This window comes from Frigoribacterium sp. Leaf8, assembly GCF_001421165.1.
In the GTDB taxonomy this organism is placed as follows: Bacteria; Actinomycetota; Actinomycetes; order Actinomycetales; family Microbacteriaceae; genus Frigoribacterium.
The window spans coordinates 488,284-545,689 of record NZ_LMKB01000001.1 but is presented as its reverse complement, the minus strand read 5'-3'; the positions used below and the strand labels follow the sequence as shown (position 1 = coordinate 545,689).

Annotated in this window: 52 protein-coding genes and 2 pseudogenes (1 of these 54 cut by a window edge); 35 read left to right on the top strand and 19 right to left on the bottom strand. The window is 67.0% G+C overall.

The genetic code is table 11. The annotated features are described in order from the left end of the window. The 3 genes from ASL10_RS02520 to ASL10_RS02510 all read left to right on the top strand — a co-directional run. Positions 1-131, top strand: the 3' end of a protein-coding gene (locus ASL10_RS02520; protein ID WP_056044041.1) for an ABC transporter ATP-binding protein/permease. It extends 1,798 nt beyond the left edge of the window; the window shows 131 of its 1,929 coding nt (coding positions 1,799-1,929); the start codon falls outside the window, past its left edge; it ends in the stop codon at positions 129-131. 128 nt (positions 132-259) lie between these two features. Next, the gene (locus tag ASL10_RS02515; protein ID WP_056044038.1) at positions 260-784 is read left to right on the top strand and encodes an ImmA/IrrE family metallo-endopeptidase; all 525 of its coding nucleotides are present in this window, start codon (positions 260-262) and stop codon (positions 782-784) included. Further along, positions 781-1,221 (top strand): hypothetical protein, encoded by a 441-nt coding sequence (locus ASL10_RS02510; protein WP_157485198.1) that lies wholly within the window; start codon positions 781-783, stop codon positions 1,219-1,221. Before ASL10_RS02515 ends, ASL10_RS02510 begins: the two co-directional genes overlap by 4 nt. Before the next feature lie 22 nt (positions 1,222-1,243). Here the strand turns inward: ASL10_RS02510 and ASL10_RS15450 are convergent, their stop codons facing one another. Further along, complete coding sequence (locus tag ASL10_RS15450) at positions 1,244-5,485, bottom strand: DEAD/DEAH box helicase (protein ID WP_082460087.1); 4,242 nt, start codon at positions 5,483-5,485, stop codon at positions 1,244-1,246. 9 nt (positions 5,486-5,494) lie between these two features. Then, positions 5,495-7,570, bottom strand: a complete 2,076-nt coding sequence (locus ASL10_RS15860) for a hypothetical protein (RefSeq protein ID WP_157485197.1) — start codon at positions 7,568-7,570, stop codon at positions 5,495-5,497. Positions 7,571-8,115: 545 nt separating this feature from the next. Between ASL10_RS15860 and ASL10_RS15855 the strand changes: the two genes are divergently transcribed. From ASL10_RS15855 to ASL10_RS15440, 5 genes are all read left to right on the top strand, one after another. Then, on the top strand, positions 8,116-8,721 hold the full coding sequence (locus ASL10_RS15855; RefSeq protein WP_157485196.1) for a hypothetical protein: 606 nt from the start codon (positions 8,116-8,118) through the stop codon (positions 8,719-8,721). Further along, a complete protein-coding gene (locus tag ASL10_RS15850) occupies positions 8,714-9,580 on the top strand; it encodes a hypothetical protein (protein WP_157485195.1) in 867 nt (288 codons plus the stop codon). Before ASL10_RS15855 ends, ASL10_RS15850 begins: the two co-directional genes overlap by 8 nt. Further along, on the top strand, positions 9,567-9,965 hold the full coding sequence (locus ASL10_RS15845) for a hypothetical protein (protein WP_157485194.1): 399 nt from the start codon (positions 9,567-9,569) through the stop codon (positions 9,963-9,965). Before ASL10_RS15850 ends, ASL10_RS15845 begins: the two co-directional genes overlap by 14 nt. A 1,155-nt stretch (positions 9,966-11,120) precedes the next feature. Then, the gene (locus tag ASL10_RS15840) at positions 11,121-11,915 is read left to right on the top strand and encodes a hypothetical protein (RefSeq protein ID WP_157485193.1); all 795 of its coding nucleotides are present in this window, start codon (positions 11,121-11,123) and stop codon (positions 11,913-11,915) included. Continuing rightward, positions 11,902-15,351: a DEAD/DEAH box helicase gene (locus tag ASL10_RS15440; RefSeq protein WP_082460085.1), complete on the top strand. Its 3,450-nt coding sequence runs from the start codon at positions 11,902-11,904 to the stop codon at positions 15,349-15,351. Before ASL10_RS15840 ends, ASL10_RS15440 begins: the two co-directional genes overlap by 14 nt. Positions 15,352-15,424: 73 nt before the next feature. On the opposite strand, the gene ASL10_RS15435 is transcribed toward ASL10_RS15440, so the two are convergent. Continuing rightward, entirely contained in the window at positions 15,425-16,669 is a 1,245-nt protein-coding gene (locus ASL10_RS15435) for a helix-turn-helix domain-containing protein (RefSeq protein ID WP_255350771.1), read from the bottom strand. A 214-nt stretch (positions 16,670-16,883) separates the two neighbouring features. On the opposite strand from ASL10_RS15435, the gene ASL10_RS02490 reads away from it, so the two are divergent. From ASL10_RS02490 to ASL10_RS02480, 4 genes are all read left to right on the top strand, one after another. Next, entirely contained in the window at positions 16,884-19,505 is a 2,622-nt protein-coding gene (locus ASL10_RS02490) for an RHS repeat domain-containing protein (RefSeq protein WP_056044023.1), read from the top strand. A gap of 30 nt (positions 19,506-19,535) precedes the next feature. Continuing rightward, entirely contained in the window at positions 19,536-19,859 is a 324-nt protein-coding gene (locus ASL10_RS16460) for a hypothetical protein (RefSeq protein WP_157485192.1), read from the top strand. Positions 19,860-20,170: 311 nt separating this feature from the next. Then, on the top strand, positions 20,171-21,472 hold the full coding sequence (locus ASL10_RS15830; protein ID WP_157485191.1) for a hypothetical protein: 1,302 nt from the start codon (positions 20,171-20,173) through the stop codon (positions 21,470-21,472). Between the two features lie 552 nt (positions 21,473-22,024). After that, positions 22,025-22,762 carry a hypothetical protein gene (locus tag ASL10_RS02480; protein ID WP_157485190.1) on the top strand — a complete coding sequence of 246 codons (738 nt, stop codon included), beginning with the start codon at positions 22,025-22,027 and terminating at the stop codon, positions 22,760-22,762. A gap of 299 nt (positions 22,763-23,061) precedes the next feature. Here ASL10_RS02480 and ASL10_RS02475 read toward each other — a convergent pair whose 3' ends face one another. Then, the gene (locus tag ASL10_RS02475) at positions 23,062-23,895 is read right to left on the bottom strand and encodes a hypothetical protein (RefSeq protein ID WP_157485189.1); all 834 of its coding nucleotides are present in this window, start codon (positions 23,893-23,895) and stop codon (positions 23,062-23,064) included. Positions 23,896-24,452: 557 nt separating this feature from the next. Here ASL10_RS02475 and ASL10_RS15430 point away from each other — a divergent pair. Both ASL10_RS15430 and ASL10_RS02470 read left to right on the top strand, forming a co-directional pair. Further along, positions 24,453-24,757: pseudogene (locus ASL10_RS15430) on the top strand (recombinase family protein); the annotation flags it as partial. Positions 24,758-25,645: 888 nt separating this feature from the next. Continuing rightward, positions 25,646-26,140 (top strand): hypothetical protein, encoded by a 495-nt coding sequence (locus tag ASL10_RS02470; RefSeq protein WP_056044012.1) that lies wholly within the window; start codon positions 25,646-25,648, stop codon positions 26,138-26,140. An 87-nt stretch (positions 26,141-26,227) separates the two neighbouring features. On the opposite strand, the gene ASL10_RS02465 is transcribed toward ASL10_RS02470, so the two are convergent. Beyond that, on the bottom strand, positions 26,228-26,638 hold the full coding sequence (locus ASL10_RS02465) for a hypothetical protein (protein WP_056044009.1): 411 nt from the start codon (positions 26,636-26,638) through the stop codon (positions 26,228-26,230). A gap of 157 nt (positions 26,639-26,795) precedes the next feature. On the opposite strand from ASL10_RS02465, the gene ASL10_RS02460 reads away from it, so the two are divergent. Together ASL10_RS02460 and ASL10_RS02455 are read left to right on the top strand one after the other, a co-directional pair. Beyond that, positions 26,796-27,683 carry a helix-turn-helix transcriptional regulator gene (locus ASL10_RS02460; RefSeq protein WP_056044007.1) on the top strand — a complete coding sequence of 296 codons (888 nt, stop codon included), beginning with the start codon at positions 26,796-26,798 and terminating at the stop codon, positions 27,681-27,683. Between the two features lie 77 nt (positions 27,684-27,760). Beyond that, positions 27,761-28,972, top strand: a complete 1,212-nt coding sequence (locus ASL10_RS02455) for an MFS transporter (protein WP_056044567.1) — start codon at positions 27,761-27,763, stop codon at positions 28,970-28,972. Positions 28,973-29,022: 50 nt separating this feature from the next. On the opposite strand, the gene ASL10_RS02450 is transcribed toward ASL10_RS02455, so the two are convergent. Beyond that, positions 29,023-29,367, bottom strand: a complete 345-nt coding sequence (locus tag ASL10_RS02450) for a DUF2200 domain-containing protein (protein WP_056044565.1) — start codon at positions 29,365-29,367, stop codon at positions 29,023-29,025. 64 nt (positions 29,368-29,431) lie between these two features. On the opposite strand from ASL10_RS02450, the gene ASL10_RS02445 reads away from it, so the two are divergent. Beyond that, the gene (locus ASL10_RS02445) at positions 29,432-29,950 is read left to right on the top strand and encodes a MaoC family dehydratase (RefSeq protein WP_056044005.1); all 519 of its coding nucleotides are present in this window, start codon (positions 29,432-29,434) and stop codon (positions 29,948-29,950) included. 83 nt (positions 29,951-30,033) lie between these two features. On the opposite strand, the gene ASL10_RS02440 is transcribed toward ASL10_RS02445, so the two are convergent. After that, complete coding sequence (locus ASL10_RS02440) at positions 30,034-30,423, bottom strand: MerR family transcriptional regulator (RefSeq protein WP_056044002.1); 390 nt, start codon at positions 30,421-30,423, stop codon at positions 30,034-30,036. A 47-nt stretch (positions 30,424-30,470) separates the two neighbouring features. Here ASL10_RS02440 and ASL10_RS02435 point away from each other — a divergent pair. Next, positions 30,471-31,253 (top strand): annotated as a pseudogene (locus ASL10_RS02435) (NADPH-dependent F420 reductase); the annotation flags it as partial. A 64-nt stretch (positions 31,254-31,317) separates the two neighbouring features. Here the strand turns inward: ASL10_RS02435 and ASL10_RS02430 are convergent. Next, positions 31,318-32,028 carry an SDR family oxidoreductase gene (locus ASL10_RS02430; RefSeq protein ID WP_056043999.1) on the bottom strand — a complete coding sequence of 237 codons (711 nt, stop codon included), beginning with the start codon at positions 32,026-32,028 and terminating at the stop codon, positions 31,318-31,320. 108 nt (positions 32,029-32,136) lie between these two features. Between ASL10_RS02430 and ASL10_RS02425 the strand changes: the two genes are divergently transcribed. Continuing rightward, positions 32,137-32,739, top strand: coding sequence for a TetR/AcrR family transcriptional regulator (locus tag ASL10_RS02425; RefSeq protein ID WP_056043996.1), 603 nt, complete (start codon positions 32,137-32,139; stop codon positions 32,737-32,739). A gap of 37 nt (positions 32,740-32,776) precedes the next feature. Here the strand turns inward: ASL10_RS02425 and ASL10_RS02420 are convergent, their stop codons facing one another. Then, positions 32,777-33,772: an NADP-dependent oxidoreductase gene (locus ASL10_RS02420; protein WP_056043993.1), complete on the bottom strand. Its 996-nt coding sequence runs from the start codon at positions 33,770-33,772 to the stop codon at positions 32,777-32,779. Between the two features lie 268 nt (positions 33,773-34,040). On the opposite strand from ASL10_RS02420, the gene ASL10_RS02415 reads away from it, so the two are divergent. After that, entirely contained in the window at positions 34,041-35,516 is a 1,476-nt protein-coding gene (locus tag ASL10_RS02415) for an Nramp family divalent metal transporter (protein ID WP_200922555.1), read from the top strand. Then, positions 35,513-36,487 (top strand): phosphoglycerate dehydrogenase, encoded by a 975-nt coding sequence (locus ASL10_RS02410; RefSeq protein ID WP_200922554.1) that lies wholly within the window; start codon positions 35,513-35,515, stop codon positions 36,485-36,487. Before ASL10_RS02415 ends, ASL10_RS02410 begins: the two co-directional genes overlap by 4 nt. 80 nt (positions 36,488-36,567) lie before the next feature. Here ASL10_RS02410 and ASL10_RS02405 read toward each other — a convergent pair whose 3' ends face one another. The 4 genes from ASL10_RS02405 to ASL10_RS02390 form a co-directional block, all read right to left on the bottom strand. Then, a complete protein-coding gene (locus ASL10_RS02405; RefSeq protein WP_056043990.1) occupies positions 36,568-37,152 on the bottom strand; it encodes a DUF1349 domain-containing protein in 585 nt (194 codons plus the stop codon). An 83-nt stretch (positions 37,153-37,235) separates the two neighbouring features. Then, entirely contained in the window at positions 37,236-37,460 is a 225-nt protein-coding gene (locus tag ASL10_RS02400) for a hypothetical protein (protein WP_056043988.1), read from the bottom strand. Positions 37,461-37,583: 123 nt separating this feature from the next. Continuing rightward, positions 37,584-37,994, bottom strand: a complete 411-nt coding sequence (locus ASL10_RS02395) for a cupin domain-containing protein (RefSeq protein ID WP_056043984.1) — start codon at positions 37,992-37,994, stop codon at positions 37,584-37,586. A gap of 7 nt (positions 37,995-38,001) precedes the next feature. Then, positions 38,002-38,355, bottom strand: coding sequence for a carboxymuconolactone decarboxylase family protein (locus tag ASL10_RS02390; protein WP_056043982.1), 354 nt, complete (start codon positions 38,353-38,355; stop codon positions 38,002-38,004). A 380-nt stretch (positions 38,356-38,735) separates the two neighbouring features. Here ASL10_RS02390 and ASL10_RS02385 point away from each other — a divergent pair, with 380 nt between their 5' ends. Further along, a complete protein-coding gene (locus tag ASL10_RS02385) occupies positions 38,736-39,566 on the top strand; it encodes an oxidoreductase (protein WP_056043979.1) in 831 nt (276 codons plus the stop codon). Positions 39,567-39,852: 286 nt separating this feature from the next. Here ASL10_RS02385 and ASL10_RS02380 read toward each other — a convergent pair whose 3' ends face one another. Next, positions 39,853-40,392, bottom strand: coding sequence for a PadR family transcriptional regulator (locus ASL10_RS02380; RefSeq protein WP_056043976.1), 540 nt, complete (start codon positions 40,390-40,392; stop codon positions 39,853-39,855). A 128-nt stretch (positions 40,393-40,520) separates the two neighbouring features. Further along, positions 40,521-40,877 (bottom strand): VOC family protein, encoded by a 357-nt coding sequence (locus tag ASL10_RS02375; protein ID WP_056043971.1) that lies wholly within the window; start codon positions 40,875-40,877, stop codon positions 40,521-40,523. Positions 40,878-41,206: 329 nt separating this feature from the next. On the opposite strand from ASL10_RS02375, the gene ASL10_RS02370 reads away from it, so the two are divergent. Continuing rightward, positions 41,207-42,253: an NAD(P)-dependent alcohol dehydrogenase gene (locus ASL10_RS02370; protein ID WP_056043968.1), complete on the top strand. Its 1,047-nt coding sequence runs from the start codon at positions 41,207-41,209 to the stop codon at positions 42,251-42,253. A gap of 201 nt (positions 42,254-42,454) precedes the next feature. Here ASL10_RS02370 and ASL10_RS02365 read toward each other — a convergent pair whose 3' ends face one another. Together ASL10_RS02365 and ASL10_RS02360 are read right to left on the bottom strand one after the other, a co-directional pair. Next, the gene (locus ASL10_RS02365; RefSeq protein WP_056043966.1) at positions 42,455-43,174 is read right to left on the bottom strand and encodes a hypothetical protein; all 720 of its coding nucleotides are present in this window, start codon (positions 43,172-43,174) and stop codon (positions 42,455-42,457) included. A 130-nt stretch (positions 43,175-43,304) separates the two neighbouring features. Then, positions 43,305-43,925 (bottom strand): DUF3887 domain-containing protein, encoded by a 621-nt coding sequence (locus ASL10_RS02360; protein ID WP_056043963.1) that lies wholly within the window; start codon positions 43,923-43,925, stop codon positions 43,305-43,307. Between the two features lie 348 nt (positions 43,926-44,273). Here ASL10_RS02360 and ASL10_RS02355 point away from each other — a divergent pair, with 348 nt between their 5' ends. Continuing rightward, entirely contained in the window at positions 44,274-45,197 is a 924-nt protein-coding gene (locus ASL10_RS02355; RefSeq protein ID WP_056043961.1) for an EamA family transporter, read from the top strand. 35 nt (positions 45,198-45,232) lie between these two features. Here ASL10_RS02355 and ASL10_RS02350 read toward each other — a convergent pair whose 3' ends face one another. Beyond that, positions 45,233-45,571: a hypothetical protein gene (locus tag ASL10_RS02350; RefSeq protein WP_056043958.1), complete on the bottom strand. Its 339-nt coding sequence runs from the start codon at positions 45,569-45,571 to the stop codon at positions 45,233-45,235. Between the two features lie 226 nt (positions 45,572-45,797). On the opposite strand from ASL10_RS02350, the gene ASL10_RS02345 reads away from it, so the two are divergent. The 6 genes from ASL10_RS02345 to ASL10_RS02320 all read left to right on the top strand — a co-directional run bounded on the left by ASL10_RS02345 (position 45,798) and on the right by ASL10_RS02320 (position 52,667). After that, on the top strand, positions 45,798-46,724 hold the full coding sequence (locus ASL10_RS02345) for a phosphate/phosphite/phosphonate ABC transporter substrate-binding protein (RefSeq protein WP_056043955.1): 927 nt from the start codon (positions 45,798-45,800) through the stop codon (positions 46,722-46,724). Between the two features lie 109 nt (positions 46,725-46,833). Further along, the gene (gene phnC / locus ASL10_RS02340; protein ID WP_056043952.1) at positions 46,834-47,658 is read left to right on the top strand and encodes a phosphonate ABC transporter ATP-binding protein; all 825 of its coding nucleotides are present in this window, start codon (positions 46,834-46,836) and stop codon (positions 47,656-47,658) included. Next, on the top strand, positions 47,655-49,385 hold the full coding sequence (gene phnE / locus ASL10_RS02335) for a phosphonate ABC transporter, permease protein PhnE (protein ID WP_056043949.1): 1,731 nt from the start codon (positions 47,655-47,657) through the stop codon (positions 49,383-49,385). The genes phnC and phnE overlap by 4 nt, the downstream gene beginning before the upstream one ends. Further along, positions 49,382-50,707, top strand: coding sequence for a TIGR03364 family FAD-dependent oxidoreductase (locus ASL10_RS02330; RefSeq protein ID WP_082460082.1), 1,326 nt, complete (start codon positions 49,382-49,384; stop codon positions 50,705-50,707). Before phnE ends, ASL10_RS02330 begins: the two co-directional genes overlap by 4 nt. After that, a complete protein-coding gene (locus ASL10_RS02325; RefSeq protein ID WP_056043944.1) occupies positions 50,704-51,471 on the top strand; it encodes a phosphonatase-like hydrolase in 768 nt (255 codons plus the stop codon). Before ASL10_RS02330 ends, ASL10_RS02325 begins: the two co-directional genes overlap by 4 nt. Before the next feature lie 65 nt (positions 51,472-51,536). Continuing rightward, positions 51,537-52,667: an alcohol dehydrogenase catalytic domain-containing protein gene (locus ASL10_RS02320; protein ID WP_056044557.1), complete on the top strand. Its 1,131-nt coding sequence runs from the start codon at positions 51,537-51,539 to the stop codon at positions 52,665-52,667. A gap of 94 nt (positions 52,668-52,761) precedes the next feature. On the opposite strand, the gene ASL10_RS02315 is transcribed toward ASL10_RS02320, so the two are convergent. Beyond that, positions 52,762-53,511: a GntR family transcriptional regulator gene (locus ASL10_RS02315; RefSeq protein ID WP_043594651.1), complete on the bottom strand. Its 750-nt coding sequence runs from the start codon at positions 53,509-53,511 to the stop codon at positions 52,762-52,764. A gap of 191 nt (positions 53,512-53,702) precedes the next feature. On the opposite strand from ASL10_RS02315, the gene ASL10_RS02310 reads away from it, so the two are divergent. From ASL10_RS02310 to ASL10_RS16175, 5 genes are all read left to right on the top strand, one after another. After that, positions 53,703-54,632, top strand: a complete 930-nt coding sequence (locus ASL10_RS02310; RefSeq protein WP_082460081.1) for a helix-turn-helix transcriptional regulator — start codon at positions 53,703-53,705, stop codon at positions 54,630-54,632. Further along, entirely contained in the window at positions 54,629-54,859 is a 231-nt protein-coding gene (locus ASL10_RS02305; RefSeq protein WP_056043941.1) for a hypothetical protein, read from the top strand. Before ASL10_RS02310 ends, ASL10_RS02305 begins: the two co-directional genes overlap by 4 nt. Further along, the gene (locus tag ASL10_RS02300) at positions 54,856-55,824 is read left to right on the top strand and encodes an aldo/keto reductase (protein WP_056043938.1); all 969 of its coding nucleotides are present in this window, start codon (positions 54,856-54,858) and stop codon (positions 55,822-55,824) included. Before ASL10_RS02305 ends, ASL10_RS02300 begins: the two co-directional genes overlap by 4 nt. 119 nt (positions 55,825-55,943) lie before the next feature. Continuing rightward, complete coding sequence (locus ASL10_RS02295; RefSeq protein ID WP_056043935.1) at positions 55,944-56,174, top strand: helix-turn-helix domain-containing protein; 231 nt, start codon at positions 55,944-55,946, stop codon at positions 56,172-56,174. Next, positions 56,167-57,406: HipA domain-containing protein (locus ASL10_RS16175; RefSeq protein ID WP_056043933.1), on the top strand; the 1,240-nt coding region annotated here is incomplete at its 3' end. The genes ASL10_RS02295 and ASL10_RS16175, both read left to right, overlap by 8 nt.

Here is a 57,406-nt window from a genome sequence, read left to right as displayed (position 1 = left end):
GGAGTCCATCGCTCTCGGCAAGCGCATCAGCTCTGGGCATCATTGTGGGTGTCCTCGTTGGAGCCGTTTCCACGATCGCACCTGCCGTGCAGGCCTCGCGCGTGCAACCTGCGCTAGCTTTACGAAGCTGACTTCGGACGCCCGTGGTCCTCCTGCCCATGTGTTCATAGGCGAAATCAGGCGTCACGAAGGAAGCTTGGAGCGTTCCGTGCAGGAATGACAGTCGCTGGTCGTAAGCTTCGGTCAAATTGGAGGCAAAGTGCTGGTAGTCGAGGCCGCCCGTGAAGCAGCAGTCCGAACGCTCGAGGAACATTGGGACGGGACCCTTCCCGTTGACCCGATTTCGATCGCCAGGGAGCTTGGAATTGAAGTCGGATTCACTCGCTTTGACGACGAGCTGTCTGGCGCCATCGTTGCTGACGCGGACAAGGTACAGATCTTGATTGCTGAGCATGAAAGCATCACCCGTCAGGTGTTCACGTGCGCTCACGAGATCGGGCACTATATGGAACGACTCGAGGCGAAAGACAAGGAATATTCGTTCGAAGAGCCATCTGGTAACGCGTTCCGGAACGGTCGAGGCGGTCAGTGGGATCTCCATGAGCTGTACGCGGACGAGTTCGCGGCAAATGTCCTGATGCCCGCGGAACGGTTCATTGACCTGGCAAACCAAGGTGTAAGTGTGAGCGACCTGGCCACCGTCTTCGCCGTGAGTCGGGCCGCGGTGCAGGTACGCATTCGAAAGTTCAAGGCAGAGGGAGTCCTGGAGTCTCGTTCACTGTGACCGCCGAGACCCCATACGAAGACACCCCAAGCCAGGCTCGAGCCGACGATCTCCGTAAGGCTCCCGTCGAGCGCAAGATGGACTTCCAAGAGCTGACCGGTGACTCCGAGTTGGAGCACCACCGGGCCATGCGTGATATTCGCCGCGAGAGCGCAGAAACGCTTGGGTCCATCGAAAAGGAGCGACTGGCCAAGCTCAAGCAGCAAGGTGATCAAAGGCGTCATTTCTTCGTGTGGGCCATCGCGTCCATATCAGGCGTGCTCGTGGCGTCAACCGTATTCATGTCGGGGTACCTGATCACCGTGGGTGACCAGGTCGAACCGTCTGTAATGATTGCGTGGTTCTCCTCGGCCCTTGTCGAGACACTGGGCCTTGGATATATAATCGCAAACTCATTGTATGAGGGGTCTGGCAAGTCGCAATCGACCAAGCTGTGACCGCCGTCCTTGGCGCTGCGGTCTATGACTCCATGGGCCAGGCGGGATCATGCCACCGCAGTTCGGCGTGAACGACCGGTTCAGCTGGGTCAAGCGACACGTCCCACGCCTTGCTCTTATTGCAGTACAAGTCCACAAAGTCCTTAATCATCACGCTGTTTCGAATCACCTCCAGATCTGAATCGATATGCTCTGCGAGTTCCCTGCTGGCAATTACAACCAGCTTGTATCGCGGCCGCGTAGCCAAAACGTTGAATCTATTTAGGCTGAGTAGAAACTCTGATTCCTCCGCGATTGTGTCAGGGTCGCCTACGGCATAGGTAGCGATGATGATGTCCCTTTCTTGACCCTGGAACCTTTCGACCGTGTCGACCGCGGAGTCAATCCAGTGCCGAAGCTCCTTCGAGTGAGAACCATCGTCCAAGTGCTCGAGCAAGACGTCGATGACACGGGTCCTCTGTGCTCTGTGGGGTGTGACAATTCCGAGCTTCTGAGTCCAGAAGATTTCGTCGTTACGGAGGGAGGGCAGGTCGCCGTCTTTGAGCGCCAACCTGTACCACGCGACGACTTGGGCCACGAGCGCTGCCTCAAAATCATTCCATTGTCCCGAAACTCCCTCTGGGTACACCACGCACACCACCTCGCGGCCAGGGCTCGCGATGGCGGGGACGATGTCTGAGAAAGCCAGGCCAGCTGGCCACTCGGTTGGGCGCAAGCCTTGAATGGCCCATTCGCTCGCGGCGTCTGAGTAGACGAGCTTTCGTTCTGGGTTGGCAGAAGTTAGTTCGTCAGGGTAGCCCGCACGTTTCCCCAGCTGGACAATTGTGTCATTGGATCGGTAGTTGATGAGCAAGCTCTCTTCGCGCACGTCATGCCCAGTCCGGTAGTAGTCATAGATCGAGCCAACAAAGCTCTCGAGACCGATAGGTGGGTCAGCTTGATGAATGGGTGGCAACTGCTTGGGGTCACCCGCTACGACGAGCGTGCCATCCGTGGTGAGGCCCGCAATGGCCATTAGGGCGTGAGCGACATCGAGCTGGCCAGCCTCATCGATTAGGAGCACGTCGAAGAGCCCGCCCTTGTCAGTTCCGAGCTTGCGGAGCTGTTGGGGTGTTCCGGCGACGATCACGGCCTGCTCCCCGTTCAGGAGTCTCTTGACGCTTGCCAAGGCGCCTGGATCCTTAGTCAGAACGTTCTCATCGTCGTTGAGCCATGTCACGGCAGGGCCGCTGCTTCGCAGCCGGCGAATGCTCGTTGGTAGGTCGTCAGAAAAACGCTGTACGAAGGATTCGAGCAACGTGTCTACCGCCGTGTATGTGCCCGCTACGACGCCGATGCGTAGCGGGCGTGTCGATTGGGGGAGATGAACAAGGGAAAACAAGAGGGCCCGAAGGGTCGCTGTCTTCCCCGTGCCGGGGGGACCCCAGATGAGGGTGAGGTGGCTGGTCAGCGCTTTACCCCAAGCTGATCTTTGGCTGTCATTGAGACTCACGCCGGCGGATTGAAGTATTGCAAGCGACTCGCTGAGGTCGACATCGTTCCGTAATTCGGAGACCTCAAGAGGAGTCCAGATAAATGTTTCGGCTGGATGAGCCTTCGTATTTCGTGGACTACGCCTGGAACCCAGTGCCTGTTGGATGGGCAAGCTTCTGGAAGAAGAGGGAGGATTGCCCACTGCGCGAATAACGTCGCCTAGTGGCTTGGTGAACCAGTCACTGTCGGTTGGATCAAGTACCACGTCCAGAGCAAGGTTCACGAGTCCACAGGCCTCCAGCTGCTTCCGGATGTCTGGATCTGTGCTGTAGGAACTCAGTTCCAAAACAACGAAGCCTCGACTTCGATCAATGCCGAGAATGGTGGCGGCAAAGACCTGGTTGAGAGTTTTGCGGAACAGTTCATCCCCGAATTGTGAGAAACCATCCGCCTGTTCTGGGTGCGAATTCAAGAAGCGCTTGACAGTGAGCCCGCCGCTTTGCGTCAACTCCTTTGGAAGTAAGGACCAATTGAAGCTGCCTTGCTTGATTTTGGCGTCCTTGGATGACTGGGCGACCTTGTACACAAGCGCATTTTTCGAGGGTTCGATGGCCAACAGTTGCAGGACTTCGGCCGAGTCCTTGCCGTCTAGTCTCTCCTCCAGAATGGCGCTCTCAAACTTTGCTTCTCTTTCGGCAAGCGGCAATGTCCGTAGTTGATTTTTCTCTAGCTGTGATAGCGCCGCGTTGAGGCGGGCGTGCGCATAAAGCAATGCACCAAGGTGACTGGAGGCGGCCAACTCTTTCGTGGGACCAAGGTGGGAAATTTTGGGTGCTTCCCTGGGAAGTCGGCCTGTCAGTTCTCGACTGAGAAAATCCGTCACGTTCGAGAGGGCCGCAAGTTTCGATCTGACGGTGGTCAACAGATCCGACGCCAACTGCGCCTTGGTCGGTGAGTGCGACGAGCGCTGGCCTCCCCAAACTTGGTGTGCACGTTCTGGGGGTACCTGGTCACTGAAGGGATCTTCCCAAAACATTGGGACGTAGAACTTGGGGTTGGGGTGGTCCGGCCGATGGAACGCACGCGCTGTCCCTAGCAGTGTGTAAGTGTGGGCAATGTCAAGTGTCAGCAAACTCCGAACAGCGTTCTTGGTCACGCTGATGGCTGGCACGCCTGCCAGACGGGCGCTAGGGAGTATTTCATCGGGCGGGAAGAGCCAGGCGAGTCGAGCCAACTCGCCATCGATGAGAATGTGGCCTAGGTGACGACCGATAACCCGCGTGAGGTGCTTGAGGCTCAGATCGTCCCAGACGTATACCTGGAATGTCGGGTCGCCGTCTTGCTTTTCTGCTTCACGCAACACTGTCGAAATGTCGCTAAGGAGGCTGAGTAGCGCGGCCCATTCAGCCTCGACGGTCTTCTCCTCGGTGTAGTGCATGCGCATTCGCTGAACGCTGGTAAGTTTCGTCGTTGCATCGAGCCATGACCAGGTCATGCCGAAGGCGAGGGTGAGGGCGCTGCCGGGGTCAAAGTCCGCCGTGAGGTATATGCGCAACTTTGCGAAGCGCGGGATTGCGGCCGTAGAGGCGGTGGCGCTGTCTAGGGGATCAGTGTCCAGGCCGGTCAAGGCTCGCGCCCGCTTTGAGACCATCGTCCGTTGACCCCGTAGCCGATGATGGGAATCGAACGCCGTGTTGCTGGGTTCCAGGCCTGCGATCGCTGGCAGATCTGCATGGCCGTTTGAGCGCAGCACTGTCATTGATCCGCGAGACAAAAATGGCAGTCTAGAAAGGTTCTGAGTCTTTTTTGCCAGAGGGATGCAGTGGCGGGGATCCCAGTCGGATGCGTTCGTTCCTGGTTCGTCGTAGAACTTCTGCCCAAGATTTTCGCATCCTTGACAGCGAGGTCCGACGGTCCAGGGCAAGGCATCGAACGGCGTGGCCAGCACCCTGGGAATGATGACCCGGATTACCCGACGCACAGTGGCTACGAATATACGGAGGGGGGCTTCTTCCAAACTCTCATGGAACGCGTCATAGGTATTGGGGTTGCCTGCAACCACGGCAAGGCTCAACGGAGACGCGCCTTCGCTTCCAGGCCAGACGGCCGCAGAAGCACTGACAGCGTAGGTGTCTTCGAGTCCTGAATGCCTAAGCCAGGCAGCCAGGGCTAGGCAGTAATAGGCCAACTCGGCAAAGTAACGCGGTCCTGGTTCCGTCGTGAGCTTGACGTCGATGACTCGCAGAATCAAGCGATCATCTGCCGCTTCGAGCCGGCGGACGTCTCCTTCTGGCGTGACGACTGAAATGCAGCTCTGCGGTGATTGAACTTCAATGATGTCTGGCCGCACGCGGCTCAGATCCAGGCTGATCTGCGCGCCGTCACTTTCCACCTTGTCCAGGCCGTGCAGGCGGATAAAGGTGCTGTTATCCGCGTCAAATTCATTTTCGATTAGGAAGTCACCTGCCGCAGCGCGCGCCAAGTAGAGCGACAACTCGCCCGTCGCGAACGCGACACCAGGCAGCGACGGCGGGCCAGACGGTTTGGGGTCTTTGCCAAGCAAGCGGTCCGCTCCGAATGCCAGCTGCAGGTCAAGTACCTTCGCACGGCCCCATTCATTGCCAGCTTCAGCGATGATTTGAAGGGCAGGTCTAACTTGCTGATGAGGGAGGTTTAAAGCCTTTCGCTCCGCAAGGTAGGAACCGCTATCGGGATGGAGCGACAGCCTCAGTTGTTTTTCGCACCCCGTCGACGCAAAATCCGTGAACGCCGTCTTGTTCAGCCTTGGCATTGCCCACCCCTACACCATTGATTTAGCCAGCTCCTCAGCATAAGCATCGACACTCCCAGTCGCTGACGCCTGTCCGGGGGAGAGTGCTGTCACCAGGTCGAGCGGCGCGAGCGAGAACGGCGCGTCTTCGGGGATCAGGAAGCCGAGGTGACCAGCGACGATTGACGCTCGGGTGATGTTCAAACGGTCGGCATCCCCCAACGAAAGCTTGTCCGCCCACGAGGTTGCATGTGCTCTACAGGCTTCAATGTGGGACGCGGACATCAAGCCGTTACGCATTTTGGAAAACGACGGTTCTGCTCGCCGAAGAACGAAAACTGAGTCCCACGTCGTCGAACCGGCAAAGCGGTGCGGGCTCGCTTCGCTATCGCCAAGAAGGGGGAAGACCGTTACGGGTTCAAGGTCGTTGGCGGCCAGCGCATGACCGAGAGCCTCCCAGGCACGCACAGAGGCGTGCTGAAATGTGAAAACAAGGCGTCCATCAGGAGCGAGAATTCTGGTGGCTTCGCCGAAGCACGCAGCGAGCCCGTCACTGAAAATCTTGACGCTGTCACCGATGCGTTTCTTCGCGGCGAGAGACTTTGGCGACGGTCCTCCTGGATCTTCAATTTGTCCCGCCGCGGCCAGCCAGGGGACGAAGAAGTCGGAAAGCTCGCTGTAGTCAATGTTGTCGAGGTACGGCGGGTCCGTCAGAACCAGATCCACCGACATATCCGGCACCATTGAAAGGTGCCGGCTATCGACATTGTGGACCTCTGCTCGAGTGTTGTGCCCGAGTGCTGGTGTCGAAAGGAACCCGTTCGGTGTCAACTCTCTCGGGTCCTTGGCGTCAGCAATTGCACGCGAAACCTTATTGAGCGCATTGGGAAACGTGCCTCGTCCAGTCTTCACCAGCCAGGGGTTCAGCTCCACGGGCCGGGTCGAGTGCGCGAAGGCTCGAAGGGAGAACAGGGGAGTCACCTGCCGGTATCCAGCGCTGTAGCGGGTCAGCATGTTGTTCGATGTGAGGTGATTGGAGAGGGCCAGCGAAAAAGTCATCTGGTCTCGCGGGTCAAGTGCCGGAATCTGTGCCAGGAGGCGGTTCAAGTGGAGCAACTGACGCTGGTTGAAGAGCTGCGTGTAGGTCCTGTACCCGTAGCTCGTCAATCTGCTGTCACTGCGGCCTTCATGGGGTATCTGGCGAGACGGCAGAAGCCCGCTCTCTTGCTCTAGGGCTGCAGTCGCGGAATCGTACTGCTCGAGGTCGTAGGCATTGGCTTTGTGGAACGTCCTTGCCGCCATGGGTACCGGCCGTCCTGAAGCGCTCTCAGCGGGTATCGATTCGATCGCGAAGAGGCGGTAATTGGGCGTTGCCGTCGTCCTCCTGGCCAGATGAATCAACTTCTCTTCATGTCCGCAATTGGGGCATGTGACTGCTCCCTTGCGGGCAGTTCCTTGGGTCAAGAGCGTCGCCGATCCACAGTGGCAGTCCAGGGTCTCCGACTTCCCGTCCAAGGCGGACACGTCTCCACATGAGCTGCAGAATGCCCATTTCCCCGAAGGAGTGCTCGCGAGGAGGTAGTCGGGGTGTGCGTCGAAGTGGACTTCACACGCCCCGCACTCAACGACTTGGACCCAGAAGAAGTGCAACCCGATGCGTCTCTCGCCGGCTGGCGAGATGGTTTCGTAAAGCGCTCGCTGGGCGGCGGAGGCCGCAAGGGCGCGATCCACGAGCCGCGCCGGGTCCGGGATGCTTCGCGCGGCAAGCTCGAATTTCGTGACGAGACAAGCAACAGGGTCGATGTCGGCGCCCACGACGTCTGCTCCCAGTCGTTGCGCCTCATAAAGGCTCGTGCCGCCTCCAATGAAGAGGTCTGCCACCGTCAAGCCACGCAGGTCCGCCTGCCCGTTGAACGCGTCCCAAAAACTTTCGCCCGCCGGTTGCTGAGAGGCAACGAGGAGGGCCCTCATGGCGGTTCCGAAGCGGCGAGCGAACCACTTGTGTGCCGTGTAAATGGGGCGGGGCCGATGGGCCTCGCGCTTCGCCAAGACGGCCAGTTCTCGGACAGGCAACTCGCCGGCGTCGAGGATCGAGAAACTCGGCATATCATTCCTACCTCGCGCTACCAGGCCAAGGCTCTCCCTTTGGCTCATACCTATTCTCGCGTACAGGGCAGAACTCGGATTCCACCTCGAGCACCTGAGGCTGAACTAAAGGGCCACAGTAGGAATGCGTCTAACTCTGATTCTCGAGGGCACCTGTCAGCGCGATTAATGAACACCACGTCACGCTCGTGGCGGGCGCCCTGCAAGTAAATTCGGTGGAACTCGTGGCGAGGCTGAGCCCGGGCCCCTAAAGGAGGTTCGCGACAGTACGCGACGAATGGGTATTGTCAAGAGCGATGTGGCTCTCCTCCCTACTCCAACGCGCGTCCAGCCCCTTGGCTTTGGGCGTCAAAGCCTGGTCGCGGAACGGGGCATTGCCGTGGGTCCAAGGCATGCGCGTGAGGCCGCCGGGACCAGTGGTGGGGGCTAGCTCTGGAAGCGCGGTCGCGTCGTCGACGATGTCCTGGCAAGAGATCTTGCTCCGTCGCCTGACGGGCCGGTTCTATGGGCTGCCCCGATCGTCGAGCACGGCTAAGGCAGAGGCGATGCTCTGGGCGGGGAATCAGTACGTGTATTACGGGATTGGCAGAAACTCCCCAGAATTTGGTGACTATGTTGCTGTTTTTGCAGCTATCGAAGACGGAACCATCTCCGGAGCTGTCGCGCCGTTCGACACAGGAGGGGTTGCGCTCGGCCACATCTCTCTTTCAAACCCAAGTGTTGACGCTCCTGCCGACGTGGTCCACCGACACGCCATTCCATTGCAGTCGCATCAAGCCGCGCTTCGCGCTTGGATCACTGATTCCTTTCACCCCAGTTCTGACTACTTGACTGAGGACAGGGCGGTGACGCCCGAGAAGCCCTTCGCGCCGGAAATTTCGATGTCCCGGCGGGCTGATCCGCGCCGATGGGCTTGGGAGGGTCGCCTGCGAGCTGTCATGACGGACCAGAAACACCTGAGGGCACGGCATGTGTACTTCCGGGAGGACTATCTTGGCCGCTACCGCCGGTGGTTGACGAGCCATGAGAATCCGCTTGGGCCGGAAGAAAGCTTGAAGCATGCTCGGCTTCTAGGTCGAGTGGCCAAGAGCGTACCGGACCCTTACGGGTCAATGACATCTGATTTGCGGAAAAGGAACTTCAATGAATGACATCCGTGTCGTTGGCTTCGCGGCCGACCTCTTGGGCAATGAGAATGCCATATTTTCTGCCGACCCGGTGCTTGACGTCGAGGGCACGTTGTTTGTCGCCGTGAATGGCCGCCATGAGTCCGTGTCTCTGCGCGAGGTGACGGAAGACACGCTGCCCTACGTTCATCGGCTCCGTACATCTCCTCCAGTCTGGCATGAGGCTGGGCAGGTTGTGGCGCTCATTGGGCCTCAGCTCAAGCAGCTAGTGGAGGGCGTTCACTCCCTGAGGGGACAAGCGGACAAGCTGCACGATTGGCACGTAGCCAGTCGCGGCTTTTCCTGGAACGTCATGGAAAGAGAAGCACTTGCAGACTTCCGAATGACGGTCCGAAAGGCGGTGAGACCGCTATTGCTTGGGTCCTTGCGTATTCGCGTAGAGAAGACCAACGGAGATGCAAAGGCTTACTTCGATCTGTTCTCGGAGTTTTCCCCAGTTGAAGATATCGATTACTTCCTCCTCCGAGCGCTCTACTACCAAGAGAACAACGACCCGCATGCCCTGCACCTAACCGCCGTCTTTGCCGTCGATACAGTGCCTGGAATCCGTAGCGCACGTCAGTTCTACCGCAAACTTCGGCAACTCACGTCGCAGCTCAGAGCGCAGCAACTCGAGGACGAGCCCGCGAAGAATGCTTCTGCAGCGCCTGAGGCAGCTTTCGCTCGTGCCTTCGGCGCAATGGGTGGCTTTAGCAAGAACTCCTCACTGCTTCACCCATCGGGTGGTGCCGGGAATGCCCATCGGAGTAGCAGCTACCCGTCACTCCAGTTGAGCCAGTCAGAGCGGTTTGAATTAGGAAAGGCCAACAATGACGCACGATGAGTCCCTCAATTCAGCGGCGGACGCCTCGGAAGACCTTTCAGCCGCCCTTGTATCCGAGGACGAGCAGAGGTGGCGCCGTTACAAGGAAGCAGCTCGTGACCCAGGATACGGAAACCGTTTACGCGCAGCCCTTGAGGAATGGGAAGCTGAGGAGCCTTTCGAAGTCGGTCAGCTAGTTCGCTGGAAGCAGTGGCTGCGCAACAGACAGTACCCAGATCTTGATACGCCGGCAATCGTCGTCGGTTTCCCGATGAAGAAACCCACGAGGCACTCGGACGAGGCCGAGGTGGAGGACGACGATATTCTCCTTGGCTTCCTTGATGCGGACAGAGCTTTTCATGTTTTCGCGTTCACAAAGCGCCGCTTCACGGCCTGGTCGGACTAACGCGGGTAGTAACACTTGCAGGCAGCGTGGGCCGGCGGAAGGACGGGCTCCGATCGACCTCGGTCGGGGGAGATTGGCTCCCGACGCTCAAACGTGGGCCTTCCGCATGCTAACCCCAGGAAGGCGTACGCGAGTAGCCGCAGGGGCGAGGTCGAAATTCGCCCTCTGAGCGTTCAAGCACCTTGTACGCGTGGCCCCAAATCAGACCATCGCACTCGGGCGCCCCTGCGGCAAAGGAGCGCAGCCATCTGAGTCACGAGCTAGTCGATCAAGACTTCGGAACGTCACCCAGCCGAGGGAGTACCTCGAGGTAGGCCTGCAAGTAGGAAGAAGCGTGCCGAGTGCGACTCTGTTGGTGCGCCGTAAGCGCTGCGCCGAGCATGAAAAGGGCCAGGACGCAGGCTCCGGTCGTGAGGAACAGGGACTGAAAGAGTTCCAGCGATGACGCAGAAGTCAAGTCGAGAGTGCGCGGAAACATCGTGACGATGATTGCGAAGGCCGACAAGCTTGCTACCAAAATGCCAAGCTGTATAGCGGGCTGACCCTCGGATCTCTCCCGTAGTTCCCCAATGACCTTCTGACGTAGTTCGTCGTTGTCTTGCACTGCCGACTTGAAGGCCTCCACTTCCCGATGCTGAGGCACGCCTCCATTTCCAGGCTGGGGCATGAAGTCCTTCCAGGCCTCCGCGTCGTTTCGGATAATGCGTCTCTGCTTCATTGGTTCCCCCTAGAAATGCCTTCGGACTTGCTAGGTGACTGTCGGCGGGAGGTGCCTGAGCGTTAGGCCATCTGCCATGGACTGCACGTCAACGTAGAGATTCAGCCGCCGTCTGAGGCGTTCGGGCCCGAAGTGATGCGGCAAGCTACTTGTTATGGTGGCCATGAGCAGAGGCCTCACGGGCAGGGTCTCGCAATTCGACACGCAGGCGTTGCGACCCCAGCCTTCCCGGAGGCTTGGAGGGATGCCATCCGATCGTGGCAGGTTCCTAGATGTGGTTCGGATGCGGCCTGAGCTATAGATTTATAGGAACGGTTTCTAAGCGGATTGTCCGCTTTGCCGACCGCGCGGCGCACGACCTGAGCCTTTGGCCGATGCGCCGCAAAACTGCTTGAGCGTGATTTCGACGGCCGCTTGGCAAGCTCAGGGGGAGCACTATGAATACGGAACAAGCAACCACCGTGGGGGGCGCTGGGAGGCTTTTTCCGGCTGGAGTGACGGAGGACCACTCTCCCGGCAAACGCATCACCGTCGTGCGACTCGCGGAGGGTGATATGCGAGAGTTTCTCCGCAGTTCGATCCCCCTGACAATTCGCAGCTACTTCGCACCCGCCTATGAATCGATGAGCCGCCTAGAGCGGACATTCGCCGCAGCCGTCGACGGAGCATTGCCCGGGGCGCGTGCGAAGCGGACCCGCTCTGGTGACCTTGGCGAGATTCTTGGTGCGGAGTTCATCCGCAGTACGACTAGCTTCGAGGTCATCTTTCGGCTCCGATGGAAAGATCGAGCAAGCCTGGCCATGCGCGGTGACGACCTCATCGGCGTGCGCTTGACATCCGGCCGGCGGGCACGGCCGCGCTATCTCAAAGGAGAGGCAAAAAGCGGTGTAAGGCCGGGGGCTAGCGTCATCGCTGCAGCTCGCGAGGCGCTCGATAAGGATAACGGGTTGCCCAACCCAAGCACGAAGGGCTTCATTCAGACGCGACTGTGGGAGGAAGACCATGAAAGTCTCCTGGCTGCCGCTATGCGCGCCGACGTCACAGTGAAACTCTCAAGGATTGAGCACCTTCTCTTCATTCTGTCCGGCGTGGACCTGCAAAAAGGCCTGAGGTCCGACATGGACACCGCCTCTTCGAAAACCGGCCAGCATTCAGTTCTGGTCCACATACCAAACCACGCCAACTTCGTAGCTAGCGTCTATGAGGGAGTGATCGCCGATGCCGGGCGCTGAGGACCTCGCTCTCGAGGTCATGGCAACAGTTGAGCCGGGAAGCAACGGCAATCTATTGGCGCGGGGTCAGTCGCGCGCCTTGGTCTGGAGACGCGGCTTGGTTCCGAGAAACGGGCCGAAATTCGCGAAGCGACTCAGTTACGACCTCATGAGTTACGCGTTTGGTCTCGCATCGAACGCACTAGCCTTGCTGTCGGAAGCGGATGAGGATAACGACCTCTCCAGGCCTGTGGAACTTGCGTTTGAACGAGCAGCTGAAGCCATGGAGGCTGTGTTAAGAGACGGTGACCCCGAGGCCCCTGATCGCGACATGAACATAGCCATAGCCGCCATGTGCTATCACTTGGCGGGCTACTCCGCACGCGCCTATTCTCTCGTCGATCGAAATCCGATTCATGCTGAAAATGACGCAACGGCATACGCTCTGAGCCGGCTGATGCTCCGGGACCTGGATGCTCTAAGCAAGCACATTGGGGAGAGAATTCCGCGGCTTATCTCCCTTCTGGATTCTCCTTCCAGGAGTGACGAACCAAAGCTGAGTCAGAGTGAAACACCAGGAATGTATGACGAAACGATTATCGACCCGCGATTTCATGCCCTAGATCTGACGTTCATGCAGGCTATGAGCCTGATGTTGACCGGACTCGACCATGGGGCTCGGGGCCTGTTCGATGAAGCTAGGGCGTCTCTTGCGAGGAGCGCCACCCTTGCCGCAGACCACGGGTTTGTCTTGCAATGGTGGACGCATCGGCTTGCGAGCCACCTCCTGGAGGGGCTGTGGAACGCGAGTCTGCACGCGAGGGTCCCTCGAGTGCCCCCTCATTCCGACGCCGCCAAAGTTAGCAGCGGAAAGTGGCACCACCTCAGAGATGCTTTCATTACTCGGTTAAGAGCACGCGCCCGGGCTGAAGTTGAGTTGTGGCCTTCTCAGTTGCCTGGAGCAGCCGCCGTTCTTGAGTCCGACGCCGATCTCGTTCTCTCCATGCCCACCAGCGCGGGCAAGACGCGCATCGCCGAACTCGCCATACTTCGAGTCCTTGCTCGTGACCAGCGCATCATTTTCGTTACCCCACTCAAGGCGTTGTCCTCTCAAACCGAGCACAACCTGCGAAAGCTCTTCGTCCCCCTCGGCTACTCTGTCTCCGCCCTGTACGGGCCTATGGGCGTGACTCCGAATGATGGGCGAGGTCTTGCCAGTAGCGACCTAGTCGTAGCGACCCCTGAAAAGTTCGACTTCGCTCTCCGGAAAGACGAGGAGTTACTGGGCAACGTTGGGCTGATCGTCTTCGACGAGGGGCACATGATTGGGCCTGGCCAGCGGGAAGTGCGTTACGAAGCTCAGATTCAGCGGCTCCTAAATCGCTCTGATGCCGCTGGGCGACGCATCCTGTGCCTCTCTGCAGTCCTTCCGGAGGGAGACGCCCTCGCTGACTTTGCCGATTGGTTCACTGGTGAGGGCGAATCTGGGCTCATCCGCACAGATTGGACACCTACACGTCGGCGTTTCGGCCTGGTCGAGTTGACTAGAGCCGGTTCGGGTCGCATGGAACTTACCGTGGGTGGGGAAAAACCATTCATTCCGCAACTGTTTCCGCAAGGTACGCCAGTTGGGCGCCGAAAGTCGCTGTACCCCAACGACCAGCCGGAGATGACCCTCGCCACCGCAGCGGCGCTCATCGGCCGCGATCACACAGTCCTTATCTACTCACCCAGGAAAGCGTCCGTGCTTGCGCTGGCCAAGCGCATCCCTAGTCTCCACCGGCAAAGACTTCTTGATCCCGTTCCGGTAAACAATCAGCCTGCCGTCGACGAGGCTGTTCGTGTAGCAGAGGAACTTTTTGGACCGGAAGACGTCGTGACTCAATGTCTTCGGCTCGGCGTTGGCCTCCACCACGGGAGTCTGCCCACCCAGTATCGGCACCACGTCGAGCGGCTCATCCGTGAGAATGCACTCCGCTTGGTGATCGCTTCCCCAACCTTGGCGCAGGGCATCAATCTTTCCGCGACGACAGTGGTCTTTCACGGCATTTTTGGGTTGGACGGTGGTCCAATGCCTACGGCCGACTTTCTCAACGTGATAGGTCGTGCCGGCCGGGCCTTCGCTGACGTCGAGGGGCTGGTCCTCTTTCCCGTCCTCGAGCACGACGGCCGCAAGCGGCGAACGAAGCTCGATGCCTGGGACATGCTGCAGACGGCAGCTTCCGAGCACACTCTCCGGAGCGGCATCGTCGAGGTCGTTCGACAAGTCGTAAGCCGCATTCAGAGGGCTGTCCCCGAAGAAGACGCCGCCAGCGTTGTCGAGTTTGTTCTCAATCAGCAAGAGATCTCATCCGGAACGGGCGATGATGACGCTGGCGAATTGGCTGCTCTAATTGCCCTGATTGACGTCAGTCTGCTGAGCCTGCTCGGAGGGGCAAGCGACGACGACGACGTGACGGTTGCACTTGAGAAAGCCCTAAAAGACTCACTTTGGTCCCGATCACTTTCGCGGCTGCCAAGGGCTGAGCAGCTGCTCTACCCCGAAGTGCTCAAGGCGCGTGCCGGTGTGGTTTGGCGTGAGACGACCGCAGCTCAACGTCGAGGCATGTTCCTAGCTGGAATTGGCCTGCAAACGGAGCGTCTGCTTGCAGAGAGGGAGGCGGCTTTAGGCGCGTTGTATGAGGAGGCCACGACGGCCATCGAAACGAATGACAATGAAGCAGCCGTCGCGGCAATCACGGCGCTTGTGGCTCTGCTCTTTGAGATTCCGCCCTTTACGCCGGCGTCTAAGCACCCAACAGAGTGGGAAGCAGTCCTCGCCCACTGGCTCTCAGGGGGCTCGCTGAACTTCTCCGATCCGACGGCGACCTATGCTGCCTACGACTTCATCGAGGACTCGGTCGGTTTCAATTTGTCCTGGGGCCTCGAATCAGTGCGTAGCCGCCTTGCTCCTGAGGAGCGCCTTCTGCCAGAGAAGAGTGTCAATTGGGTGGCTCTCGCGGTCCAAACCGGATCGCTTGACCGAGCCGCGATGATGCTTCTCCAGGCCGGGCTTCCGTCACGTTCCGTTGCTCACATAGTCGCGAAGGAACTAAGTCCCACTGTCACAAGCTTCGCCACGTTCAATGCCTGGCTCGCATCCTCATCGTTACAGGCCTATTCGGAGCGGGTCGACAAGCCCACGCCAAGTTCGCACAGTCAATGGGTCGACTTCCTTCGAGATCAGTCGGAGACGGAAGAATCGAGCTGGTCGCCAGTGCAACGCTCCCTGCCCGTTCTTCCGAACCAAGCGATGCCTGTGGAAGTGCCTGTGCGCCTAGCTAGGGGGAACGATGCCATTCGAGGGGCCGATTCCGAACACCTAGGACGGCTTGCGGTGCCTTTCAGTACGGCAGCGCAGTTCTGGCGGGCGTGGACTACCTCCGATGGAACGGTTCGAGTGGAGGAGTGGCATTGATGCCTGAGCCATGGCAGAGCAAGCGCGCTTGACGGGCTAGTCCCGCAGCCCTACGAATCAGTCTCGAGATGTCTCATAGGTGAGGGCTCCGCGTCCCACCGAGTTCCGGCAATAGTGCGAGCCAGTATCCCCAGGAGTTCAGTCCGCGCAGCAGGGGCTCACTCAATTGTCGGACGGAAAGTGCTGGCTGCGCGAGATCGCGAGGCGCCGCGGTGGTGGACTGCTCGTAAGAGTCCTCGTCGTAGGCCCTACTCGACGCGCCATTGGTGTAGCCAGCAAAGGTCAGGGACGTGCGACCCCTAAGCATGGAGCCTCGAAGGCCGACGTCCCAAGTGCCGAGGTACCCCGTCATGTCAGAAAGAGCCCTTACCCAAGCCAAGAACCTCCAGGAGTTTGCAAGGACGACACCATCCAGAAGGCGGGCAGGACCACGTTCGTTGCCGGGCGTGCTCACGCGCGTGATGATCATGCTTACTGACGCATCGATACCAATATGAATCTCCATGCCGAATTTTTCGGTGCCCTCGGACTCCAAAGGATCTTGCAGCAAGTTTGTCAGAACGACGGATGACGATCGAACCTCAGGCGAGAAACCCTGGAGGTGCGGACCATAATTTCTTAGCGCCGAGGGAACCGACTTCTCGGCTTGACCGATAAGGGGGAACAGCTCCTCGTAGCGGTCCCAGATCAGGTCCTGTGCCAGTCGGGGGCTTGCGCGTCTCGGGGTGGCGACTAAGTAGAGATGACCGAAGGCTGGCGGGGAAAGGTGACCTTCCGCTCCGGTTCGGCCGGGCTGAAGGTAGGGGTCCTTCAACTGCAGGGCATCAAGCGCCCCGGCCGTAGAAATTTGGAAGCCGGCGTTTAAGCGGTGCAGGCGGAGTACCTCAGCGTCAGGAAGAGATCGGTTCGTCCGCTCTCCTCGCCCGTAATACCGACCGTCAACCATGTGGGGGGCATCGGGGCTAGCTGGTATGTCGACCCAGATATAGCCGAGGCCTGAAATAGCTGACGTGATCTCGCGGGGGTGCACAACGAGAGGTGGGTCGATTCTGTTTGCTGCGATCTGCTCAATTCGCTCGAGGGAATCGTGCAGGTCCACGGGTGAACACTCAAAGGTGCGGGTGTCCTTGTGTTCTCGGACGCCAATCAGGAGAGCGCCTCCATCTACGGCGAAAGAAGCAAGATCCTTGGCGGTATCTCTCCGCGACCTGTCCGAGTCTCCGATGAGGGTCTTCACGTCGAGGTTATTCGATTCGGCTATGTCGCCGGCGGCTAGGGCGGAAAGCAAGTCTGCTTCAGTAGCGGGTGGCCAGGTCACGTGTCCCCATTCATTTCGGCAACCGTACCCGGCATGCTCAGGGTAAAGGGGTGTACCCCGTGGCCGTCTTGACGAGGTCCTGCTTGAACCCGGCAGGTGACGTGTACGCCGTTGCCGAAGCGGGAACGAAGTTCCAGGTGACACCGTCGGCGCCCTGACGGACCGCACCTCCCGTCAGGTCGTCACCTTCGACGCCGACGGCAAGGCCTTGAGCGTGGCCGACCGCAACGGGAACGCCACCAAGATCACCTACACGAGCGCCGGTCAGCCCGAGTCGCTCGTGTCGACCGCGGGCGTGATCGGGACGCGCACCGCTGCGTTGGTCTACAACCCCAGCACCCTGCAGTTCACCGCCACCCAGACCGGGGATGCCTCGAACGCGAGGAGCGTGAAGTACCAGAAGGACTCGTCGTCGAACCTGACCTCGATCATCGACGCTGAGGGCAACACGACGTCGTTCGCTTACTCCGGGACGGACCTCACCTCGATCACCTCGACCACGGGTGCGGTGACGACGTTCTCCTACGACGCAGCTCATGCGGTGACCCGTGTCGATCAGCAGAACACCACCGCAGGCTCGCCCGGCACCTCGACGACCCGCCTGGCGTATACCTCCTCCACTGAGACCCTCGTCGCGGGTCCGAACACGGATGCGGCCGCAGCTGTGACCGCCGTGCCCCGGACGACGTACACGATCAACCCGGCCCAGGAGGTCGTGACGAAGGCTGTCGACCCTGCCGGGCGTGAGCGTTCAGCGACCTACACCGGTAACGCCGACACAGAGTCCTCGACCGTCGGCCAGGCCGGTGCCGCCACCTCCGGCACGACCACCGGCACCTACGGCGCCAACACGGGCGAATCCCTCACGAAGGTCGCCTCCCCGGGAGGCGCATCGGCGAGCACTACCTACGGCTCGACCGATGCCACGGCCTACCTGCCCTCATCGACCACCGATGATGCTGGCAACCAGAGCTTGCAGACGTACAACGGTGCCGGAAACCAGCTGAGTAACGCCGAAGCTTCCGGCGCCCAGGCTGACCTGACGTACAACACTGACGGCACCGTGGCTACCGCTACTGCCCCCGGGAACGGCGCCAACAAGACCGTCTACAGCTACAACAGCAACCACCAGTTGACCGGCATGACCCCCGTCACTGGAACCAGCCTTGGCGCGAAGGCTTACACCTACGACTCCTTCGGGCGAATGGCCTCCGAGACCGACGGCCGCGGGAACACCACCCGCTACACCTACGACAAGCTCGACCGCCTTCTCCGCACTGAGATCACCGGTGGCCCTTCGCAGGTCGACACCTACGACAAGGCCGGCCGGGTCACCAAGAGCGTCAGCGACACCGGCACGATCACTAACACCTACGATCAGCTCGGACGTCAGCTGTCCACGATCAACACTGCCGGTGGCGGCACTGTTAGCTACACCTACGACAAGGCTGGTAATCAGCGCACCCAGACTGACTCTTTCGGCACCTACACCAACGCCTACGACGCCTCAAACGTCCTCACTACGACGACCTACCCCAAGGGCGGCAAGACCGGTCAGATCGTCTACGAGACCGATGCCAACGGGCGCCGCACGGGCACCTGGCTGCAGTCCAACGCCGCGCACACCGTCTGGGCCGGCAAGGAGCTTACGGCCTACGACACGTCAGGCCGAGTCAGCAACCTCAAGGCATGGACTGGATCGGGCGACACTAACAACACCGCCGTCTACGACACCACCTACTGCTACAACACCACCAGCCCTGCCCCCACCTGCGGCACTGCCACCGTCAATGACCGCCAGAAAATCCAGTGGTCCCGGGACAACCTCACGGGCCAAGTCACCACGTACAGCTACGACACCCAGGGCCGCGTGACCCAGGTCGCCCAGGCTGGCGGAACGGGCGCCAACACGTACGCCTACACCTACGACGCCCGAGGCAACCGCCTCACCGCCATCGTCACCGGCGCCACCCCGTCGTCGCAGACCCTCACCTACAACGCCGCGAACCAGATCACCTCTGCCGGGTACGCCTACGACGGGACCGGGAATCTTACGGCGAACCCAACGACGTCGTTTACGTACAACGCGGCGCAGCAGATGACCAAGGCTGTCAAGGGCAGCGTCACCAGCACTTACACCTACGCAGGCGTTGACCAGAAGGCGATCCTGTCCCAATCAGTCCCTTCAGCGGTCAGCTACAACGCCACCTACGGCAAGACCGACGAGAACGGCAATCCCACGATCGTCAAGTACACCGGCGGCAGCTCCGGCGCCCACGTCTACTCGGACCCCATCACCGGACAAGCCCTGATGCTGACGACCTCGTCGGACATCTCCGCTCTGTACGTCTGGGACGGCCTGGGCAACCCTGTCGGCCTACTGACGGACTTCTCCACCAACTCCTTCTCCTACGCCTACGACCCCTACGGCGCCCGTGCCCTGACCGCCGGCGGCACCGGAAGCGGAGCCGGTCAAAATCCCTACTCCTTCAAGTCCGGCATCCAGGACCGAGCAACCGGCCTCGTCAAATTCGGGCTTCGTTGGTACGACGCGACTGCTGGCACGTGGACTCAGCAGGACACCCTCGACGCTCCCCTCGAACCGGAGAGCGCGAACAGGTATGCCTTCGCGGCAGGTGATCCAATCAACCTGGCAGACTTGACGGGTCAGGCCCCCAACAGCTGCTCGGCCACCCTTCTCGCCGTTGGCACCGCGAATACCGTCGTGTGGTCTGTCGCAGGACTGGCGGCCTTCACAGGACCTGGGGCGGCTGTGGCAGCGGGAGCCGGCCTCGTCACGGGCTTGGCCCTTGGCATTACGTCTCTCTACTGCTGAGCAAAGCCAAGAGCAAGGGAAGGTTTGCGAATGTCAGAACGAATGCCAGCGGCGCAGCTCCGAAGAGGGCTACTTGTCGCCACCATCCTCTTCGGATTCTTTGGGCTGCTGAACCTTGGGCTCTACGTGCGGCAATCCATTGGGGCTGAAGTGCCAAGCTTGGCTTGGAGCCTGGGAACGGGCATTGGCTTCGGAGCCGCCTTGGCGTTGCTGTACGCGAGAGCGAACATGACAGGGGGCGACAAAGCACCGCGACGCGTGACCACCATCATTGCTGTCGCAGCATTTGTCACGACCTCACTCGCCATTTCCGTATGTCTGATGATCATCGGGGCGCACGGAGCAACCGCTTAGGGGTAAATGCGCGAAAGGCGCATGTGAAGCAAGGACCCTGCTGCCGGCAGGGTCCTTGCTTTCGTAATGCGGCCCCAAAGCTTAGGAATCATTGATTTCCATCGCCTTTGCGCCTACGAGTGGGGCGGGGTCGTCTCTCAAGAGCTATCGTCGGCCTTGTCCGCGGACGTCGACGATTAGATCGGTGCCAGGGCCCCCTTATGTCGCCGGAGGCGACTCGAACGGCGCTCCGGGATGAGGAGCGACGCGGACCATTCGTACCCCTGCAAAGGCCCGGCTCACCATCGCCGAACGAAGAAGGATGCCTGCGCATGCAGCCTGTGACAGTACTTGATGCTCTTGAGAATGCTCTCGGCGACCGCATTCGAGACGGTTCCCTCGCCAAGTTGACCATTGCTGAGCTTGACGACGTGGGCGACGTCCTTACGGAATTTTGGAACGCCCAGCCCGACCTGGACGGAACGCCAGTGGATGGGGTTCCGCGTCCGTCGCTTATTGGAGGGTGGATAGGTCCGTTCTGGAGTGAACAGATGCTCCGACGTGATCTCAGCGATGCACTGTTGTACTACCCGCGCCTCCTGGTCATAGACCCGCTCGCGGACTTTTTCTCGGACGGCCGTGGCCTGCCTCCCCTGTGGCGAACCCGTTACCGCCGCCGCGACGGCCAGTCGGACATTGTGGAGACCGGACCGGGGATGTGGCGTGACCAAGACACCTATGAGCGACTCCGTACCGACGAAGGAAGCGCTGCAGAACGCTTTGCATCCATCGTCGCCAACGTGTACTCACTCGAGAGCCCCATCCGCGCAGGCATCGTCGTTTTACGAAGTCAGTGGCCAACCATTCGTGAGACCGCTCAGCAACTAGCAACTGCGGTTCGACTGGACACCAGAAATGCCAATCTCCAGGCATTCCTCGACGTCGCCAACCAAAGTGAGCTGCATATCTGGGACAACATCCGCGGAATGCAGATCACGACGGATCGCCCCGTCGTCCGAGCAGACGCACCCATGCAGTTTGCCCCTCCCTTGTACTACCTGGCGAAAACCATCGCCCTCGCGAACGCGGGAGGTGCCCAGTACGTGCCCGTGAATGACGCGTCGCTTGGCCTGTTGCGAGCCAAGTACAACGAGGCGTTCAGGCTGCATCCCGCGGCCATGCTTCGCGAGGTCAGTCGAGTCGCTGTCCCCACTTCCGACCTCCCCATTTCCGAGGCGGTGGCTATGCGCGCGTCATCGGAAGACTTCGAGGAGTGGCGGCTGCAACTACAGCGCCTGCAGCGTGAGTCGGCAGGCGATGATCCGGCTACCCTCCACGATCGAGTGCAGGAGACCCTGCTTGCAAAGGTTCACAATGTGGAGCGATCACTTGACCGGTCTCGGATGCGCTCGTCCTTCCGGCCCGCCGGAGGAGACTTCATAATCGACGGACTCGTTGGCGTTGGTACCGCAGCCGCCACGGCGACGCAGACAGAGATGGCTACGGCGCTTCTTGCCGGTGCGGCTGGAGCCGCGGGCGGCGCCATGCTGCGATGGCTCTCGAAACAGTACGCGCCGTCGGGTCCCTCGGGTGCTGAGGCGGTACTCGCGACGTTAATCCGTGCCGGACGGTAGCGGGAGTCCGGAGTGATTTGACCCGGGCGTTGGTTGCTGGCTCCCACGGTGCAAGCCGCTGCGGCAGCGCCTGAAGTCGATGTGCTCGGTGTCCAAGGTGTGCCAAAGCGACACGCTTGCCTGTGCCGACAGCTGCTCATGCGTGGGCATAAATCCCGTTCCTACAGCGATCGACGGGTGTCGCTAACTAGCCGCCACGGAAAGAGCCCTGAGAACCCCTGTACTTACGGGGATTCCGGGGCTCTTTTCTTTGCCGACGGAGAACAGCGGTAACAGGAACGCGGTGAGACGTTGTGGGCAACCGCAGGTTGCCCACATGGCGACCAGGCGCGTAAGCCTCACGCGCTGTCGCTCCAAACCCCTGATGAGCACGTTGCCAAGCTCGAAACCGGTGACGACCCCTCGACTATGCGGTTCGAGCAAATCATCGACGAGGACTTCGCTGAACCGCCAGCAACAGGCGCAGTGGCCGGCGTGCCATGGAGGGGACGCCGCGCGGCAGCAGCATAGCGTAGGGGTCGTTCGGCACGGGGGACCTAGCGTTCTGCGACAGTGCAGGAGCAAGATCTTTCGGAACCGCGTGTAGGCCCCTTCGCGATTCGAGTGCTGGAGTTTGGCCGCCAGACAAAGTTCACGACGGAGATGATTGTTCCCGCGTCGAGGACGCTTTTGAATCTCATTGACAGAATCCCCGAGAAGAAAACCGCAGGCATATTCGACCTCAGCCGCCCGGAGCTAACGGTAGGACGGGTAGTCCTTCGCCTTCTTCGCAAGGTTGACAACGAAGCCGATCGGGAAGCCTTGGTCGCCGAGATTCTGACAGGTATCGAAACATACTCCTCTCAGCTCGACTTCATCCACATCATGGGCCACCGCGAAGGCTCCGGCCTCAAGCTCGTCAGCGAGGCGTTCGCCCAGCACCTACAGGACGAGTTCGTAAGCCGGCTTCAGGGAACGCCGCCAGCAGAACCCGAACGCGAATGGGATGCGTGGCGCATCTACGACGCCGTGCGGGACTCAACCGACGAGGCGCCTCTCAGCGCCGCAATGGACCCGGTCCTAATCCGGTCAGTTCTACGATCGGCGAAATCGACGGCCCGGTCGCAGTCGATGAGCTCACGAAAGGTCAAGACGGAAGACCGTCTCGTCTGGGACGTCGTAGTGGGGCTGTTCGGCTCTGAAAACGCGGTGAAGGAGGCCTTGGTCAGCGTCCGGAAGGAGCTCGGCAACGACGACGTCCTGGACCTCGCAGACAAGTATCTCGGAGGTTGGCGCCCCGAGCGGTTCTGAGTCAAAATGTTGGGCTTCGGTACATCTCACAGAGGTAGCGCGTGTGTAAAACCACGTACCGATACCCAGACGCCTAACTGGACTTACGATCTCTAAACAGAGGTCAGGGGACAGAAACGGCAGAATCGCATCCACTGAAGCGTGCCAAGGTTCGAGCAAGAAACACCCCTGGTCATAGGTGTTTTTTTGCATACTGTTTATGCTGGAATAACGAACCTTCTGAGTGATAACACTGTCGTCGCGAAGAAAAAACGCCTCACCGACGCGGTAGCGACAGGCATGGCGGAGAACTACACAAGCTACGCCCTCGCTGCTGCAGCACGAGTCCGCCGTCGAGCGATAACAACCTCGACGATCCCCTCGATTGCCCAGAGGAGCGCGGCCCCCGCAAGTCCGATTAGCGCGCCAGCCATGAACAGGAACGCCTGCGAGCTGTTCTCACGATCGGCCAAGGTGCCTGAGACGCGATACTCACTCGGTGCGTTGACCCCCCGAATGTCCGCAAACGACCAGGCGAGGACCCCCGCCGCCGGGATCTGCGGAGCGGACGCGGTGACGGTGAGGTCGGACGAAACTTCAGTCATTTCGACTTGGAGCGTCGTGTCGTGCAGGACGGGGCGCATCAGCTCGCCATTGACGTTTTCTTCTATAGTCGATGTCGTCACGCCAGGCAAAGCGTAGACAACTCTTTCACCAGCCGTAGTGGCCAACGCGAGGTCCGATGTGCCGTACAGCGCAACTTGCCAGGTGTCGCTAGAAACCCTCACGAAGTCGCACTCGGTTCGGTACCCGAGTCGGGTATCGAACTCGAGTACATCCGGCTCTACTGGCGCTGTTGTCGGAGTCTCGCTCGTGTTGACTTGCTCGAGTACAAGACCCTCGCGGATCGCGCCACAGAAGAAGACGCCGACCGATGTCTGGCTGGCCTCCGCCTCCGCCTCCGAGGACGGCAACACGCTCACGATCAGTTTGAAGTGCGCCTTCGAGTCCAGCACGCCGCTGAACGACGCATGCACCTGCACGGTCCCGTCCGGATACTGGGGCATCACTACACCGATTCGGCCAGGATCAGGGGCGGTAGGCGAGGCGGGTAGAGCCACCACAACGAGCCCGATGCTCGCGGCCGTGAACAAGCACGCGAGGATACCTCCGACCCATACGAACGCCCAACGTCGACTCGTCGCGACACCGGCGTCAATCTCTTGGTCACGGGCAAAAGCATCGACTGACGCGCGTAGGGCCCGCACGTCTGCTCCGACCGCCTCCACGGCGCGCTTTCTCATTCGACGAGACCCGAACACTTGAAGCTTCCCTCCCGGGCCGTGGCACGACCTCGGCTATTGCCGCGCAGGATTCCTGAGCCCACGGTGCGCCATTTGTGATCCCATCATGCCGGTGACATAGATACGGGCAACACACGAGGGACTGCTACAGGTCCAGTTGACTCTTGCGAGTTCTCGGCGCCCAGATCGCCGTGCCGCCACCTCCGAGTGGTCTGAAGCGACATTTTGAACCAGTTTGGGTTTTTGGACGGTAATCAGAGTGGCGTCCGATAGGCGGAAGTTCATCGGGACACGTTCTCGAGATGCTCTTGGTCGCCTGAGGCCAAGGAGCGTCTGGCCTACGGATTCGTGTATGCCTGTCTCGCAAAATTGCCTGGTCATGGGGGTTTAAACGCTTCATTCGTCGGATGCTCGTCGGATCCGCCCGCGTCTCGACTTCGGGACAAGATCTCGCAGCACAGCGTGACGGTCTTGCAGCACTGGGTGTTGACGATCAACACGTGCATGTTGACCACGGGTTGTCGGGCACGACTCGAGCCCGGCCGGGACTCCGGGAGGCACTGGCAGCCTGCCGCGCAGGCGACGTGCTCGTCGTCACCAAGCTCGACCGGTTCGCCCCCTCACTGCGCGACGCCACCGACATCGCGGACGAGCTGACGAAAAAGGGCGTAGCCCTGAACCTCGGGGAGCGGTCTACGACCCCACCGACCCTGGTACTCGCAATCGCTGCAGAGCGCGTGGCTGATCGTAAGCGATAAGGGCGCGAAGGAGATTCGTGATGCTGCGGGCGCGTTCTTGGACGAAAACGACAAGCTGCTCGTCGTTGAGCTGACTAGCGTTGCTGCATGGCGCGGGCTGCGTAGGGCAACGAGCGACTGGTTTCACAAGAACCTTTGACCGACGGTGGGTGGTACGGCTCACACGCAGGGGCCGTGCCGCGGTCCTCGGTTTCACCTCATTCAGTTGAACGACCACGCCAGCCGGGTTTGAGGAACATGTGTACGCGGTGACGCTCGTGAGGAGCGTTCAAGTTAGCGCGTTGAGATAATCGAGATTATGAGTCGAGGTGGACTCTGAGCAGACGTGAGCGTGAGCGTGAGCGGTGAGGGGCCTTGATGTGGTCCACTGCTGCTCCGCCCGCAACAGCGAGGCTGTCAGTGATTTTCCTGCGATCCCGGCTGCGAGCTTGTCGAGGCGGCGGATGGTGGCGGTCAGCTAGCAGTTGACGTTCTCGATGTGGACGCCGTAGATGACACCGGTTAAGAGTGACGCCTAGGGGTTGAGATCTACAGCCCGAAGAAGTCGCGAAAGGTGATTCCAACAGTGATGTCCGACTGCGTGCGAGCAGACCTGAACTGCTCCCACTTTCTCTGTCCCCTAGCGCACCAGCCCGGCCACCGCGGCCGTCACCCGCGCCGTCATCGAGGCCGGCCTCGCCGTCTGCCGCTCGTGCGCCGGCGGGTGCGCTCAGCACGCCCCGACATGGACGACCACAGCTGCATCGGCGCTTGCACCGCTCTGCTCGCCCCCCTCTGACACCGAGTCGGTGGGCTGACGGGCGGTGAGGCATCGTCAGGAAGTCTGGGAGCATGGCGTCATCATGCAGAAGCTCATCGCCGCACTCGCACCGCTCACTCTCGTCTCCGCTCTGGCGCTCGCCGGCTGCAGCAGCCCCGCACCCTTGGACGCAGGCGAGACAGGGCAAGCGAGCGGCTCGTCTGCGACGAGCGCCGCCTCCGCCGAGGCCACACCCGAAGCGGCTCCGGTGCCGGACCTGACCGGGTCGTGGAAGCAGACCAACTCGGGCAGCGAAGACGCGTACCAAGCGGCGACCATCACAGGCGACACCATCTCGATCAACTGGGTCAGCGACGGTGGCGACACCGAGTCGATCTACTGGGTCGGCACCTTTACGCCTCCCACCGACGACGCGTCGCCTTACACGTGGTCCTCGGCCCGAGACGCTGCCGCGACTGACTCGGCCATGCTCGCCTCGACCGACGACACGAAGGAGTTCACCGTCGACGGCGGCGAGCTCAGCTACAAAGCCAGCTTGATGGGCACCACGACGACCGTCCGTCTCGAAAAGCAGTAAGCGCGCCGACGCAAGCCTCCTGCCGGGCGGGCAGCGGAGGCCGTCAGGGCGAGCCGCACCGCGTCCTCGCAGGTCCGCCGGCGCAACTCAGCTGCAGGTGTAGGTGACTCCGTCGACGACGTGGGTGCCCGGGCCGAGGTCCCCGCAGGTCTCGAGGAGGGTCGTGGCCCCGACGATGGCCGCGACGATGAACGCGAGGGTGAGCAGCAGCACCACGATCGAGATGATGATGCCGGCCAGCGAGAGGCCTCGGGGCTGACCGGCTCGGCCGAGGCGGCGGAACGAGATCGTGCTGATGATGAGGCCGGCGATCGCCAAGAAGCCGAAGAACGACAGCACGAAACCGGCGATCTCGAACCCCCGCGACGGACGCTGGGCCGCCCCTCCCTCAGGCCCGGCCCCGGGCGCCTGCGGCACGCCGCCGTACTGCTGGCCCCCGTCCTGCGGCCCGCCGTACTGCTGCCCCTGCTGCCCGTCGTGGTCGTGTCCGTCAGTCATCTCGGTCCCCGTCGTCGAGTGGTGCTGGTGTCACGACCCTATCGAGGTACTGAGCGAGCGTCACGACCACGGCGACTTCGCGACCCCCCCAGGCCCCGCCGAACCTGGCCCCGACAGGGCCTGGTTGCTCCGAACCGCCGACCGTAGGGTCGAAGCCATGGACAACCGAGCCGAGGTCCGCGACTTCCTCGCCACCCGCCGCGCACGCCTCTCGCCCGAACAGGCCGGCGTCGTCAGCGCCGGCGGCCAGCGACGCGTCCCCGGACTCCGCCGCGACGAGGTCGCCCGCCTCGCCGGCGTCAGCGTCGACTACTACACCCGTCTCGAACGCGGCAACCTCGGAGGCGTCTCCGACAGCGTCCTCGACGCCATCGCCCACGCCCTCGGCCTGGACCAGGCCGAGACCGACCACCTCTACGACCTCGCCCGCGCCTCCGTCCCCTCCCGCCGCAAGCCCCCGGTCACCAGCGGACAGAAGATCGCCCAGTCCCCGGTGCAACACATGCTCGACGCCATGACCGGCGCCGTCGCCATGGTCACCAACACCCGCATGGACCTCGTCGCGGCCAACGCCCTCGGCTTCGCCCTGTACTCCGACATGTACCGCAGCACCCTGCGCCCCGCCAACCACTCGCGCTACATCTTCCTCGACCCCGGCGCCCACGACTTCTACCCCGACTGGGAGCGCGCGGCCGCCGTCAACGTCGCCATCCTCCGACGCGACGCTGGCCGCAACCCCCACGACCCCGGCATCACCGCCCTCGTCGGCGAACTGTCCATCCGCAGCGACGAGTTCCGCGCCCGCTGGGCCGCCCACGACGTCCGCCGCCACTACACCGGCGCCAAGGAGTTCCGGCACCCGGTCGTGGGCCTGCTCGAGCTGGACTTCCAGGTGATGGAACTCCAGGACACCCCCGGGCACTCGCTCACCGTCTACACGGCCGTCCCGGGCTCCGCGTCCGACGAAGGGCTGCGCCTCCTCGCCACGTGGGCGGCGACCGAGGACGTCGTCGAACGCGCCCGGTCCGCCGACCCGGTCGCCTGACCCGCGCCTCCTTCTTCCTCCCGCACCACTGGGCTCACCCCCAGGAGGCGCCTCCCCGCGCCCGAAAGGACCTCACCATGTCGACAGCGCCCGTCCCCACCCGCGCTCACCGCGCCTCCCTCGCCGCAGGGCCCGCCGAACGGCTGCCGGTGTTCTCGCTCGTCGTCCTGGCGACGATGGGGTTCATCCTCGTCGCGATGGAGACGATGCCGGCCGGCCTGCTGCCCGTCATCGCGGACGGCCTCGACACGAGCGAGGGCGCCGTGGGACTGCTCATCAGCGCCTACGCACTCGGCACCGTGGTCGCGACCGTGCCGGCCATCACGCTCACCCGGGGGATGCGTCGCAAGCCGCTCCTCCTGCTCGCGATCACCGGCCTGGTCGTCGCGAACACGGTGACGGCGCTCTCTCCCGTCATCGCCCTCGCCCTCGTGTCGCGGTTCGCGGCCGGTGCGTTCTCGGGCGTGATCTGGGGCATGCTCGCGGCCTACGGACGCCGGATCAGCCCGCCCGACCGTGCCGGACTGTCGCTCGCGCTCGTCTCGGCGGGTGCGCCCGTCGGGTTCGCGTTCGGGACGCCGCTGGGCTCGTGGCTCGGGACGGCCTTCGACTGGCGGTGGTCGTTCGGCGGGCTGACCCTGCTCGGGGTCGTCGTCTTCGCGCTCGTGGCGAGCATCGTCCCGGACGCGGCACCGGCACCGGCGGGGGCACGGCTCTCGCTCGGGCGGGTGTTCCGCATCCCGGGGATCGCCGTGATCCTGGCCGTCATCGCCGCGTGGATGCTCGCCCACAACACGATCTACACCTACGTCTCGCCGTACCTGCGGGCCGGTGGGTCGGGGCTCGGCGTCGACGTCACGCTGCTGATCTACGGCATCGCCTCGATCGGCGGGATCGTCGTCACCGGGGCGCTGCTCGACCGGCACCCGCGGGCGCTGCTGCACGGCAGCGTCGCGCTGTTCGTCGTCGCCGGGGTGATCCTGCTCGTCGGGCACGCCTCGGTGCCGGTGGTGGTCGTCGCCGCGGTGCTCTGGGGCGTCACGTTCGGCGGCGCGTCGGCCCAGCTGCAGGCCGCGCTCACCACCGTCGGCGGCGACAACGCCGACGTCGCGAACGCCTTCCTGCCGGTGGCGTTCAACGTGGCGATCTTCTTCGCGGGGATCGTCGGCGCCGCCCTGCTGACCGTGGCGGACGGGCTCGTGCTGCCCGTGGTGATGATCGGGTTCGGGGTCGTGGCGTTCTCGCTGACGGTGTACGGGCGGCGCAACGCGTTCCCGGCCGGGCTGTGATCGGCCGGTCTCGGCGTCCCAGCCGAAGGATCACCCCGCGGTGCGACGCCTCACCCCTCCCGCAGCACCTTCGCCATCGGGCGGCCGCGTGCGACCTCATCCACGAGCTTGTCGAGACGGCGGATGTTCGCGGTCAGCTCGTCGTCGAGGGCCTCGATGCGGACGCCGCAGATGACGCCCGTCACGAGCGAGGCCCGGGGGTTGAGGTCGGCGGCCGCGAAGAAGTCGCGGAACGTGGTGCCGTCGGCGACGTGCTGGTCGATCTCTCCCTGGTCGTAACCGGTCAGCCAGGTCACGACCTGGTCGACCTCGGCCTTCGTGTGGCCCTTGCGCTCGACCTTGGCCACGTACAGGGGATAGACCCTGGCGAACGGCATGTCGTCCAAGCGGCTCATGCCGGAATCGTACGCGGACCGGTCGACCGACACTGCGCCTCCTCGGCCGACCTAGGGTGAAGGCGTGCCCTACGAACCGGACGGGACCGCAGCCGCGGCCGACGACACCTCGCCCTTCGCGCATCGGCTCGCCGACCGCTTCCTCGACGACTACGTGCCCGGCCTCACGCTGGAGCACGGCTCGTACCGCGTCACGGCGGACGAGATCGTCGACTTCGGCCGCCGGTTCGATCCGCACGACATGCACGTCGACGCCGAACGGGCCGAGGCGACGCCCCTCGGCGGACTCGTGGCCAGCGGCTGGCACACCACCGCCATGATGATGCGCCTGATGGTGGCGTCCTACCTCAACCAGGGCGCCAGCGTCGCGTCGCCCGGCGTCGACGAGTTGCGCTGGTCGGCTCCCGTCCGCCCCGGCGACGTGCTCCGCGCCCGGTTCACCGTCGTCGACGCCCGCCCCTCGGCCTCCCGTCCCGACCGGGGAGTGGTCCGCACCCGCATCGAACTCATCGACCAGCACGACCGGACCGTGATGACGCAGGCCATGACGAACCTGATCCTGGTCCGCCCCGCCGCCGGCTGACCCGGCCTGCAACCAGCTGACCCCGGCCGGCGACCAGCTGGCCCCGGCCTGCCCGCGACAGAGCCCGGGTCACCCGGCCCGGATCACCCGGCCCGGGTCTCCGGACGCCTGACGCCGGCTGCCTCGAGGGCTCCCAGGTAGCTCGTGAGCGCGTCGCGGTTGTGGGTGAGGAACTCGATCTTCTCGGTCATCCGGTCGCGCTCGGTCTCGAGCAGCTCGACGAGCCCCGGTTCGGCGTTCTCGACGACGATCGTCTGTGGCTGGCCGAGGCAGGGCAGGATGTCCGTCACGATGCGCGTGGGGATGCCCGCGTCGATCAGGCCGCGGATCTTGCCCACCCGGTCGACGAGGCGCTCGTCGTAGTCGCGGTAGCCGTTCGCCAGTCGGGTCGGGGTGATGAGGCCTTGCTCTTCGTAGTAGCGGAGCATCCGCGACGGGACGCCCGTCCTCGTCGACAGCTCACCGATGCGCACGAGTCCTCCTCCGACTTGACCTTCACACTAATGGCAACGTTCATGCTGGAGGCATGTCTGACGTACGAGAAGAAGAACGAGCACACCTGACGATCGGGATCATCGGGGCCGGCTCCATCGGTTCCACCATCGCCCGCCGCCTCGCCCGCCACGGGCACGACGTCGCCATCGCGAACTCGCGCGGCCCCGAGACGATCGACGAGGCGGCCCTCCGCACCGGCGCCCGCGCCGTGGACGCCGCCGAGGTCGCCCGGGGCGTCGACGTCCTGATCGTCTCGGTGCCGATGAACCGCAACGCCGACATCGCCGAGCACGTCCGCTCGGCCCCCGAGGGCGCGGTCGTCGTCGACACGTCGAACTACTACCCGATGCGTGACGGCTCGATGCACGACTTCGAGCAGGGCGTCCCCGAGAGCGTCTGGCTGTCCGAGCTGTTCGGACGCCCGATCGCCAAGGCGTGGAACGCGATCATCTCGCAGTCGTTCGACGCGAAGGCCACCGAGCCCGGCGACCCCGCCCGCGTCGCCATCCCCGTGGCCGCCGACCGCGACGCCGACCGCGCCGTGGCCATGCAGCTCGTCGAGCAGACCGGGTTCGACGCCGTCGACGCCGGGGCCCTCGCCGAGTCGTGGCGCCAGCAGCCCGGCTCGCCCGTCTACTGCACCGACCGCACGCGTACCGAGATGCCCGGGTGGCTCGCCGCCGCCGAGAAGGGGCGCGTCCCGCAGCGCCGTGACCTCGCGATGGAGGTCATCGGCGGCTACGTCGAGGCCGGCGGCACCGTCGACGGGCCGTTCCTCGTGGCGATCAACCGCGCCTGCTACAGCTGACGCGACCGAGCGCAGGAGGCGCGGTGCCGGTCGGGCCGGCACCGCGCCTCCTCGACGTCACCGGTCAGCGCGCGGCGAGCTGCGGGTAGAGCGCCTCGAGCGGCGCCGACAGGCCGGCCTTCACCTGGCGCGAGGTCTCGTCGGCGAGGACCTCGTGCTCGCCGGCCTCGAGGGCGTCGAGCACGTCGGCGACCAGGGTCGCCGGGTCGGTCTTCGGGTCCGTGACGCCCGCGGCCATCGCGGTGTCGACGTAGCCCACGTGCACGCCGACGACCTGCACGCCCGCGGGCTGCAGCTCGAGGCGCAGCGAGTTCGTGGCCGACCACAGCGCGGCCTTCGTCGCCGAGTAGATGCCCGCGACGGCGAACCACGACAGCGCCGAGTGGATGTCGACGATGGCCGTGCCGCCGCCGTGCGCCGAGAGGAGCGGCGCGTAGGCCCGGGCGAGGAACAGCGGCCCGAGGAAGTTGGTCTCGACGTTGGCGCGGATCTCGTCGTCGGTGTGGCTGAGGATGCCGGGCGTGGGGGTGCTCGCACCGGCGTTGTTGACCAGCACGGTGACGTCGGGCGCCGCCTCGACGACGGCGGCGATCGAGGCCGGGTCGGTCACGTCGAGGGTGAGGGGCACGACGCGCTCGTCGTCCCAGGTGCGCGGGGTGCGGGCCGTGGCGTAGACCTTCGCGGCGCCGCGGGCGAGGGCGGCCTCGACGAAACGGGTGCCGATGCCCCCGTTCGCTCCGGTGACGAGGACGACGGAGCCGGTGATGTCGGTCATGGGTGTTCCTTCCGGGGTGGTGCGAGGATGAGGCGGCTCGAGACCGAGTCGCCATAGGTGACTCATGTCATAATTGAGTTCAGTCAGTTTCTATTCCGGGAGATCCGAATGACGTCGTCAGCCCCGCCGCTCGGCCGGCGCGAGCGCAACAAGCAGGAGAAGCTCGAGCGCATCACGCGGGCCGCGTCCGACCTGTTCAGCCGACACGGGGTCGACGAGGTGACGACGCAGCAGATCGCCGAGGCGGCCGACGTCGGCGCCGGCACGTTGTTCCTGTACGCCCGCACGAAGGGCGAGCTGTTGCTGCTCGCGCAGAACGCGGCGTACGCGCGCTCCCTCGACGAGGGGATCCGCGCCTCCTCGTCCGCCTCGACCGCCCTGGACGCGGTCGTCGCCGTCCTCGAGCCGATCGTGCACTGCAACCGGGCCCAGGTCGAGAACGGCCGCACCTACCTGCGCGAGATGACGTTCGGCGACGCGACCGAGCCGCACCACGCCGAGGCGCTCGCGATCGTGGCCAGGACCGAGGAGGCGGTGGCCGGGATCGTCGCGCGCCTCACCTCGGCGACGCCCTCCGACGCGGCCGCGTTCGCGCACGTCGTGTCGGCCGTGATGATGCTCGCGATGTCGTCGGCGGTCGACGAATCCGTGCCGGACGACGAGATCGTCGCGGGGGTGCGGCGCCAGCTCGAGGTGATCCTGCCGCGCTGACGGGCGCTGGCGGGTTCGTCGCCCGTGGTGCCGGCCGTCACGGGAGGGTGACGACCGCCTTGCCGCGGATGCGGACCTTCCCGAGGCCGTCGAGCGCGGTCGCCGTCTCGGCGAACGGGTGCGTCGCGCCGACGACCGGTCGGATCGCGCCCGCGTCGACGAGGGCGGCGATCTCTCGCAGCTGGACGCCGTCGGCGTGCATCCAGAGGAACTCGTACCGGACGCCGAGCTTCCTCGCCCGGGCTCGGACCCCACGGCTGAGGGCCGCGATGGCGAGGCGGACGACCGGGTTCAGTCCGGCGTCCTTCGCGAAGGCGGGGGTGGGCGGCCCCTGGATGCCGATGGCGATGCCGCCGGGGCGGAGCACCCGGAGCGACTTCGCCAGGTTCTCGGCGCCCAGGCTGTCGAGGACGAGGTCGTAGCCCGACAGCTCCTGCTCGAAGGCCTGGGTGCGGTGGTCGACCACGACGTCGGCACCGAGCTCGCGCACGAAGTCGGCATTCGACGAGGAGGCGGTGGTCGCGACGTGCGCGCCGAGGTGCTTCGCGAGCTGGATTGCGATCGAACCGACCCCACCGGCACCCGCGTGGACGAGGACCTTCTGACCGGGCTGCACGTCGCCGCGTTCGACGAGGGCCTGCCAGGCGGTGAGGGCCACGAGGGGGAGCGACGCGGCCTCGACGGTGTTGATCGAGGTCGGGGCGAGGGCGACGTCGGCCTCGTCGACGGCGATGCGCTCGGCGAAGGTGCCGATCCGGTGGTCGCGGGGGCGGGCGAAGACCTCGTCGCCGGGCTTCAGGCTGCGGACCGAGCCGCCGACCTCGATGACCGTCCCGGCGACGTCGTGGCCGAGGACGAGGGGCGTCCGGTACGGGAGGATCAGCGTGAACTCGCCCTCGCGGATCTTCGCGTCGAGGTGGTTCAGACCGGCGGCGGCGACCGCGATCAGGACGTCGTGGTCGCCGACGGTCGGCTCGGGCACGTCGACTTCGTGCAGGGGCTGCTTGTAGGCGTCGAAGGCGAAGGCTCGCATGGGGGTGCTCCTGGGGGCTGTGGCTGAGGGCTGGGGGCTGGGGGCGTGGCTATGGCTGGAGGTGACGGGTCCTACGGGTGCGGCGCGCGACGCGGCGTCCACGCAAGCCACTCCGCACTGGACCGAGCGTACTCAATTCTGAGCGCGCTCAGTAAGAAAGTCAAGGATCTTGTCGGCGTCATGTGTCGCGTAGATCGCGCAGACCGTATTGCGCGCAACGCGCAGCACATGTCATGCTCGATCGATTCCGACTGTCAAGGGAGACACCGTGAACACGAGCCAGAACGGCCCGCAGACCACCGATCTGCCCGCGGCCGCCGCGGCTGCCGCGTCCACCGCGGACGCGCGGCCCACCCCGTCGAGCGAGGTACGCGACCCCTACGCCCTGCGGGCGCAGGACGTCGCCGCCGCCCCGCGGACCTTCCTCCAACGCTTCCGCTACCTCGGCCCCGGCCTGATCCTCTCGGCCGCGGTCGTGGGCTCGGGCGAGCTCATCACAACCACGGCCCTCGGGTCGAAGGCCGGCTTCGTGCTGCTCTGGCTCGTCATCGTCAGCACGGGCGTCAAGGTCTGGGTGCAGATGGAACTCGCCCAGTGGGCGATCCTCCACGGCAAGACCGCCCTGCAGGGGTTCAGCGAGGTGGGGCCGCGCACCGGCCGGGGCGGCTGGATCAACTTCCTGTGGATCTTGATGGACTTCGCCAAGGTGCTGCAGCGCGGCGGCATCATCGGCGGTGCCGTGGCGTGCCTGTCGATCATGTTCCCGGTGGCGGGCGAACCGCTGAGCACCCCGTCCCTCTGGTTCTGGACGATCGTCGTGCTCGTCGCGGCCGTCACCCTCATGCTCTCGGGCCGCTACGGCATCGTCGAGCGCGCCTCCCTGGTCTCGGTCGTCCTCTTCACGGTCATCACCGTCGCGCTCGCCGTGGGCCTGCCCCTCACCCCGTTCGGCTACGACGGCGGAGACCTCGCGAGCGGCCTCACCTTCGCCCTGCCCGCCGGGGCCATCGGCTTCGCGATCGCCATGTTCGGCATCACCGGCGTCGGCGCCGACGAGATGACGACCTACACCTACTGGTGCCTCGAGAAGGGGTACGCGCGCTGGACCGGCCCCGACGACGGCACCGAGGAGCGAGCGCGCCGCGCCGAGGGGTGGATCAAGGTCATGCGCCTCGACGTGCTCGTCTCGTGGGTCATCTGCACCCTCTGCACGCTCTCGTTCTACGTCATCGGCGCCGCCGTGCTGAACCCGCAGGGCCTCGTGCCCGAGGGCAACCAGATGATCGTGACCCTCTCGCGCATGTACTCGGACACCCTCGGCACGGCGGGCTACTGGGTGTTCCTGGTCGGCGCCCTCTTCGTGCTCTTCTCCACGCTCGTCGCCTCGACGGCCTCCGTGCCGCGGCTGTGGTCGAACACCCTCGCGATCCTGGGCTTCTACCGGTGGGAGGACGTCGCCACGCGCCTCCGGATCATCCGCGTGCTCACCGTCGTCATGCCGACCATCTGGGCCGCGAGCTTCCTCGTGATCAAGTCGCCCGTGCTGATGGTCCAGATCGGCGGGGTCGCCGGCGGCGTGTTCCTGCTGGCGGTGGTCGTCGCCGTCTGGAAGCTGCGACGCTCGGTGCCCCGGCGGTTCCGACGGTCGGCGTTCTGGACCGTCGCCCTCACCTTCAGCAGCGTCGCCGTCACCGCCGTCGGCGTCTACTCGGTGCTCACCGTCGTCGGCGTGGAGTTCGCGTGAGCGCCGCCGACGCACCCCGGGTGCTCGTGACGACGCCGAGCTTCGGCCAGCAGTCGCCCCGCCCCTGGGAGGCGCTGGCCGCCGCCGGTCTCGAGGCCTGCCTCCCCGACGGGACGCATCCGCTCTCGGGCCCCGACCTCGCCGCCGAGCTGGTCCGCACGGGTGCCTCCGCGGTCGTCGTCGGACTCGACGCCGTGGACGCGTCGGTGTTCTCCGCCGCGCCCGCCCTGCGGGTCGTCGCCAAGCACGGGGTTGGCGTCGACAACATCGACCTCGACGCCGCCCGCGCGGCCGGGGTGGTCGTCGTGAACGCGCCCGGCAGCAACTCGGGAGCCGTCGCCGACCTCGCCCTCGGCGCGATGCTCGCGCTCGCGCGGCAACTGGTCCCGGCCCACGCCTCGATGCTCGCCGGACGGTGGGACCGCTTCGCCGGCGTCGAACTGACCGGCCGGACGCTCGGCCTCGTGGGCTTCGGACGCATCGGGCAGGCGGTCGCCCGCCGCGCCTCCGGGTTCGACATGGACGTCGTGGCCTACGACCCGTTCGTGCCGGACGAGGTGTCGGACGCCGCCGACGTCCGCCGTGCCTCCCTCGAGGAGGTCGTGACCGGCTCGGACTTCGTCAGCCTGCACCTGCCCGGGACGCCCGGCGAGCCGCCCCTGGTCGACGCCCGGCTGATCGAGGGCATGCGCCCGGGCGCCTACTTCGTCAACGCGGCCCGTGGCGGGCTCGTGGACGAGGAGGCGCTGGTCGCCGCCTTGCGCGACGGCCGCCTCGCGGGTGCCGCCCTCGACGCCTTCGCCCACGAGCCGCTCGGGGCCGACGACCCGCTCGTCACCGCACCGAACGTGCTGCTCACCCCGCACATCGGCGCCTACACCGACGTCGCCAACGCGGCGATGGGCGTCGCCGTGGCCGAGGACGTGGCCCGGGTGCTCGACGGCCTGCCCCCGCGCAACCCCGTGGCCTGACGCCGGCCGCGGGGTGCCCGGGACGATCGGCCCGCGGCGTGCACCGGCCGATCGGCTGCGGCGTGCACCGGCCGGGGTGCTCAGTCCTCGGGGTGCAGGCTCTCGTCGGCGGCGGACGTCGTCCACGAGGTGAAGTGCACGGTGAGGTCGGCGCGCGAGGGGGCGCAGCAGAAGGGGCCGGCGCTCGCCGCGGCGTCCGGGGCGAGCGGGGCGACGCGGACCAGGCGCCACGGCTCGGCGTCGACCCGGGCCCGGATGGTGAGCGCGTCTCCGGAGCGGCTCGCTCGGATCGTCACGGTGCGGCCGGTCCACTCGACCGGGGAGAGCGACCAGTCGGACTCGCCCCGCGTCACGACGGCGCCGAGGCTCTGCTCGCCGTCGCTGAGCTCGACCCCGGCCTTGACCCAGGTCTCGGGGTCGACCGAGACGAAGATCCCGGCCTGGTCGAACTGCGCCGAGAAGTCGAGCACGAACGACACCTCCATGGCGGTGCCCTGCTCCAACGGGGCGACCAGGGCGTGCTCGGTGTCGTGGACGAACCCGTACGACGTGAGGCGCCAGGCGTCGCTGCCCTCGGCCGCCGTGACGCGCATGCCGTCGTCGGCGACGTCGATGGCCGTGGGCTCGGTGGTCCAGGTGCCGGTGGTCCAGGGGATGTCGGTCATGGGGGCCTCGTGCTCGGTGGTGGTCGGGGGGAGTGGCGGCGTTGACATCGGTGGTGCCGTCGGCGGGGGCGTCAGCGCCGGCGTCAGCGCTCGTGCGTCGGGGCGTCGCCGGCCTCGAGGGCGGCGTGCTGCCTCTCGACACGGCGGGTCAGGGCCATGGCCCGCAGCCCGACCACGATCGAGGCCGACCCGCTGAGGATCATCAGCACGCCGAGGACGTCGGCATCGCCCCGGGTCATCAGCGCGCCGCACACGACCACTCCGGCGGAGAGGATGAGCTGCAGGGTCGTCCACGTCGTCGTCGTCATCCCTCGACCCTACGAGCGTTCGGCCGCGAACGGCTCGGCCGCGCGACGGAGCGACCCGAGGAGGCGCGGTGCCGGATCGAATCGCTCTGCGCCTCCTCGGCGACTTCCCGGGGTCTCGGCGGCTCAGTCGGCGTCCCGGCCGGCGTAGTCCTCGTCGGTGATGCGCTCGAGCCAGGTCGTGGTGGTGGCCGGGTCGTCGGCCGCCTCGAGGACGGCGACGTGCTCCATGAAGCTGCCCTCGGCGGCGGCGTGGAAGTGCTCCTCGCCGGGCGCGAGGTAGATCGTCTGGCCGGGGTGGACGTCGACGACCTTTTCATCGCGGGTGCCGAACCGGGCGACGCCCTGGGTGACGTACAGGAACTGGCCCCGCGCGTGGTGGTGCCAGGCGGTCCGCGCGCCGGGCGCGAAGCGGACCTTCGCGACCGTCGCGCGCTGGTCGTCGGTCTGCGGGGTGACGATGGGGTCGAGCCACACCTGACCCGGGAACTGCTCGTCGGGGTTCAGGGTCGTGGGCTGCGGGGGCAGGATCTTCACGGGTTCCTCACTTCTCGTCGGTGTCGTCGTCTGCGTCGTCGGTGAAGAGCTCCTGGGCGACGCCCATGGCGGCCATCCCGCGGGGCCAGCCCGCGTAGAGCGTCACGTGGGTGATCGCCTCGACGAGCTCGTCCTGGGTGACGCCGTTCTCGACGGCGCGGCCGAGGTGGAACCGCAGCTGCTCGGTGTTGCCGCCGGCGGTGAGCACCGCGACGGTGACGAGGCTGCGGTCGCGCGCGGACAGTTCGGGGCGGTTCCAGACGTCGGCGAAGAGGACGTCGTCGGTGAGTTCGGCGAGCTTGGGGGCGAAGTCGCCGAAGAGGGTGCGCCCTCCGCCGACCTGGACGGGCTGATCTGACATGGCTGCGCTCCTGGTGGTGGGTGTCGGGGCCGGGACGTCCGGTGCCGGACGCCGGCTCCGGGCGGCGGGGTGCCCGCCGGGCCGGGTCGCTCTCGACGCTAGGCCGGCGCGGGCGAGGCAGGGAGGCCCCGCCAGGGTCCCTCAGCCCCGACACGCCCAGTCCCGGCGGGAGCCGGGCGCCGACGTCGCACCGCCGACTGGACGTCGCACCGCGCACGTGGGCGGTGCGACGTTCAGTGGGCGGTGCGACGCGGGGCAGCGACGCGAGGGGGGTACTGCTGGTACCGGGGGCGGCGGGACCTGACGGGCACCGCGCCTCCTTGGTTGTCTTGGAGGAGCGGCGCGTCGGCGACCGCGACGCACGAGAGAGAAGAGACCACATGTCGACCTGGTTGATCACCGGCTGCTCCACGGGGTTGGGGCGAGCCTTCGCCGAGGAGGCGCTGGCCCGCGGACACGACGTCGTCGTCACTGCGCGCGACGCCTCGGCCGTGCAGGACATCGCCGACGCCCACCCCGAGCACGCCGTGGCCACCGCCCTCGACGTCACCGACCCCGACCAGGTGACCGCGGCCATCCGCCTCGCCACCGAGCGGTTCGGCGGCGTCGACGTCCTCGTCAACAACGCCGGCTACGGCTACCGCTCCGCCGTCGAGGAGGGCGACGACGCCGACGTGGCGCGCCTGTTCGACACGCACTTCCACGGCAGCGTCCGCACCGTCAAGGCCGTCCTGCCCGGCATGCGCGCCCGCCGCAGCGGCACGATCGTCAACCTGTCGTCGATCGGCGCCCGCCGCACGGGCCCCGGCTCGGGCTACTACGGCGCCGTCAAGGCCGCGATCGAGCAGATGACCATGGCCCTGCGCACCGAACTCGCCCCGCTCGGCATCACGGCGACGGTCGTCGAACCGGGCTCGTTCCGCACCGACTTCTCGGGGCGCTCGCTCACGCAGTCCGCCACGCCCATCGCCGACTACGCCGAGACCGCCGGTCGTCGCCGCATCGAGGCCGACACCTCGGACGGCACCCAGCCCGGCGACCCCGCCGCCGGTGCCCGCCTGCTCGTCGACGCGGTCGACTCGGGCGAGGCTCCGTACCTGCTGCTGCTCGGCTCGGACGCCGTCGAGATCGTCACGGGCGCACTCGACGACCTCCGCCGCGACGTCGACGCGTGGGCGGAGCGCAGTCGCGCCACCGACTTCGACGCCTGAGCCGGTCGCCTCACCTGCAGGAGGTGCGGTGTCGGTTCAGACGACCCCGCTCCTCCTGCAGGCTGTCACCTCCGGAGTGCCCGCGACCCCCCGCGGTCACCCCGGCCCGACCGGTGACGTCCCTGCCACGACGACCCGACGGCGCCTCGTCGCCCGGGCCGGCCCACGCCGGTGACGTCGGCTGCCGGCGACGAGGTGACGCGATCGGCTGACGCGTGGCTTCGAGGTCACGCTAGTCCAGTTGGTACTAGTCATCAATGGACGGACCAAAAAAGGTGCCCCCGTTCTACGGGGCCCTGGGGGCACCGATCTCGCCGTCGCGCGAGTAGTCCTCGACCCAGGCCCGCTCGCTGCGCAGCTGGTCGAGCAGGTGCCGGAACATCGCGACCGACTGGACGGGGAAGCGCGTCGCGTCGTCGTCGCTGGCGTCGAGGTAGGCCTGGGCCGTCGCCATGCGCTCGTCGAGGGACTGGAGGCGCGTGGCGAAGATCGTCGCCCGCGTCGCCTCGTCGACCAGGTCCAGCAGCGCGAACCGGACGTAGAACTCCTCGTCGTCGCCGGCGCGGGAGAGGGGGAAGTCGGTGACCCGCCCGATCAGCAGGTCGCGGCCCGCGTCGGTGAGCGAGAACACCTGGCGGTTCGGGCGACCCGTGGTCTCCACGGTGCGACGGTCGAGCGCGCCCCGGTCGTGCAGGCGCTTCAGCGTCGTGTAGACGGCGTTGTTGTTGACCACGCCGAGGCCCGGGCGCCGCACGTTCCGCTTGATGTCGTACCCGTGCTGCGGGCCGGCGAGCAGGTTGCTCAGGATGAGGATCTCGGTGACCATCCCCACATCATGGGGGGTCCCGGCCGGGTCGACGCGACCGCGGCGCGACCGGCCCCGCCGCGGCGCCACCACACGCGGGAGGCGCGGTGCCGGTCGGACCGGCACCGCGCCTCCTGGGGGCCCCGACGTCAGTCGGTCGGCGGCGTGTAGAACTGCAGGTCGTTGCCCTCGGAGTCCTTGAAGGGCAGGATGCGGCCCCACGGGTGCTCGCTGATCGTGCCCGTCACGTCGGCGCCGCGCGACTGCAGGTCGGCCAGCGCGTCCTCGAGGGTGCCGTCGGGCTGGAACGTGATGACCGCCCCGCCCTCGCTCGACGCCACGGCCTCCTCGCGACCGTTCAGGCCGATCATCAGGCCGTTGGCGTCGATCTCGGTCCAGTCGTCGCTCTCGTCCTTCACCGTGAGGCCGAGCGCGTCACGGTAGAACGCCGTCGCCCGCCCCATGTCCGTCACGGGCACCCATACCGTTGCCACTCCGCTTGCCATGTCGACTCCTTCGTCCGGCACCGGACCACCCGGTGCTGCGTCTGCCTCCTTGCTACGCCGCGCACCGTGCGAGCCGAGCCGCGAGTCAGGGCACTTTCCCACCCGGAAGCGTGTCTCACGGTGAACCGGTGCCCGAGCGGACCACCCGCAGGAGGCGCGGTGCCGGACGGTCGCGCACCGCGCCTCCTGCGGGCCGTCGCGTCGGGGGCCCTGCCAGGGCCTCCCACGATCGGCGCGGGGGCGTAGCGTCGAGGACGAGGAGCCCGTCGTCGAGCACCGCGTTCCGACCCGCCCCTCGTCCCCGTACCGAATCCACCCCCAGGAGACCCATGCGCACCGTCAACGCCTACGCGGCACCGTCCGCCACCGAGCCCCTCGTCAAGACGACCATCGAGCGCCGCGACGTCGGCCCGAAGGACGTCATGATCGACATCGCCTACGCCGGCATCTGCCACAGCGACATCCACACCGTCCGCGGCGAGTGGGGCGAGATCCAGTACCCGCAGGTCGTCGGTCACGAGATCGTCGGCACCGTCTCGGAGGTCGGCTCCGAGGTCACCAAGTACGAGGTCGGCGACCGCGTCGGCGTCGGCTGCATGGTCAACTCGTGCGGCGAGTGCGAGTACTGCAAGCGTGGCGACGAGCAGTACTGCGCCAAGGGCAACGTCGGCACCTACACGGGCGTCGACCCGGCCGACGGCAGCATCACCCAGGGCGGCTACTCGCAGGCCGTCGTCGTCACCGAGGACTTCGTGCTGCGCGTGCCCGAGTCGCTCGACTACGACAAGGTCGCACCGCTGCTCTGCGCCGGCATCACGCTGTACTCGCCGCTGCACCACTGGGGCGTCACCGAGGGCACCAAGGTCGCCATCGTCGGCATGGGCGGCCTCGGCCACATGGGCGTCAAGATCGCCGCCGCACTCGGCGCCGACGTCACCGTGCTGTCGCAGACCACCTCGAAGAAGGAGGACTCGCTGCGTTTCGGCGCCAAGGCGCACTACGCGACCAGCGACGAGCAGACCTTCACCGACCTGGCGAACTCGTTCGACCTGATCATCAACACCGTGTCGGCGAAGGTCGACATGGGCGCCTACCTCGGCCTGCTGGCCGTCGACGGCACGCTCGTCAACGTCGGCGCCCCGTCCGAGCCGCTCGAGGTGCCCGCGTTCGCGCTGATCCCGGCGCGTCGCAGCTGGGCCGGTTCGGCCATCGGCGGCATCCGCGAGACCCAGGAGATGCTCGACTTCTGCGCCGAGCACGGCATCGTGCCCGAGACCGAGCTGATCGACGCCGACCAGATCAACGAGGCCTACGACCGCGTCCTGAAGTCCGACGTGCGCTACCGCTTCGTGATCGACGCGGCGACCTTCGCCTGATCCGAGCCGTTCCGACGGACGCCCCCGCACCGAGTGTGCGGGGGCGTCCGTCGTCCCCGCGGTGGGCCGTGGGCGCACCGCACCGCACCGCGTTTCGTGCACTGCACCCCGACTAGACGCGGTGCAGTGCACGAAACGCGGTGCAGTGCGTGAGCCGAGCCGAGCCGAGCCGAGCCGAGCCGGGGCACGGGACGCGAGGGATCAGCGGCCCCGCAGGGCGCGCATCGTGGGTGCGGCGATGGCCCCGGCGACAAGGGCTGAGGGCCACGGGACGACCGTGACGGCAGCCAGGACGACGGCGGCGAGACAGGCGCCGACGACGGCGACCAGTCCGATCGTCCGCGACCGGCGCGCCACGGGACGGATGATCCGAGGAGCATCGTCGGTGGAACGCGGGCGATCGTCGGGCGACGAGCCGTCGGGGATCGTGACGCCGGCGGGCGGCCGGCCGACCCCCAGGGCGACCCCGACTGCGACCAAGAGGCCGACCACACCGAGTGCGACGAGGGACGCGATGCCCGGGTCCGGTGCCGACCAGGGATCGCTCGTGGCGAGTGAGGGCGCGACGAGCAGCGGTAGTGCACCGGCCAGGACGAGAGTCAGCCCGGCCAGGGCCCCGACCGTCGATCGGTGTCCGAGCTTGACCGAGTCGCTGGTGACGCGGGCCAAGGCCAAGAGCAACCAGGTGGCGACGGCGGGGACCGCGACGGAGGCGACCGTGACGGCCAGGGGGCGGACGGTGGTGACGTCTCCTGCAGACCACTGGTTGGCTACTTCGGCGGGAAGGCGTGGGGCCCACGAGACCACCGTGGCCACTCCGGCGACGATGGCGCCCGCGAGGGGCAACTGCACGAAGGCCCAGAGTCGACCGCGCCGGATCTCGACGTCGTCGAGGTGTCTGTTCTCGGTGAGAGCGGTCATGGTGATCCTCCGGCCTGGTCGCTGTCCTTCCGCATCTGCTGACACGCTGTCAGGACTGCGAGGAGGCTGTCAACCGTGTCTTTCGCATTTCCTCCGCGAGGAGGAGGAGCAGCGTACGTGGCTGCGCGCGTCATGACGAGGCAGCGGGGTCGAGGAGGAAGAGCCCGGCCAGACGACCGTCGGGGTGGCACGAGACGCGACCGACCATGTCGCCGGCCTCGAAGTGGAGGGGGACGTCCACGACGGTGAAGTCGCCGGAACGACGCGCCGTGGGCGTGCCGCTCGACTCGAACGCCCCGACGGAACCGAGGACGTGGCTCCACACGTCGCCGAGCTGCGTCGGGCCCATGGCTTTTTTCATCTCGTCGTCGAAGAGGGTGTGGACCTCGTCGGGGCGACCCGTGCTGAGCAGGTCGAAGACGGTCGTCGCCCGCTCGACGGAACCCGACGTGACGTCCTTCTCGAGCGGGCGTCCCGTCCTCGGGTCGATCACCTGGCCGAACCTCTGGTAAGCGGCTTGACGTGAGATGGACATGACGTCTCCTACTTCCTGCCAGGTCGCCCCGGCGTCGCGGGCATCGGTCACGAGGGCTGCGAGGACGGCCTCGAGGTCGGCTTTCATCCCCGCCGCGCGCTGCACGGCGACGAGGGTCGAGGACCGGTCGTGTCGACCGTGCACCGAAGCCGCGAGGCCCTGGACCCGGGCGAGGAGGCTCGCGAGCAGGGACGGGGTGCGGGAGGGGGTCGACATGTGTAAAGACTAGATTGACGCGTGTCATGGCGTCAAGATCGGCTTTCGTCCCGCTGGTCCATGTGTTCTCCTGGCTCACCCGCTCCCGCCCTCGCACCCGATTTCGAACGATGCACCCCGAAGCTTCCGGGTGCATCGTTCGAAACCGGGTGCAGCGCGGCACGGTTCACCTCCCGGACACCCGCCGCCCCTACGCTGACCGCGACAGCGCCTAGGGTTCCGGGGTCCCACGATCCGACTGGTCCGAGCGGCGCCACGGTCGGGCGCCATCGCCGGGCCGTCATCTGAACGGACAAAAGCCTGGAGGACCCGTTCGGCGCGCCCCGCGCCGAGCCGATGGGTCCTCGCATGTCCACCACCGCCCTCCTGCTCGTCCTCGCCGCCGCCGTCTGCCACGCCGGCTGGAACGTCGTCGCCCACGGGGTGAGCCGCCTCGGCACCCCCTTCCTCTGGTGGGGAGCCGTCGCCAGCACCGTGCTCTGGCTGCCGGTCGTCCCCTTCACGGGTGGTCTCGGGGCGAGCGTCGGCGGCCTCGCGGTCGGGGCGGGCGTCTCGGCCGTGCTGCACGTCGTCTACATGACGGTGCTGCAGCGCGGCTACGCGGTCGGCACCCTGTCGACCGTCTACGCGACGGCTCGCGGCAGCGGCCCGGCCGTCAGTGCGGGTCTCGCCGTCCTGCTGCTCGGCGAGCAGCTCTCGGCGACGGCCGTGGTGGGCATCGCCGTGGTGGTCGCGGGCGTGGTGGCGACCGGACTGATCGACCGGCGGCCGACCGGCTCTCCGGCGCCGCGCCTCCTGCACGGGCCGTCGACCGCGTCGACGCCGGCCGCCCCCGGCCCGGCGCGCCGTCGCCTCGACCCGGGCATCGCCTGGGGCCTGCTCACCGGCCTCGCCATCGCGAGCTACACGATCTGGGACGCCCACGCCCTGCGCACCTGGGGCCTCTCGCCCGTGTCGTTCATGGTCGGCGTGACGCTCGCCGAGGTCGTCTTCTACAGCGCGTCGCTCGGCCGGCGTCGGGGCGAGCTCGTCGCGGTCGCCCGCGCCCACTGGCCGCGGGTGCTGGCCTTCGGGGTGTTGTCGCCGCTGTCGTACATCCTCGTGCTGACGGCGATCCGGACGGCTCCGGTCGCCCTCGTCGCCCCGGCCCGCGAGACGAGCGTGGTGATGGTGGCCGTGTTCGGGGCGCTCGTCCTGCGCGAGGGCTCGCTCGTGAAGCGGCTCGCGGCCTCGGGCGTCGTGCTCGGGGGCATCGCCCTGCTCGCCCTCTGACGGGCGTCGCACGAGCCCAGGAGGCGCGGGTCGGGCTACAGGAACCCGGTCACCGCGACGGCGACCGCGGCCAGCAGCGCGACGGCGGCGAGCACCTTCGACGACCCCATGACGAGTCGGCGCCTCGGCCCACCGTCGTACGGTTCGTCGTCGGCGTCGCGCAGTTCGGGCGGGAGCTCGGCCTCACGGCGACGGCGCTCCTGCTCGAGGCGGGCGGCCCGTTCGACCCGGGCGACGCGCTCGGCCTCGTGCCGCCGGGCCTGCTCGGCCTCGCGGTCACGGGCGACGAGCAGCTCGAGTTCGCGGTGGGCATCGTCCGACCAGGTCGCGAGGTCGTCGCCGGGGGAGTCGGGGGTGCCGTCGTCGTGTCGCATGCGGAGGCCTTCGTCGCGGGAGCAGGGCGGGGTGGTGGTCCGAGGGTAGACCGCCGCACCTGGACCCGCCATGGCCGGGACGGCACCCCGTCCCGCCCCGCGGTCGGTTCGCCCAGGTTAGGCAGACAAGAGGTGAACTCTCGTTGAACGGACCCAAAGATAGGTTCCTATGTCGGTCGGGCGCGTGCCACCATCGTCACGTCCTGCTCCCACCCGAAAGGCCGTCATGACCCTCCGCCGTCCCCGCGCCGCGACCGCCCTCGTCGGCGCCGCCCTGCTCGCCGTCACGCTGTCCGCCTGCTCGACCCCCGCCTCCTCGGCCACCGGCTCGTCCGACGCGGCCGGTGGCTACGCGGTCGACGACAGCACCCTCGTCTTCGGCGTCGTGCCCGACTCGGTCGACACCGAGACGAACTACCAGCCGCTGATGGACTACATCGCGAGGGAGACCGGCAAGACGGTCGAGTACCACGAGTCGACGGACTACGCGGCCCTGATCGAGGCGAGCATCGCCGGCCAGGTCGACGTCGCCTCGTTCTCGGGCTTCACCTACGTCACCGCCACGAACAACGGCGCCGAGCTCACCCCGATCTCGTCGATCACCACGGCCGAGGGCCAGGAGCCCGGCTACTACTCGCAGGCCATCGTGCCGAAGGGCAGCGACATCACGTCGATCGCCGACATGAAGGGCAAGAAGATCTGCTTCGTCGACCCGTCGTCGACGTCGGGCTACCTCTTCCCGAGCTACGCGCTGCTCGAGGCCGGCATCGACCCCGAGAAGGACATCACCCCGGTCTTCGCGGGCAAGCACGACGTCAGCGTGCAGAAGGTCGGCGAGGGCACCGAGTGCGACGCCGGCTTCGCCGAGGACAGCGAGGTCGCCAAGAGCGACGCCGTCGAGATGATCGACGAGCAGATGGTGCCCGGCGCGCCCATCGTCGAGTCGGACTCGCTGCCCGACGACGTCAAGGCCCAGCTGAAGGACATCCTCTCGAACGTCACCGCCGACGACATGGTCGCCGCGGGCATCGAGGGCGCCGACAGCGAGGGCTTCCGTGCCGTGTTCTTCCAGACCACCCCGGTCGACGACGCGTACTACGACCAGATCCGCGACATCTGCGAGAAGACGAACGCGTCGCAGTGCAAGGCCTGACCCGCACGACGTAGCACATCCCCACCCCGGGAACCCGCCGGGACCCTCGCGCACGCGTGGGGGTCCCGGCGACGTCCCGGGGTCCGAGCACGACGAACCGGAGACGAACATGAACCCGCACACCGCCCCCGCCGAGACCGTCGTCCGGCTCGAGGGCATCACCAAGCGCTTCGGTGAGACCCTCGCGCTCGACGACGCCTCGGTCAGCGTCCGACGCGGCGAGGTCGTCGTGCTGCTGGGCCTCTCCGGCTCGGGCAAGTCCACCCTGCTGCGTCACGTCGACGGCCTCGAACGGCCGACCGACGGCCGCGTCACGGTGCTCGGCCGCGAGGTCACCGAGCTCACCGGGCGGGCCCTGCGGCGGCTGCGCAGCGAGGTGGGGTTCATCTTCCAGCAGTTCGAACTCGTGCCGTCGCTGACCGTGCTCGAGAACGTCCTGACCGGCTCGCTCGCCACCGTGCGCGGGCCCCGGCTCGGGCTCTGGTCGTACGGCCGGGCCGCGAAGGCCGAGGCGCTCGCCCGGCTCGAGCGCGTCGGCCTGCTCGACCGGGCCTACCAGCGCGCCGACACCCTCTCGGGCGGCCAGCAGCAGCGCGTCGCCATCGCCCGGGCCCTCATGCAGCGCCCCCAGGTGCTGCTCGCGGACGAGCCCGTCGCCTCGCTCGACCCCGAGTCGAGCGACCAGGTGATGGCGCTGATCCGCGAGATCGCGGCCGACGAGGGCCTCACCGTCATCTGCAGCCTGCACCAGGTCGACCTCGCCCTCTCGTGGGCCGACCGCATCGTCGGGCTGCGCCACGGTCGGGTCGTGCTCGACACCGGGACCGAGGGCCTGTCGAAGGCCCAGGTGATGGAGATCTACGGCCGCGTCGCCACGAGCACCGACCAGATGGCAGCCATCGAGCTCGAGCTCGCCGGGGACGCCGTCCGATGACCGCCGTCACCGAGCGCCCGCGCACGACCGGGGCGGCCCTCGCTCCCGTCACCGCGCCTCCTCGTCGCCGGGTCTCGCCCGAGCGCGTCGCGGCGGGCCTCACCCTCGTCGCCCTGCTGGTCGCGAGCCTCGTGGCCCTGCGCAGCGTCGACATCGACCCCGCGCGGATGCTGCAGAGCTGGGCCAACGCCGAGCGGTTCTTCGGCCGCGTCGGGGCGATCGAGTTCCCCCCGCTCGGCGAGCTGTTGCAGCTCACCGCCCTCACGCTCGGCCTCGTGATCTGCGGCACCCTGCTCGCCGCCGTCCTGTCGGTGCCGGTCGCCGTGCTCGCGGCCTCGAACACCACCCCCGGCCCCGCGTGGCGTGCGGCCGCCCGCTTCGTGACGGTGCTCGCCCGGGCCGTGCCCGACGTCGTGCTCGCCATGGTGTTCGTGCTGCTCTTCTCGCTCGGCACGCTGCCCGGCATCCTGGCCATCGGCCTGCACTCGGTCGGCATGATCTCGAAGCTCTTCGCCGACGCGATCGAGCAGATCGACGAGGGTCCGCGCACCGCCGTCCGTGCCGCCGGGGGCAGCCGCCTCCAGCAGTTCACCGCCGGCGTGCTGCCCCAGGTGCTGCCGTCGTGGGTGGCGACCGTGCTGCACCGCAACGACATCAACCTCCGCGGCAGCGTGATCCTCGGCTACGTCGGGGTCGTCGGCCTCGGCATGGAGATGTCGTTCGCCTTCAAGTCGCTCGACTACGGACTCGGCCTCGGATACGCCCTCGTCATCTTCGTGCTCTGCGTCGTGATGGAGATCGTCTCGAGCAGCGTCCGCGCCGCCATGCTCGGCATCGCGCCGACCGGCCGCGGTCTCGGCGACCGCGTCGTCCGACGGGCCACCAGGAGGCGCGGTGCCGGTCACCCCGCCCCGTCGCGTCCCGTGCCCGCCACCGTCGAGTCCGCGCTCCACCGACCGTGGGACCGCGCCCGTCGGCGCACCGTCGCGTGGGGGTGGCTCGCGGTCGCCGTGGTCGTCGCGAGCATCGCCGTCTGCGACATCGCCTGGTCCGACCTCGTCACCGTCTGGGCGAAGGTGCCCGCCGTCGCGACGCAGTTCTGGCCGCCGTCGTTCGGCAGCTACGAGGCGCCGACGATGGTCGCCGCCATGGGCGAGACGATCGCCATCGCGCTGGCCGCGACCGTGCTGACCCTCGTCGCCTCGATCGTGGTCGGGTCGCTCGCGGCCCGCAACGTCGCCCCGAGCCGAGGGGTGCGCAGCGGCATGCGCCTGCTGCTCGTCGGCATCCGCGGGGTGCCCGAGGTGATCCTCGCCATCGTGCTGATCGTCGTCACCGGGCTCGGCACGCAGGCCGGCACCCTCGCCCTGGCGCTCGGCGGCGTCGGGTTGCTCGGCAAGCTGCTCGCCGACTCGTTCGAGGAGGTCTCGCCCGGCCCCGAGCGCGCCCTCTCGGCCACCGGGGCGAGTCGCGTGCAGGTCTACGCCGGGGCGACCCTGCCGCAGGGCACCCGCGCCCTGATCGGGCACACCTTCTACATGCTCGACACCAACCTGCGGGCCGCGACGCTGCTCGGCATCGTCGGTGCCGGGGGTGTCGGCTACTACCTGCTCAACGCCAGCCAGGGCTCGAACTACGGGACGGTCACGGCGATCGTGCTGATGATCCTCGTCACGGTCCTGGCCGTCGAGGGGCTCGCCATCTGGATGCGGAGGGTCTTCCGATGACCGCGACACACGACACGGCCCGCGGGGCGGCCCGTCACTCCGCTGCCCCGACCGCGGCCTCGACCGCGGCAGCAGGGCACGCGGCGGCACCGCACGACGTGGTCGTCGTCGGCTCGGGCATCGTCGGCCTCGGTGCCGCCCTCGCCGCCGTCGATCGGGGGCTCTCGGTGCTGGTCGTCGACCGCTCAACGGTGATCGGCGGCTCGACCGTGCGCAACTTCGGCCACCTCTGCCTCACCCCGCAGAGCGGCGAGGCCCGCCGACATGCCCTCGCCGCCCGCGAGCTCTGGCTGCGGCTGGCCCGCGACGCCGGCTTCTGGCTGTCCCGGCGCGGCACGCTCGTCGCCGCCCGACACGTCGACGAGCTCGACCTGCTCGACGAGCTGGCCCTCGCCCGCACCGACCGCGTGCTGGGCGACCGGCCCGAGATCGAGCGGATCGACGCGGCCGAGCTGTCGTCCCTGGCCCCGGTGGCTCCCGGCGCGGTCGTCGGCGGCGCCCTGCTCCCGTACGACCTGCAGGTCGACCCGAGGGAGGCGGCCGACGCGATCCGTCGGCACCTCGAGACGCGAGGGGTGCGCTTCCTGACCCGCACCTCCGTGGGGTCGGTCACGTCGGGACGGGTCGAGACGAGCCGCGGCCCGATCGACGCCGGGACGGTCGTCGTCGCGACCAACCACGACCTCGACCAGCTGCTGCCCGACCTCGCCGACCGACACGCCCTCGAGCGCTGCGGCCTCGACATGCTGCGGGTGCGGGCCGACCTCGTCCGGCCGCTCGTCGCCCCGCTGCTGACCGGTTGGTCGCTGATCCGCTACAGCGCGTTCGCCGGCACCGGAGCGGCCGACGCGGTGCGGTCCCGACTGCACGCCGAGCGCCCGGACCTGGCCGCGATGGACCTCAACCAGATGTACACGCAGCTGCCCGACGGGTCGGTGATCGTCGGGGACAGCCACCGGAAGGGCGCCGCGATCGCGCCGTTCCAGGACGAACGGATCGCCGACGCCTTCCTCGACGAGTTCCGCGTGCTGTTCGGTGCCGAGCCGGTCGTCACCGAGCGATGGCAGGGCGTCTACGCCTCGGGCCGCGACGAGTTCGTCGTCGACGAGGTCGCCCCGGGCGTGCTCGTCACGGTCGTCTCGACCGGCATCGGCATGACCACGGGGCTCGGTCTCGCCGAGCACGTCGTCGGGGCACACCTCGACGGCGGGCGCGACCGGGCGCTCGACCCCCTCGCCCCGACCTCGACCGTCCACTCGCCTGTCACCCCGGCCGTCACCTCGCCCGTCCCCTCGCCCCTCACAGAGAGCCTCACCGCATGAGCACCACGACCGCCACCACCCCCGCCTGGTCCGGCACCCCCGCCGCCGAGGCCGCGACCCCGATCGAGCTCGTCGTGCTCGACATGGCCGGCACGACCGTCGTCGACGACGGCGTGGTCGAGCAGGCCTTCGCCCGCGTCGCCGACCGGGTCGACCTCGGCCCGACGCTGAGTCGCGACGAGGCCCTGCAGTACGTCCGCGACACGATGGGCCGCTCGAAGATCGAGGTCTTCCGGCACCTCACCGGGGGCGACGAGGCGCTCGCGCAGCGCGCGAACGACGAGTTCGAGGTGGCCTACGGCGAGCTCGTCGACGAGTCGGGAGTCGAGCCGATCGAGGGCGCGGGCGATCTCGTCGACGCCCTCCGCGCCTCCGGGGTCTCGGTCGTCCTGACCACGGGCTTCTCGCCCGTCACGCGCGACCGCCTGCTCGACGCGCTCGGCTGGACGGTCGACGCCGCCCTCTCGCCCGTCGACGCCGGCCGCGGCCGCCCCGCACCCGACCTCGTGCTGACCGCGCTGCTGCGCACCCGTGCCTCGTCGGTCGCCGCCGTCGCGGTCGTCGGCGACACCGTCAGCGACGTCCTCTCGGGGCGCTCCGCCGGTGCGGGCCTCGTCGTCGGCGTGACGACCGGCGCGCACACCCGCGAGCAGCTGCTCGCCGCGGGGGCCGACGTCGTGCTCGAGAGCGTCCGCGACCTCGTCGGGCTGTCGGCCTTCGCCGGGGTCGCGGCCGCCGGCGCGTCGACGACCGCGGTCGCGTGACCACCGCCCTGCCGCGGACGGGGGTGCCGCCGCGGACGACGGACCAGGAGGCGCGGGTCGCGTCCGTGACGGACCCCACCTCCCCGGCCGCGCTGCCCCTCGACCCGGCCCCGACCGCCATGGTCTGGCTCGAACCCGGCCGTCCGCACGAGGCCGTCGCGGTGCCCTCGGTCGTCCTCGCGCCCGGCGACGCCCTCGTCGAGGTCGAGCTGGCGACGATCTGCGGCTCGGACGTGCACACCACCCGGGGCGACCGGAGCGCGCCCGCCCCGCTCGTCCTCGGACACGAGCAGGTCGGTCGCGTGGTCGCCCTCGGGCCGGGGGCGGTCGCCGTGGACGGGACGCCGCTCGCCGTCGGGCAACGCGTCGTCTGGTCGCTGACCGTCTCGTGCGGTCGATGCGCCACCTGCCGGCGCGACCTGCCGCAGAAGTGCGAGTCGGTGCGGAAGTACGGGCACGAGCGGCTCGTCACGGGCTGGGAGCTCAGCGGCGGCTTCGCCACGCACGTGCACGTGCGGTCGGGCACGGCGATCGTCCCGGTCGAGTCCGACCTGCCCGCCGAGCTGGTGGCCCCCGTGTCGTGCGGCACGGCGACGGCCGTGGCGGCGCTCGACGCCGCCTCGGCGATCGTGCCCCTGGACGGTGCCGTGGTGCTCGTCACGGGGGCCGGGCTGATCGGCCTCACGGCGACCGCGCTGGCCACCGACGCCGGGGCCCGGGTGGTCGTCGTCGACCCCGATCCCGCCCGCCGTCGGCTCGCCGTCCGCTTCGGCGCGGTCGCGACGGTCGACCCGTCGGCTGCCCCCGACGCGGACGACGGCCTCAGCACCGCGTTCTCGGTCGCGGGTGGTGCCCCGCTCGTCGCCGTGGAGGCCTCGGGGTCGCCGCACGCCGTGGCCTCGGCGCTCGCCGCGCTGGGCGTCGGCGGCGTGGCCGTGCTGGTCGGCAGCGTCTTCCCCGCCCCGGCGGTGCCGCTCGACGCCGAGAGCGTCGTCCGACGTCTCGTGACCCTCCGCGGCGTGCACAACTACGCCCCGCGGCACCTCGTCGAGGCCGCCCGCTTCGTCGAACGGAGGCACGCGGCCTGGCCGCTCGACGCCCTCGTGGGCGAGGTCGTCGCCCTGCGCGACCTCGACGCCGGGATCGCGGCGGCCGCCGCCGGCGGGTCGGTGCGGGTGGGCGTCCGGCCGGAGTGACCGGGGGCGGTGGCGGCCTGCGGGGGCTGCCCCGCGCCTCCTGCGTCCTGCCTCCTGCGTCCGCGGACGCGGGAGGGGTGCGGGTCGGCGCCGCTCAGGGGCCGATCGCGCGGATGAAGTGGTCGCCCTCGCGGGCCCGGCCCGACGCCGAGACGGTGAAGCGGACGATGTCGCTGCGGTACCGGTCGTCCGAGGCCTCGAAGGTGCGGCCGTCGGGGCCGCGCGTGATGCGGTGCAGCCGCAGGATCGGCGTGCCGGGCTCGACCCCGAGCAGTTCGGCGTCGAGCTCGTCGGCGGCGACCGCGTCGATCTCGTGGTCGATGTCGGCGTAGCCGAAGCCCCGCGAGTCGAGGTACTCGGTAATCGACACCGTGTCGAGGTCGACGTCGAACAGCACGCGGCCGACCTCCTCGATGAAGGTCAGGCGCTCGAGCATGGTCGGGCGGCCGTCGACGAGTCGCAGCCGGACGACGTCGACCACGAGGGCGCCCGGCTCGATGCCGAGCGACCGGGCCTTGTCGTCGTCGGCGCGGCGCAGCGACACCTCCTGCGTGCGGGCGCCGGGCTCGCCGCCGACGTCGCGCACCCACTTGGTGAAGGGGATCGACACGTCGACCGGGTGGTGCGCCTTGCGTGCGACGACCCGCGCCGGGCGGCCGCGCCGGGTCTCGACCAGGCCCTCGGAGCGCAGGGCGGCGAGGGCGTTGCGGATCGGCCCGCGGGAGGTGCGCCACTGCTCGGCCAGCTCGCCCTCGCTCGGCACGTCGTCGCCGACCGCGAGGTCGCCGCTCAGGATGCGCCGCCGCAGGTCGTCGGCGATCTGCTCGTAGAGGGTCGAAGGCACGTGCGGATCTTACCGAGCGGTGCGGTCGGGCTCGTCATGGGCCCCGTCCGCGACGACGAACCCCGTTCGCGAAGACGAACCCCGTTCCATCGGGGTTCTCCTTCGCGAACGGGGTTCGTCCCGTCGTCGCGCCGAGGGGGTCACCACCAGGGCTTCCCACCGCGACCCGCCCCTGTCGTAGCGTCGAGGGCATGGACACCGAGAGCGAGATCCGCGACTTCCTGACCAGCCGACGGGCGCGGGTGCGGCCCGAGCAGGTCGAGCTGCCGGGCGGCCCCGGACGCCGCGTGCCCGGACTGCGGCGGAGCGAGGTGGCGCTGCTCGCGGGCGTCAGCGTCGAGTACTACACGCGGCTCGAACGCGGGCGCCTCGGCGGGGTGTCCGAGGTCGTGCTCGACTCGCTCGCGACCGCCCTGCTGCTCGACGACGCCGAACGCGAGCACCTGGCCGACCTCGCCCGTGCCGCGAACGAGTCGCCCGTGCGCGCCCGGCGTCGACGCCGTCCGCCCGAGACCGTCTCGCGCAGCATGCAGCTCGTGCTCGACGCCGTGACGGCCGGGCCCGCGTTCGTCCGCAACGGCCGCATGGACGTCCTCGCCGAGAACGCGCTCTTCCGTGCGCTCTACTCCGACCTCTACGCCCTCGACGAGCGGCCGGTCAACCTCGCCCGCTTCGTCTTCCTGCACCGCGAGCAAGCCGAGGCCTTCTACCCGTCGTGGTCGGTGGCCGCCGACATCAACGTCGCGATCCTGCGCACCGAGGCCGGCCGCGACCCCCACGACCGCGCCCTGCACGACCTGATCGGCGAACTGTCCACCCGCAGCGACGAGTTCCGCGTGCGCTGGGGCGCCCACGAGGTGCGCCACCACACGTCCGGCCAGAAGCGCTTCCACCACCCGGTCGTCGGTCAGCTCGACATGGTCTACGAGGCCATGGAGCCGATGGGCCGCCCGGGCCTGAACTTCCTCGTCTACAGCGCCGAGCCCGGCTCGCCGACCGAGGAGCGCCTCCGCCTCCTCGCCAGCTGGGCGGCGCCGCAGGCCGACCCGGCGGTCGTCCGCGCCGACGCCCCGGACCGACCCGACGTCGCGAGCGGACCGCGCGAGGCGGCCGGATCGTGAGCCGCCTCGCGATGTGGTGGCGCGCCTCCTGCGAGATCTCGGACCTCACGCGCGACCGAGAGCAGGAGGCGCGGGTGCTGGACGAGATGGCGGTGCGTCTCCAGCCGGGCCCCTGGGCGATCGCCGGCCTCTTCCACCGCCGCGCGCCCGGCGCGACCGACGCCGCAGAGGCCTCCGTCACCATGGAGAACCAACCACCCCCGAACGCCGAGGAGGCACGACCGTGAAGTACACCCGTCTGGGCACCACAGGGCTGAAGGTCAGCCGCATCGGCCTCGGCTGCATGAGCTACGGCGACCCCACCCGGGGCCTGCACTCGTGGACGCTCGACGAGGCGGCCTCGGCTCCGTTCTTCCGCCAGGCCGTCGAGCTCGGGGTCACCTTCTGGGACACCGCGAACGTCTACCAGCAGGGCACCGGCGAGGAGTTCGTCGGCCGCGCGATGCGCGAGTACTCCCGCCGCGAGGACGTCGTTCTGGCGACGAAGGTCGGCGGTCGCATGCACGACGGTCCGGGGGGAGCGGGGCTGTCACGCGGGGCGATCCTCGAGCAGGTCGACGCGTCGCTCACGCGACTCGGCACCGACCACGTCGACCTGTACCAGATCCACCGCTTCGACCCCGAGACCCCGGTGGAGGAGACGATGGAGGCGCTCCACGACCTGGTCCGGGCAGGCAAGGTCCGGTACACGGGCGCCTCGAGCATGTTCGCCTGGCAGTTCGCGAAGATGCAGACCGCCGCCGTGGTCAACGGTTGGACGCCGTTCTCGACCATGCAGGACCAGTACAACCTGCTGAAGCGCGAGGAGGAACGCGAGATGATCCCTCTCTGCGCCGACCTCGGCGTCGGGCTCGTGCCCTACTCGCCGCAGGGCAAGGGGCGGCTGACGCGACCGCGTGGTGCGACCACCGAGCGGTCCGCCGTCGACGAGGTCGCGAAGGCCTTCGACGCCGACGAGGACGGCCCGATCATCGACGCCGTCGAGCAGGTCGCCGCCGAGCACGGAGTGTCGATGGCCCAGGTCGCCGTGGCGTGGGTGCTGCGGAACCCCGTCGTCTCGGCCCCGATCGTCGGCGCGACGAAGCCGCACCACCTCGCCGACGCCGTCGCCGCCCTGGACGTCGAGCTGACCGACGACGACGTCCGCCGCCTCGAGGAGCCCTACCGGCCGCAGTCACCGTTCTGGTGGTGACCGGACGGCCACATCTCGATCGTGTGATCGATCGGTCACGGGATGGTCTGGTAATCGATCGGTTACGTCGCTAACCTGTAGCCGATCGGCTACAGGAGTCGGCGACCTCGGAGGGCCACATGCGAATCGACACCGTCTTCGCCGTGGGCGACCTCGTGCACGAGCGGCGAATCGCGCTCGGATGGTCGCAAGATCGCCTGGCGACGACGATGGGTGTCAGCCGTGCGTGGGTGAACAGGTTCGAGGCCGGCAAGGGGACGGCGCAGCTCCGCCTGGTGCTCGACGCGCTGCAGGCACTGGGAATCGTCCTCGAGGCCTCCGAGCGTGAGCCGGGGCAGGCCGATGGCTGACCTGCTCGCCTATCTCGACGGGACTCTCGCGGGAACCTTCGCGATGAACGCGTCCGGTCGGGTGACCTTCGCGTACGACGGCGACTACCGCTCACAGGCGACCCCGACCCCGATGTCGCTCTCCATGCGGCCGACCCGCGCCGAGTGGCCTTCCCGGGCGGCCGGTCCGTTCCTCGCGGGCCTGCTGCCCGACAGCCCCGAACGACTCGCCGAACTCGCCAGTCGGTACCGGACGAGCCAACACCCGTTCCGCCTGCTCGAGAGCGTCGGGCGCGACGCTGCCGGTGCCGTGCAGCTGCTTCCTCCCGACGAGGCGTCGAGCGATGCCGCATCGCGGACGGGAGACGTCGAGCGGCTCACCGATGACGACGTCGCCGTCCTCCTCGCCAGTGCGTCCCGTGATCCGGGAGCCTGGGGGAGGGACGACCACGGCGGTCGCTGGTCGCTGGCCGGGGCGCAGAGCAAGGTGGCGCTGTTCCGGTTCCCGGACGGCTCCTGGGGGGTTCCCCGGGATTCCACCCCGACGACGCACATCCTCAAGCCGACGGCCGCCGCTCTGCCCGACCACGACGTGAACGAGTTCGTGTCGATGGCTGCTGCCCGGGCGTTGGGACTCGAGGTGGCCGACCACGAGCTGATGAGGACGGCTGCGGGCACTCACGTCTTCGTGACCCGGCGTTTCGATCGCGTCGAGCGGGACGGAGTGTGGCACCGGCTGCACCAGGAGGACTTCTGCCAGGCCATGAGCGTCGACCCGTCACACAAGTACCAAGATCAGGGCGGGCCGTCCGTTCGGCAGATCGCCCGGGTCGTCGCCGAGAACATACCCGACCACGGCGTCCGTTCCGTCACGCAGCGAGCACTCTTCGAGGCTCTCGTGTTCACCGTGGCCTCCCAGAACACCGACGCACACGCGAAGAACTACTCGCTCACGTTGAGCGGCTCCGACGTTCGACTCGCGCCGCTCTACGACCTCGGCTCACATTCGCCCTATCCGACCCGAGGCGGTGCCCCCCTGCGCTCGGCGATGTCGATCGGCGACGAGTACGCGCTCGACTCGATCGGCGAACCGGAGTTCCGTGACGCCGCGAGGTCGTTCGCGATCCCCGCGGACGAGGCGGTGCATCGGTACCGGCGCATCGTCGGCGGCGTCGCCGAGGCCTTCGAGGTGGCCGCCGCGCAGATCGACGAGCCGTTCGCCGCCACGCTTTCCGAGTCCGTCGCGGCCAACG

Coding starts and splice junctions, on each gene's coding strand:
- ASL10_RS02375 (WP_056043971.1), bottom strand. CDS start 40,877: ATGGCAAGCGGAGTGGCAACGGTATGGGTGCCCGTGACGGACATGGGG.
- ASL10_RS02460 (WP_056044007.1), top strand. CDS start 26,796: ATGGACAACCGAGCCGAGGTCCGCGACTTCCTCGCCACCCGCCGCGCA.
- ASL10_RS02360 (WP_056043963.1), bottom strand. CDS start 43,925: ATGTCGACCCCCTCCCGCACCCCGTCCCTGCTCGCGAGCCTCCTCGCC.
- ASL10_RS02425 (WP_056043996.1), top strand. CDS start 32,137: ATGACGTCGTCAGCCCCGCCGCTCGGCCGGCGCGAGCGCAACAAGCAG.
- ASL10_RS15840 (WP_157485193.1), top strand. CDS start 11,121: ATGAATACGGAACAAGCAACCACCGTGGGGGGCGCTGGGAGGCTTTTT.
- ASL10_RS15850 (WP_157485195.1), top strand. CDS start 8,714: ATGAATGACATCCGTGTCGTTGGCTTCGCGGCCGACCTCTTGGGCAAT.
- ASL10_RS02365 (WP_056043966.1), bottom strand. CDS start 43,174: ATGACCGCTCTCACCGAGAACAGACACCTCGACGACGTCGAGATCCGG.
- ASL10_RS02450 (WP_056044565.1), bottom strand. CDS start 29,367: ATGAGCCGCTTGGACGACATGCCGTTCGCCAGGGTCTATCCCCTGTAC.
- ASL10_RS02350 (WP_056043958.1), bottom strand. CDS start 45,571: ATGCGACACGACGACGGCACCCCCGACTCCCCCGGCGACGACCTCGCG.
- ASL10_RS02405 (WP_056043990.1), bottom strand. CDS start 37,152: ATGACCGACATCCCCTGGACCACCGGCACCTGGACCACCGAGCCCACG.
- ASL10_RS16460 (WP_157485192.1), top strand. CDS start 19,536: ATGTCAGAACGAATGCCAGCGGCGCAGCTCCGAAGAGGGCTACTTGTC.
- ASL10_RS15845 (WP_157485194.1), top strand. CDS start 9,567: ATGACGCACGATGAGTCCCTCAATTCAGCGGCGGACGCCTCGGAAGAC.
- ASL10_RS15860 (WP_157485197.1), bottom strand. CDS start 7,570: ATGCCGAGTTTCTCGATCCTCGACGCCGGCGAGTTGCCTGTCCGAGAA.
- phnE (WP_056043949.1), top strand. CDS start 47,655: ATGACCGCCGTCACCGAGCGCCCGCGCACGACCGGGGCGGCCCTCGCT.
- ASL10_RS02355 (WP_056043961.1), top strand. CDS start 44,274: ATGTCCACCACCGCCCTCCTGCTCGTCCTCGCCGCCGCCGTCTGCCAC.
- phnC (WP_056043952.1), top strand. CDS start 46,834: ATGAACCCGCACACCGCCCCCGCCGAGACCGTCGTCCGGCTCGAGGGC.
- ASL10_RS02310 (WP_082460081.1), top strand. CDS start 53,703: ATGGACACCGAGAGCGAGATCCGCGACTTCCTGACCAGCCGACGGGCG.
- ASL10_RS02385 (WP_056043979.1), top strand. CDS start 38,736: ATGTCGACCTGGTTGATCACCGGCTGCTCCACGGGGTTGGGGCGAGCC.
- ASL10_RS02470 (WP_056044012.1), top strand. CDS start 25,646: ATGCAGAAGCTCATCGCCGCACTCGCACCGCTCACTCTCGTCTCCGCT.
- ASL10_RS02390 (WP_056043982.1), bottom strand. CDS start 38,355: ATGTCAGATCAGCCCGTCCAGGTCGGCGGAGGGCGCACCCTCTTCGGC.
- ASL10_RS02455 (WP_056044567.1), top strand. CDS start 27,761: ATGTCGACAGCGCCCGTCCCCACCCGCGCTCACCGCGCCTCCCTCGCC.
- ASL10_RS15450 (WP_082460087.1), bottom strand. CDS start 5,485: ATGCCAAGGCTGAACAAGACGGCGTTCACGGATTTTGCGTCGACGGGG.
- ASL10_RS02430 (WP_056043999.1), bottom strand. CDS start 32,028: ATGACCGACATCACCGGCTCCGTCGTCCTCGTCACCGGAGCGAACGGG.
- ASL10_RS02295 (WP_056043935.1), top strand. CDS start 55,944: ATGCGAATCGACACCGTCTTCGCCGTGGGCGACCTCGTGCACGAGCGG.
- ASL10_RS15830 (WP_157485191.1), top strand. CDS start 20,171: ATGCAGCCTGTGACAGTACTTGATGCTCTTGAGAATGCTCTCGGCGAC.
- ASL10_RS02420 (WP_056043993.1), bottom strand. CDS start 33,772: ATGCGAGCCTTCGCCTTCGACGCCTACAAGCAGCCCCTGCACGAAGTC.
- ASL10_RS02330 (WP_082460082.1), top strand. CDS start 49,382: ATGACCGCGACACACGACACGGCCCGCGGGGCGGCCCGTCACTCCGCT.
- ASL10_RS02400 (WP_056043988.1), bottom strand. CDS start 37,460: ATGACGACGACGACGTGGACGACCCTGCAGCTCATCCTCTCCGCCGGA.
- ASL10_RS02380 (WP_056043976.1), bottom strand. CDS start 40,392: ATGGTCACCGAGATCCTCATCCTGAGCAACCTGCTCGCCGGCCCGCAG.
- ASL10_RS15440 (WP_082460085.1), top strand. CDS start 11,902: ATGCCGGGCGCTGAGGACCTCGCTCTCGAGGTCATGGCAACAGTTGAG.
- ASL10_RS02370 (WP_056043968.1), top strand. CDS start 41,207: ATGCGCACCGTCAACGCCTACGCGGCACCGTCCGCCACCGAGCCCCTC.
- ASL10_RS15855 (WP_157485196.1), top strand. CDS start 8,116: ATGCTCTGGGCGGGGAATCAGTACGTGTATTACGGGATTGGCAGAAAC.
- ASL10_RS02465 (WP_056044009.1), bottom strand. CDS start 26,638: ATGACTGACGGACACGACCACGACGGGCAGCAGGGGCAGCAGTACGGC.
- ASL10_RS02325 (WP_056043944.1), top strand. CDS start 50,704: ATGAGCACCACGACCGCCACCACCCCCGCCTGGTCCGGCACCCCCGCC.
- ASL10_RS02345 (WP_056043955.1), top strand. CDS start 45,798: ATGACCCTCCGCCGTCCCCGCGCCGCGACCGCCCTCGTCGGCGCCGCC.